The organism is Serratia sp. CY44782 (assembly GCF_052168715.1).
In the GTDB taxonomy this organism is placed as follows: Bacteria; Pseudomonadota; Gammaproteobacteria; order Enterobacterales; family Enterobacteriaceae; genus Serratia; species Serratia nevei.
This window is the reverse complement of the sequence record NZ_JBJNME010000008.1, coordinates 223,410-279,920: the sequence shown is the minus strand read 5'-3', so window position 1 is coordinate 279,920 and position 56,511 is coordinate 223,410. Positions and strand designations below refer to the sequence as shown.

At 59.3% G+C, this 56,511-nt stretch carries 54 protein-coding genes, 1 other RNA gene and 1 other annotated feature (2 of these 56 running past the window's edge); of the genes, 33 read left to right on the top strand and 22 right to left on the bottom strand.

Annotated features, from left to right (window positions below):
* The 3 genes from ACJ8HT_RS17355 to hxpB form a co-directional block, all read right to left on the bottom strand.
* Positions 1 to 1,225 carry the 5' portion of an L-cystine transporter gene (locus ACJ8HT_RS17355; RefSeq protein WP_038877619.1) on the bottom strand. The gene continues 167 nt to the left of window position 1, outside the view, so 1,225 of the gene's 1,392 nt are visible here — the first part of the coding sequence; its start codon is at positions 1,223 to 1,225; its stop codon lies beyond the left edge, outside the window.
* 181 nt (positions 1,226 to 1,406) lie between these two features.
* Entirely contained in the window at positions 1,407 to 1,955 is a 549-nt protein-coding gene (locus ACJ8HT_RS17350) for a metal-dependent hydrolase (RefSeq protein ID WP_004931456.1), read from the bottom strand.
* Between the two features lie 424 nt (positions 1,956 to 2,379).
* The gene (hxpB, locus tag ACJ8HT_RS17345) at positions 2,380 to 3,045 is read right to left on the bottom strand and encodes a hexitol phosphatase HxpB (RefSeq protein ID WP_049198577.1); all 666 of its coding nucleotides are present in this window, start codon (positions 3,043 to 3,045) and stop codon (positions 2,380 to 2,382) included.
* Positions 3,046 to 3,277: 232 nt separating this feature from the next.
* Between hxpB and ACJ8HT_RS17340 the strand changes: the two genes are divergently transcribed.
* Complete coding sequence (locus ACJ8HT_RS17340) at positions 3,278 to 3,838, top strand: YniB family protein (RefSeq protein WP_038877612.1); 561 nt, start codon at positions 3,278 to 3,280, stop codon at positions 3,836 to 3,838.
* 35 nt (positions 3,839 to 3,873) lie between these two features.
* On the opposite strand, the gene ACJ8HT_RS17335 is transcribed toward ACJ8HT_RS17340, so the two are convergent.
* From ACJ8HT_RS17335 to ghoS, 6 genes are all read right to left on the bottom strand, one after another.
* On the bottom strand, positions 3,874 to 4,743 hold the full coding sequence (locus ACJ8HT_RS17335; RefSeq protein ID WP_004931452.1) for a fructosamine kinase family protein: 870 nt from the start codon (positions 4,741 to 4,743) through the stop codon (positions 3,874 to 3,876).
* Positions 4,744 to 4,980: 237 nt separating this feature from the next.
* A complete protein-coding gene (locus tag ACJ8HT_RS17330) occupies positions 4,981 to 5,835 on the bottom strand; it encodes a metal ABC transporter permease (RefSeq protein WP_038877608.1) in 855 nt (284 codons plus the stop codon).
* Complete coding sequence (gene yfeC, locus ACJ8HT_RS17325) at positions 5,835 to 6,695, bottom strand: iron/manganese ABC transporter permease subunit YfeC (RefSeq protein ID WP_049198580.1); 861 nt, start codon at positions 6,693 to 6,695, stop codon at positions 5,835 to 5,837. Before yfeC ends, ACJ8HT_RS17330 begins: the two co-directional genes overlap by 1 nt.
* Entirely contained in the window at positions 6,695 to 7,585 is an 891-nt protein-coding gene (locus ACJ8HT_RS17320; protein WP_047727680.1) for a manganese/iron ABC transporter ATP-binding protein, read from the bottom strand. Before ACJ8HT_RS17320 ends, yfeC begins: the two co-directional genes overlap by 1 nt.
* The gene (locus ACJ8HT_RS17315) at positions 7,582 to 8,526 is read right to left on the bottom strand and encodes a metal ABC transporter substrate-binding protein (protein WP_060419234.1); all 945 of its coding nucleotides are present in this window, start codon (positions 8,524 to 8,526) and stop codon (positions 7,582 to 7,584) included. Before ACJ8HT_RS17315 ends, ACJ8HT_RS17320 begins: the two co-directional genes overlap by 4 nt.
* A gap of 131 nt (positions 8,527 to 8,657) precedes the next feature.
* The gene (ghoS, locus tag ACJ8HT_RS17310) at positions 8,658 to 8,957 is read right to left on the bottom strand and encodes a type V toxin-antitoxin system endoribonuclease antitoxin GhoS (protein WP_038877599.1); all 300 of its coding nucleotides are present in this window, start codon (positions 8,955 to 8,957) and stop codon (positions 8,658 to 8,660) included.
* Positions 8,958 to 9,066: 109 nt separating this feature from the next.
* Between ghoS and ACJ8HT_RS17305 the strand changes: the two genes are divergently transcribed.
* The 6 genes from ACJ8HT_RS17305 (at position 9,067) to ACJ8HT_RS17280 (ending at position 16,724) form a co-directional block, all read left to right on the top strand.
* Positions 9,067 to 9,732, top strand: coding sequence for a transglycosylase SLT domain-containing protein (locus ACJ8HT_RS17305; protein WP_025159924.1), 666 nt, complete (start codon positions 9,067 to 9,069; stop codon positions 9,730 to 9,732).
* Positions 9,733 to 10,039: 307 nt separating this feature from the next.
* Positions 10,040 to 10,765, top strand: a complete 726-nt coding sequence (locus ACJ8HT_RS17300; protein WP_038877597.1) for a gluconate 2-dehydrogenase subunit 3 family protein — start codon at positions 10,040 to 10,042, stop codon at positions 10,763 to 10,765.
* Positions 10,766 to 10,767: 2 nt separating this feature from the next.
* Positions 10,768 to 12,549: a GMC family oxidoreductase gene (locus tag ACJ8HT_RS17295; RefSeq protein ID WP_025302609.1), complete on the top strand. Its 1,782-nt coding sequence runs from the start codon at positions 10,768 to 10,770 to the stop codon at positions 12,547 to 12,549.
* 12 nt (positions 12,550 to 12,561) lie between these two features.
* Complete coding sequence (locus tag ACJ8HT_RS17290; RefSeq protein ID WP_197653402.1) at positions 12,562 to 13,899, top strand: c-type cytochrome; 1,338 nt, start codon at positions 12,562 to 12,564, stop codon at positions 13,897 to 13,899.
* 257 nt (positions 13,900 to 14,156) lie between these two features.
* Positions 14,157 to 15,440 (top strand): HAAAP family serine/threonine permease, encoded by a 1,284-nt coding sequence (locus ACJ8HT_RS17285; RefSeq protein ID WP_194572844.1) that lies wholly within the window; start codon positions 14,157 to 14,159, stop codon positions 15,438 to 15,440.
* A gap of 150 nt (positions 15,441 to 15,590) precedes the next feature.
* Complete coding sequence (locus tag ACJ8HT_RS17280; protein WP_197653403.1) at positions 15,591 to 16,724, top strand: ABC transporter substrate-binding protein; 1,134 nt, start codon at positions 15,591 to 15,593, stop codon at positions 16,722 to 16,724.
* A gap of 37 nt (positions 16,725 to 16,761) precedes the next feature.
* Here ACJ8HT_RS17280 and ACJ8HT_RS17275 read toward each other — a convergent pair whose 3' ends face one another.
* Both ACJ8HT_RS17275 and ACJ8HT_RS17270 read right to left on the bottom strand, forming a co-directional pair.
* Positions 16,762 to 17,448: a MarC family NAAT transporter gene (locus ACJ8HT_RS17275; protein WP_038877591.1), complete on the bottom strand. Its 687-nt coding sequence runs from the start codon at positions 17,446 to 17,448 to the stop codon at positions 16,762 to 16,764.
* 105 nt (positions 17,449 to 17,553) lie between these two features.
* The gene (locus ACJ8HT_RS17270) at positions 17,554 to 17,751 is read right to left on the bottom strand and encodes a hypothetical protein (protein ID WP_197653429.1); all 198 of its coding nucleotides are present in this window, start codon (positions 17,749 to 17,751) and stop codon (positions 17,554 to 17,556) included.
* A 248-nt stretch (positions 17,752 to 17,999) separates the two neighbouring features.
* Between ACJ8HT_RS17270 and ACJ8HT_RS17265 the strand changes: the two genes are divergently transcribed.
* The 24 genes from ACJ8HT_RS17265 (at position 18,000) to ACJ8HT_RS17150 (ending at position 42,090) form a co-directional block, all read left to right on the top strand.
* Positions 18,000 to 18,623: a hypothetical protein gene (locus tag ACJ8HT_RS17265; RefSeq protein ID WP_197653404.1), complete on the top strand. Its 624-nt coding sequence runs from the start codon at positions 18,000 to 18,002 to the stop codon at positions 18,621 to 18,623.
* Positions 18,624 to 18,838: 215 nt separating this feature from the next.
* Positions 18,839 to 20,767, top strand: a complete 1,929-nt coding sequence (gene thrS / locus ACJ8HT_RS17260) for a threonine--tRNA ligase (protein WP_197653405.1) — start codon at positions 18,839 to 18,841, stop codon at positions 20,765 to 20,767.
* Positions 20,768 to 20,770: 3 nt separating this feature from the next.
* Entirely contained in the window at positions 20,771 to 21,322 is a 552-nt protein-coding gene (gene infC, locus ACJ8HT_RS17255) for a translation initiation factor IF-3 (RefSeq protein ID WP_048233542.1), read from the top strand.
* Positions 21,323 to 21,420: 98 nt separating this feature from the next.
* Positions 21,421 to 21,618: a 50S ribosomal protein L35 gene (gene rpmI, locus ACJ8HT_RS17250; protein WP_004931418.1), complete on the top strand. Its 198-nt coding sequence runs from the start codon at positions 21,421 to 21,423 to the stop codon at positions 21,616 to 21,618.
* A 43-nt stretch (positions 21,619 to 21,661) separates the two neighbouring features.
* On the top strand, positions 21,662 to 22,018 hold the full coding sequence (gene rplT / locus ACJ8HT_RS17245; RefSeq protein ID WP_004931417.1) for a 50S ribosomal protein L20: 357 nt from the start codon (positions 21,662 to 21,664) through the stop codon (positions 22,016 to 22,018).
* Positions 22,019 to 22,131: 113 nt separating this feature from the next.
* Positions 22,132 to 22,254: a sequence feature (Phe leader region), on the top strand.
* Positions 22,136 to 22,180, top strand: a complete 45-nt coding sequence (pheM, locus tag ACJ8HT_RS17240; protein ID WP_121626058.1) for a pheST operon leader peptide PheM — start codon at positions 22,136 to 22,138, stop codon at positions 22,178 to 22,180. Its footprint overlaps the feature before it by 45 nt.
* A 187-nt stretch (positions 22,255 to 22,441) precedes the next feature.
* Positions 22,442 to 23,425, top strand: a complete 984-nt coding sequence (gene pheS, locus ACJ8HT_RS17235) for a phenylalanine--tRNA ligase subunit alpha (RefSeq protein WP_004931416.1) — start codon at positions 22,442 to 22,444, stop codon at positions 23,423 to 23,425.
* A gap of 14 nt (positions 23,426 to 23,439) precedes the next feature.
* On the top strand, positions 23,440 to 25,827 hold the full coding sequence (gene pheT, locus ACJ8HT_RS17230) for a phenylalanine--tRNA ligase subunit beta (protein ID WP_197653406.1): 2,388 nt from the start codon (positions 23,440 to 23,442) through the stop codon (positions 25,825 to 25,827).
* A 4-nt stretch (positions 25,828 to 25,831) separates the two neighbouring features.
* Entirely contained in the window at positions 25,832 to 26,128 is a 297-nt protein-coding gene (gene ihfA, locus ACJ8HT_RS17225; RefSeq protein ID WP_004931414.1) for an integration host factor subunit alpha, read from the top strand.
* 553 nt (positions 26,129 to 26,681) lie between these two features.
* Positions 26,682 to 27,092: a DUF2502 domain-containing protein gene (locus ACJ8HT_RS17220; protein WP_038871079.1), complete on the top strand. Its 411-nt coding sequence runs from the start codon at positions 26,682 to 26,684 to the stop codon at positions 27,090 to 27,092.
* A 179-nt stretch (positions 27,093 to 27,271) separates the two neighbouring features.
* A complete protein-coding gene (gene btuC / locus ACJ8HT_RS17215) occupies positions 27,272 to 28,279 on the top strand; it encodes a vitamin B12 ABC transporter permease BtuC (RefSeq protein WP_060419220.1) in 1,008 nt (335 codons plus the stop codon).
* Between the two features lie 45 nt (positions 28,280 to 28,324).
* Positions 28,325 to 28,876, top strand: a complete 552-nt coding sequence (locus tag ACJ8HT_RS17210) for a glutathione peroxidase (RefSeq protein WP_084826325.1) — start codon at positions 28,325 to 28,327, stop codon at positions 28,874 to 28,876.
* Positions 28,877 to 28,881: 5 nt separating this feature from the next.
* Positions 28,882 to 29,637, top strand: a complete 756-nt coding sequence (btuD, locus tag ACJ8HT_RS17205; protein WP_195873656.1) for a vitamin B12 ABC transporter ATP-binding protein BtuD — start codon at positions 28,882 to 28,884, stop codon at positions 29,635 to 29,637.
* Between the two features lie 398 nt (positions 29,638 to 30,035).
* A complete protein-coding gene (gene arnB, locus ACJ8HT_RS17200) occupies positions 30,036 to 31,190 on the top strand; it encodes a UDP-4-amino-4-deoxy-L-arabinose aminotransferase (RefSeq protein WP_089185898.1) in 1,155 nt (384 codons plus the stop codon).
* Entirely contained in the window at positions 31,177 to 32,157 is a 981-nt protein-coding gene (gene arnC, locus ACJ8HT_RS17195) for an undecaprenyl-phosphate 4-deoxy-4-formamido-L-arabinose transferase (RefSeq protein WP_033642884.1), read from the top strand. The genes arnB and arnC overlap by 14 nt, the downstream gene beginning before the upstream one ends.
* Positions 32,157 to 34,139: a bifunctional UDP-4-amino-4-deoxy-L-arabinose formyltransferase/UDP-glucuronic acid oxidase ArnA gene (gene arnA, locus ACJ8HT_RS17190; protein WP_197653428.1), complete on the top strand. Its 1,983-nt coding sequence runs from the start codon at positions 32,157 to 32,159 to the stop codon at positions 34,137 to 34,139. Before arnC ends, arnA begins: the two co-directional genes overlap by 1 nt.
* Complete coding sequence (gene arnD / locus ACJ8HT_RS17185) at positions 34,136 to 35,041, top strand: 4-deoxy-4-formamido-L-arabinose-phosphoundecaprenol deformylase (protein WP_197653407.1); 906 nt, start codon at positions 34,136 to 34,138, stop codon at positions 35,039 to 35,041. The genes arnA and arnD overlap by 4 nt, the downstream gene beginning before the upstream one ends.
* Complete coding sequence (gene arnT, locus ACJ8HT_RS17180; protein WP_060440070.1) at positions 35,038 to 36,702, top strand: lipid IV(A) 4-amino-4-deoxy-L-arabinosyltransferase; 1,665 nt, start codon at positions 35,038 to 35,040, stop codon at positions 36,700 to 36,702. Before arnD ends, arnT begins: the two co-directional genes overlap by 4 nt.
* A complete protein-coding gene (arnE, locus tag ACJ8HT_RS17175; RefSeq protein ID WP_197653408.1) occupies positions 36,699 to 37,043 on the top strand; it encodes a 4-amino-4-deoxy-L-arabinose-phosphoundecaprenol flippase subunit ArnE in 345 nt (114 codons plus the stop codon). The genes arnT and arnE overlap by 4 nt, the downstream gene beginning before the upstream one ends.
* Positions 37,040 to 37,432: a 4-amino-4-deoxy-L-arabinose-phosphoundecaprenol flippase subunit ArnF gene (gene arnF, locus ACJ8HT_RS17170; protein WP_019456018.1), complete on the top strand. Its 393-nt coding sequence runs from the start codon at positions 37,040 to 37,042 to the stop codon at positions 37,430 to 37,432. The genes arnE and arnF overlap by 4 nt, the downstream gene beginning before the upstream one ends.
* A gap of 174 nt (positions 37,433 to 37,606) precedes the next feature.
* Positions 37,607 to 38,071: an NlpC/P60 family protein gene (locus ACJ8HT_RS17165; RefSeq protein WP_016927954.1), complete on the top strand. Its 465-nt coding sequence runs from the start codon at positions 37,607 to 37,609 to the stop codon at positions 38,069 to 38,071.
* Between the two features lie 59 nt (positions 38,072 to 38,130).
* Entirely contained in the window at positions 38,131 to 39,144 is a 1,014-nt protein-coding gene (locus ACJ8HT_RS17160) for a lipoate--protein ligase A (RefSeq protein ID WP_194571487.1), read from the top strand.
* A gap of 513 nt (positions 39,145 to 39,657) precedes the next feature.
* The gene (locus ACJ8HT_RS17155) at positions 39,658 to 40,389 is read left to right on the top strand and encodes an EAL domain-containing protein (protein ID WP_049198608.1); all 732 of its coding nucleotides are present in this window, start codon (positions 39,658 to 39,660) and stop codon (positions 40,387 to 40,389) included.
* A gap of 258 nt (positions 40,390 to 40,647) precedes the next feature.
* Complete coding sequence (locus tag ACJ8HT_RS17150) at positions 40,648 to 42,090, top strand: protein adenylyltransferase SelO (protein WP_197653409.1); 1,443 nt, start codon at positions 40,648 to 40,650, stop codon at positions 42,088 to 42,090.
* Between the two features lie 34 nt (positions 42,091 to 42,124).
* On the opposite strand, the gene ACJ8HT_RS17145 is transcribed toward ACJ8HT_RS17150, so the two are convergent.
* The 9 genes from ACJ8HT_RS17145 to ppsR form a co-directional block, all read right to left on the bottom strand.
* A complete protein-coding gene (locus ACJ8HT_RS17145) occupies positions 42,125 to 42,910 on the bottom strand; it encodes a heme ABC transporter ATP-binding protein (protein ID WP_049198604.1) in 786 nt (261 codons plus the stop codon).
* Positions 42,903 to 43,907 carry a FecCD family ABC transporter permease gene (locus ACJ8HT_RS17140; protein ID WP_016927948.1) on the bottom strand — a complete coding sequence of 335 codons (1,005 nt, stop codon included), beginning with the start codon at positions 43,905 to 43,907 and terminating at the stop codon, positions 42,903 to 42,905. Before ACJ8HT_RS17140 ends, ACJ8HT_RS17145 begins: the two co-directional genes overlap by 8 nt.
* A complete protein-coding gene (locus ACJ8HT_RS17135; protein ID WP_033638352.1) occupies positions 43,907 to 44,737 on the bottom strand; it encodes a heme/hemin ABC transporter substrate-binding protein in 831 nt (276 codons plus the stop codon). The genes ACJ8HT_RS17140 and ACJ8HT_RS17135 overlap by 1 nt, the downstream gene beginning before the upstream one ends.
* Positions 44,734 to 45,771, bottom strand: coding sequence for a hemin-degrading factor (locus ACJ8HT_RS17130; protein WP_194570964.1), 1,038 nt, complete (start codon positions 45,769 to 45,771; stop codon positions 44,734 to 44,736). The genes ACJ8HT_RS17135 and ACJ8HT_RS17130 overlap by 4 nt, the downstream gene beginning before the upstream one ends.
* A gap of 66 nt (positions 45,772 to 45,837) precedes the next feature.
* Positions 45,838 to 47,919 carry a TonB-dependent hemoglobin/transferrin/lactoferrin family receptor gene (locus ACJ8HT_RS17125; protein ID WP_197653410.1) on the bottom strand — a complete coding sequence of 694 codons (2,082 nt, stop codon included), beginning with the start codon at positions 47,917 to 47,919 and terminating at the stop codon, positions 45,838 to 45,840.
* A 94-nt stretch (positions 47,920 to 48,013) separates the two neighbouring features.
* Positions 48,014 to 48,196 carry a hemin uptake protein HemP gene (gene hemP, locus ACJ8HT_RS17120; protein ID WP_048796123.1) on the bottom strand — a complete coding sequence of 61 codons (183 nt, stop codon included), beginning with the start codon at positions 48,194 to 48,196 and terminating at the stop codon, positions 48,014 to 48,016.
* A 171-nt stretch (positions 48,197 to 48,367) separates the two neighbouring features.
* Positions 48,368 to 48,853, bottom strand: a complete 486-nt coding sequence (locus ACJ8HT_RS17115; RefSeq protein WP_038871031.1) for a glutathione peroxidase — start codon at positions 48,851 to 48,853, stop codon at positions 48,368 to 48,370.
* A 105-nt stretch (positions 48,854 to 48,958) separates the two neighbouring features.
* Positions 48,959 to 50,005, bottom strand: a complete 1,047-nt coding sequence (locus ACJ8HT_RS17110) for a 3-deoxy-7-phosphoheptulonate synthase (RefSeq protein ID WP_039566394.1) — start codon at positions 50,003 to 50,005, stop codon at positions 48,959 to 48,961.
* A 197-nt stretch (positions 50,006 to 50,202) separates the two neighbouring features.
* Positions 50,203 to 51,063: a posphoenolpyruvate synthetase regulatory kinase/phosphorylase PpsR gene (ppsR, locus tag ACJ8HT_RS17105; protein ID WP_049239973.1), complete on the bottom strand. Its 861-nt coding sequence runs from the start codon at positions 51,061 to 51,063 to the stop codon at positions 50,203 to 50,205.
* 459 nt (positions 51,064 to 51,522) lie between these two features.
* Here ppsR and ppsA point away from each other — a divergent pair, with 459 nt between their 5' ends.
* Complete coding sequence (gene ppsA / locus ACJ8HT_RS17100; protein ID WP_194572161.1) at positions 51,523 to 53,901, top strand: phosphoenolpyruvate synthase; 2,379 nt, start codon at positions 51,523 to 51,525, stop codon at positions 53,899 to 53,901.
* A 109-nt stretch (positions 53,902 to 54,010) separates the two neighbouring features.
* Here ppsA and rprA read toward each other — a convergent pair.
* Both rprA and ydiK read right to left on the bottom strand, forming a co-directional pair.
* An RNA gene (gene rprA / locus ACJ8HT_RS17095) (antisense sRNA RprA) lies at positions 54,011 to 54,120 on the bottom strand.
* A gap of 255 nt (positions 54,121 to 54,375) precedes the next feature.
* Positions 54,376 to 55,476 carry an AI-2E family transporter YdiK gene (ydiK, locus tag ACJ8HT_RS17090; protein WP_049200275.1) on the bottom strand — a complete coding sequence of 367 codons (1,101 nt, stop codon included), beginning with the start codon at positions 55,474 to 55,476 and terminating at the stop codon, positions 54,376 to 54,378.
* 245 nt (positions 55,477 to 55,721) lie between these two features.
* On the opposite strand from ydiK, the gene ydiJ reads away from it, so the two are divergent.
* Positions 55,722 to 56,511, top strand: the beginning of a protein-coding gene (gene ydiJ / locus ACJ8HT_RS17085; protein ID WP_197653411.1) for a D-2-hydroxyglutarate dehydrogenase YdiJ. The gene runs 2,267 nt beyond the window's last position; 790 of the gene's 3,057 nt are visible here — the first part of the coding sequence; the start codon lies at positions 55,722 to 55,724; the stop codon falls past the right edge of the window.

Genomic DNA, 56,511 nt, shown 5'->3' with positions numbered 1-56,511 from the left:
TCACCGGCAGGCCCATCGCCGGCAGCACGATCAGCGCGGCGAAGGTCGCGCCGCCGCCCACGCCCGCTACGCCGGCGGAGCTGATGGTGACGATGCCGACCAGGGTGGCGATCCACACCGGATCCAGCGGGTTGATGCCGACGGTCGGCGCAACCATTACCGCCAGCATTGCCGGGTAGAGGCCCGCACAGCCGTTCTGGCCGATGGTGGCACCGAAAGACGCCGAGAAGCTGGCGATGGATTCCGGCACGCCCAGGCGGCGGGTCTGCGCTTCCACGTTCAATGGAATGCTGGCGGCGCTCGAGCGGCTGGTGAAGGCGAAAGTGATCACCGGCCACACCTTGCGGAAGAACTTCATCGGGTTAACGCCGGTGAAGGCCAGCAGGACAGCGTGCACCACGAACATGATGGCCAGGCCGATATACGAGGCCACGACGAAGCTACCGAGCTTGACGATGTCGTGAATGTTGGAACCGGCGACCACTTTGGTCATCAGCGCCAGCACGCCGTACGGCGTCAGCTTCATGACTAAACGCACCAGCTTCATCACCCAGGCCTGCAGGGTGTCGATAGCGACCAGTACGCGCTCGCCTTTCGGCTTGTCGTCTTTCAGCAGTTGCAGCGACGCCACGCCGAGGAAGGTGGCGAAAATCACCACGCTGATGATCGACGTCGGGCTGGCGCCAGTCAGATCGGCGAACGGGTTTTTCGGGATGAACGACAGCACCATCTGCGGCACGGTCAAGTCGGCCAGTTTACCCACGTAGTTGGTCTGGATCGCCGTCAGGCGCGCGCTTTCCTGCGCGCCCTGCACCAGGCCTTCGGCGGTCAGGCCGAACAGGTTGGTGACCAGCACGCCCACCAGCGCCGAGATCAGCGTGGTGAACAGCAGTGTGCCGATAGTCAGGACGCTGATTTTGCCCAGAGAAGAGGCGTTGTGCAGCTTGGCCACCGCGCTCAGGATCGAGGCGAACACCAGCGGCATGACGATCATTTGCAGCAGCTGCACATAGCCGTTGCCGACGATGTTGAACCAGCTGATGGATTCTTTCAGCACCGGGTTGTCGGAGCCGTACACCAGCTGCAGGCCCAGGCCGAACACCACGCCGACCACCAGGCCGACCAGCACTTTTTTCGCCAGGCTCCATTGCTTGTGGCGGGTTTGCGCCAACAGCAACAGGAGCGCGACAAACACCAGCACGTTAATCACGAGCGGAAGATTCATCCCCAATGTCTCCAATAATCTTTCTTATAAAAACGACTACGCATCACGTATGTCGCGATGTAAATATCGTAACAGTTTGCCGAGTGGCCTACTTATATCCAAATGGAATTTGATATAGCTTTTTATGTGTTTTTGTTCGTTTTATATACATGAAGGTGATGGGTTGAGCGGATTTTTGTGATCAGAGTCTGATATTTCTGATTTGCTCGACATAGGATTGCACCGGCAGGGTGAAATCACCTTGCCAACAGATGGCAAATGCCACCAGGCACAGACACAGCACGCGCTCGAGCTGATTGCCTTTTTGCGAGTTGAGCAGCGGCAGGCGAAAACGCCAGCGGCATGGCCACAGCAGCGGAACGCCGGCGGGAGTGAGCATATCGGCCAGCAGATGGCTGAAGTAACCGATGATCATGGCGTGCAGCGCGTCGGCCGGGATCGGCCAGCTGCGCGGCACGTCCAGCTGGAACAGCGCCATGCCGCCGGCGATCGCCAGCAGGCTGTGGGTGAAGCCGCGGTGGCCGAAGGCGCGGGCGATGGGTAGGGCAATCCAGCGCAGACGCTGGCCCAGTACCGACTTGGGGTGATCGATGTCCGGCAGCAGCGAGGTCAGCAGCGCGGCGGGTATGATGTGCCACCAGTCGCCGGTAGCCAGCTCTGGCGTCACTTCCGCCTTCTTGGCGAAGATCGCGCAAGCGACAGAGAATATAAGGTGTCCTTCCGCGGTCATGCTGTTGCGATTCCGGCTGGTAAACTGTTAATTTATCCAGTATATGGGAAAATTCCCAGTAGTGGAAGTAGTTACCCTGTAACCAATTGTTTATTTTTCCCGGTTTTACAACGGCTTGTTACGGCAATGCGTAACAAATCATCGCTTTTGACGGGCGGGAACAAAAAGCGGGCGATGGGCGGTGCGGAACGGAGAGAAATGAAGGCGGTTTTCAGTACGCAGCGGCGGGAGGAAGCGGCGGCCGCGAAGAGCGCTGCGTGGCAGTGACAACGTTCCGCGGACCGTCGCTTTCCCTGTCGCCCAGCATAATAACAACAGCATGCCGATTCAATAATAATGAAACGCTGTTTCGTTTGTTTTGCGGCGCGGATCCCTTTTATGGCGCTGAGCGAAAAGCCAGGGCGCCGGTGGCCGGCGCCGCAGGTCAGGCAAAGTGGGCGGGGGTGAGCTGTTCCAGGGTCTCCAACTGGTGGTCTGCCAGCGCCCAGCGCGGATCGTGGCGGTATTCGGCGGCCGGGATCACGATGGAGCGCATGCGCGCGGCCTTGGTGGCGATCATGCCGTTAAAGGAGTCTTCCAGCGTGATGCAGCGTAGCGGATCGCTGCCCAGCCGTTCGGCGGCGATCAGGTAGACCTCCGGGTGCGGTTTGCTGTACGGCAGGTATTCGGCAGAAACCAGCTGATCGAAGTAGCCCTCAAGATCGAACATCTTCAGCACCTGCTGCTGCATGTGCAGCGGCGAGGCGGAGGCGAGACCGATGTTCAGCCCCTGCTCGCGGCACAGTTCCAGCGCCTGCCGGACGCCCGGCAGCAGCGGGCGCGTCTCGTGCACCAGCTCGATGGCGCGTTCGATAATCCGTGCCGACACCTCATCGAGCGAAACCCCTTGCCACGGCATGGCCTGGTACCACATTTTCACCACCAGATCGATGCGCAGCCCCAAGGTGTCCGGCAGCTTGTGGCGATCGGACAGATCCAGACCCAACGCGCCGAAGATATCCAGCTCGGCCTGCAGCCACAGCGGTTCCGAATCGATCAACAAGCCGTCCATATCAAAAATTGCGGTTTCAATGCGTTGCGAATAAGCCATTAGCGGTTAACTCCTGCCGGCGCGGGTGAATGTCCCGCTACTGTAGCATTGCCGGTGGGGCGCTTCAAAACGGGGCGCCACCAACAAGGGGGCGTGAATCGCGGGTAAACTGTTGATTTCGGCGAATTCGGCTAAGCTTGTAGCACAACGGGAATGAAGAAAACGGTGGGCGATTTTCGCCAACTGCAGGTAGACTTAGCCGATTCGGTTACGTCGCTAACAAGGGGAACACATGACGTATCAACAGGCCGGGCGTATCGCCATTTTGAAACGCATTCTCGGATGGGTAGTTTTTATCCCGGCGTTGCTGTCGACGCTGATTTCCGTGCTGGGCTTTATCTATCAGCACAGTGAAAAAACCAAGGGCATCAACGCGGTGATGCTGGATTTTGTCCACGTGATGGTGGACATGGTGCGCTTCAATACGCCGTTCCTGAACCTTTTCTGGTACAACTCGCCGGTGCCTGACGTGGATAAAAGCCTGTTCAGCGGCGCCAATCTGATGTTCATCATCATCTACATACTGATCTTCGTCGGGCTGGCGCTGCAGGCTTCCGGCGCACGCATGTCGCGCCAGGTCAAGTTCATCCGCGAAGGGTTGGAAGACCAGATGATCCTGGAGCAGGCCAAGGGCAGCGAAGGGCACACGCGCCAGCAGCTGGAGGCGCGCATCACGCTGCCGCACCACACCATCTTCCTGCAGTACTTTCCGCTGTATATCCTGCCGATCGTGATTGCGGTGATCGCCTGGTTCGTGATCCGCCTGCTGGGGCAGTTGGCCGGCGCGGCCTGAGCCATGAGCGGGGCGCCGAGCGGCGCCCCGAAACATTACGAGGCCTCGGGCTGCAACAGCGCTTCCACCGCGCGTTGCGCAGCCACCAGATGCTGGCCGCCGAACAGGTTGCTGCGGTTGAGCAGGTAGTACAGCTGATACAGCGGCTGGCGCTCGATAAATCCGGCCCCCAGCGGCCATACGCTCTGATAGCCGTCGTAGATCTGCGGCGGCAGCTCGGGGTACAGCGGCAGCATCGCCAAATCGCACTCCCGGTCGCCCCAGTAGCTGGCCGGATCGAACAGAATCGGCCCGTGGGCGGTCATCGCGCAGTTGCCCGGCCACAGGTTGCCGTGCAGCAGCGAAGGCTGCGGCTGGTGATGCTGCAAACGCAGATACACCCGATCGACGATGTCGTCGATGTCACCGAAGGTCATGCCTTTCTCGGCCGCCAGCTGCAGCTGCCAGCCGATGCGCTGTTCGGCGAAGAATTCCGACCAGCGGCGCTGCCAGGCGTTGGGTTGCGGGGTGGTGGTCAGATCGCTGTCGAAGTCGAGGCCGAACTGCGGTTGCTCGCTCCACTGGTGCAGGTGCGCCAGCTGCTGGCCCAGACAGTAGGCGCCGTGGGCGTCGAGGGGTTTCAGCTGCTGATACTCCAGCAGCAGGAAGCTGTAGTCGCGATCGCTGCCGACGCCGTACACTTCCGGCACCCGCACGCTTTTGCTGCGCGCCAGCAACGCCAGCTGATCGGCCTCGGCGGTGAATATCGGCAGTTGTTCACGGGCGTCGCATTTCACGAACACCTCGTTGTCACCGTAACTCACGCGCCACGCCGGGTGAATGTCGCCCCCGGGCAGTTCAATCCTTTCGCGTATCTCTGCGCTGCCAAGATGTTCACTTAACAGACGGCTAACGGCTTGCCACATGGTATTTCCCCCTCTGTGCTGCCTGATAATTCATTAGGTTAGCGTCTTTCCCGTGGTGAAAACACGACGCGGCGCACAGCCGGCGTCAAAGGCGGCGATTTTTTCAGCGCCTCGCCAGCTCAAAGTATATACCCTATTGATTAATTTAAGCGCAATACCGGTTGCAACTTGATGACAACGACGCGATGAGCGGGGGAAGGTGATGCGGCGAGCAGAGGGCATCGCCGCATCGGTGAGTTAACCGCCGGTGAGGGCGCTTTGGTTACGCTGTAACGGACGCAGCTTGCTGTACAACAAGGCGATAACGAACAGCACGGCCTGTACGATGACGATGCAGGGGCCGGTGGCGCCGTCGATGTGGAAGCTGATCAGGGTGCCGAGCACACAGGAGAACACCGATACTATCGTCGCCACCATCAGCATGCGGTCGAAGCGGCGGCACAGCATAAAGGCGATGATGCCGGGGGCGATCAGCATGGCGATCACCAGGATCACCCCCACGGCCTGCAGCGAAGCGACGATGGTCATCGCCAGCAGGCACAGCAGCCCGTAGTGCAGCAGCTTGACCGGCAGGCCAATCACCCGCGCATGATGCGGATCGAAGCAGTACAGCATGAAGTCTTTACGCTTGAGCAGCACCACCGCCAGGGTGATGCCGGCGATCAGCAGGGTTTGCTTCAGCTCGCCGTCGGTAATGCCCAGCATGTTGCCGAACAGAATGTGGCTCAGATGCTGGTCAGTATCGATGCGCGAGAACAGCACCAGGCCGAAGGCGAACATGCCGGAAAAGACGATGCCCATCACCGTGTCTTCTTTCACCCGGCTGTTCTCTTTCAGGTAGCCGGTGGCTACCGCGCAAAAGATGCCGGAGAGGAAAGCGCCGATCGCCAGCGGGATGCCGACCACGAACGCTACCACGATGCCGGGCAGCACCGCGTGCGAGATGGCGTCGCCCATCAGCGACCAGCCTTTGAGCACCAGATAGCAGGAGAGCACGGCGCACACTACGCCGGTGACGATGGCGGCGACGATCGCCCGCTGCATGAACGGGTAGGCGAAGGGTTCGCTGAGCAGTTGATACAGGGTGTCCATCAGCGGCCTCCGGTTTGCGAATGCGCCACGCGGCGTCGTGACGCCAGCAGGCCGTGTTTCGGCGCGAAGAAGAACGCCGCCAGGAACACCAGCGTTTGCAGGGTGACGATCACGCCCCCGGTGGCACCGTCGAGGAAGAAACTCAGGTAGGCGCCGACGCCGCTGGTCAGCGAACCGATGATGATGGCGATGATCACCAGCCGGCTGAAGCGATCGGTCAGCAGGTAGGCGGTGGCGCCCGGCGTGATCACCATGGCGATCACCAAAATGGCGCCGACGGTTTGCAGCGCGGCGACGGTACAGGCGCTGAGCAGGGTGAAGAACAGGATCTTCAGCTTTAGCGGCGACAGGCCGATCGACACCGCGTGGCTTTCGTCGAAGAACACCGCCAGCAGGTCTTTCCACACCAGGCACAGGATCAGCAGCGAAACGCCGATGATGATTTCCACCTGCAGCACGTCTTCGTCGGCGATGCCGAGGATATTGCCGAAGATGATCGACTGTACGTTGACCGAGGTGGGGTTGAGCGACACGATCAGCAGGCCGACGGCGAAGAAGGTGGAGAAGATAAAGCCGATGATGGCGTCTTCGCGCAGCCGGGTGATGTGGCGCACCAGCGTCATCGCCAGCGCCGCCAGCATGCCGGTGAAGAAAGCGCCGGCGGCGTAGGGCAGGCCGAGGGCGTAGGCGCCGGCCACGCCGGGCACCACCGAGTGCGACAGCGCATCGCCCATCAACGACCATCCTTTCAACATCAGGTAGGCGGAGAGGAACGCGCAGGCGGCGCCGACGATGGCGCTGACCCAGATGGCTTTCACCATGTAGTTATAACTGAAAGGTTGCAGCAGAAGGTCCAGCATCAGGATTGTTTCTCCCTGGCCTGGCTGTTGGCCGGCGGATCGCTCTTGGTGTGGCCGTAGAACACCGCGGGGCGCTCATCGTCGGTCAACACCGTAACGGTGCGCGGATCGTTGTCGTCGTGCAGATCCGGGCCGGAGAGGTTGATATGGCGCAGCACGCCGCCGAATGCCTGCTCCAGGTTGCTCTGAGTGAAGGTGGTCTCGGTCGGGCCGGCGGCCAGCACCGTGCGGTTGATGAGGATCACCCGATCGCAAAATTCCGGCACGCTGCCGAGGTTATGGGTGGAGACCAGGATCAGGTGCCCCTCGTCGCGCAGCGCGCGCAGCAGTTCGATAATGGCGTTCTCGGTTTTTACATCCACGCCGGTGAACGGCTCGTCCAGCAGCAGTACCGTGCCCTGTTGCGCCAGCGCGCGCGCCAGAAACACGCGTTTTTTCTGGCCGCCGGACAGCTCGCCGATCTGCCGGCTGCGCAGCTCGCTCAGGCCGACGCGCTCCAGCGCCTTGTCGACCCGCAGCCGGTCTTCGCGCGACGGGATGCGCAGGAAGTTCATCTTGCCGTAACGGCCCATCATCACCACGTCTTCCACCAGCACCGGGAAGTTCCAGTCGACGTCTTCAGTCTGCGGCACGTAGGCGATCAGGTTCTTTTTCAGCGCGTCCGCCACCGGTTTGTCGCTCAGCGACACCTGGCCGGCAGTGGGCCTGACCAGGCCCATGATGCTTTTGAACAACGTCGATTTGCCGCTGCCGTTGACGCCGACCAGCGCGCAGATCGAACCGCCGCTCAGGGTAAAGCTGGCGTTGTGAATGGCGGTGTGCCCGTTGTTGTAGGTTACGGTGACGTCGTCCACGTTCAATTCAGGGCGGACAAACGGTTCATGGGTCATTGATCGAATCCTTTGGCGATGGTTTGCACGGTGGTGTTGAGCAGGTCGATATAGGTCGGCACCGGGCCGTCGCGGGTGGACAGTGAATCCACGTACAGCACGCCGCCGTATTTGGCGCCGGTCTCTTTCGCCACCTGCTTGGCCGGCTTGTCGGAAATGGTGCTCTCGCTGAACACCACCGGAATATGGTGGGCGCGCACCGCGTCGATCACCCGGCGCACCTGCTGCGGCGAGCCTTGCTCATCGGCGTTGATCGGCCAAAGATAAACTTCTTTCAGCTGGTAGTCCTGCGCCAGATAGCTGAAGGCGCCTTCGCTGGTCACCAGCCAACGCTGTGCGGCAGGAATGCGCGCCAGGCGTTCGCGCAGCGGGGCGTCCAGCGCGCCGATCTTCTCTGCGTAGGCCTTGGCGTTGCGGTTGTAGGTTTCTGCATGGGCCGGATCGTGCTCCACCAGCGCTTTGCGGATGTTCTCGATGTACACCAGCGCGTTGCTCGGCGACATCCACGCATGTGGATTAGGGTTGCCGTTATACGGCCCTTCGCGGATCGGCAGCGGGGTGATGCCCTCGGTTACGACCGCCGCCGGCACCTGCTTGATATTCTCGAAGAAACGCTGGAACCAGCGTTCCAGGTTCATACCGTTCCACAGGATCAGGTCGGCGTGCTGCGCCTTGACGATGTCGCGCGGGGTAGGTTGATAGTCGTGGATCTCGGCGCCCGGTTTGGTGATGGATTCCACCACGGCGGCGTCACCCGCCACGTTCTGGGCGATGTCCTGAATGATGGTAAAGGTGGTCACCACGCGCAGCTTCTTTTCCGCCAGTGCGTGTGGGCTGGCCATAGCGGCGCCGAGCAGCAGGCAGGCGAGAGTGAAAGGGCGTAACAGTGCGGCAGCGCGGGGAAGGCGACTGCGGCGAAAAGCGCAACTTATCAATGGCATGATGACGTCTCCTGGTTCAAATGAAAATGATTATCAATATCAATTGAAGCGAAGTCAAGCGTCACTTGCCCACCGCCGGCGGGGTATTTCTCCAACTGAAAAAATAATACCGTCCGGGGAGTTATAGCATTTTATGTATCAGTATGTAACCGCTGAAGGTAGTCCTTACAGCTGCATATCGCCACCTCCGGCTGTTTTCCCAAGGCCAACTGCCCGAACCCCTGCGCCAGCCGCTGTACATCCTCTTGATCCAGCACGGTTATAAACGCAAAACTGTTGCTGCCGAGTTCGTGGTGAACGCCATTCTCGTCTGTCACCGACGTGACAAAACCCTCGCGTGTCAATTGCCCGGTCAGCTTCGCCAGGTCGGTCAATCCCTCTTCCTGATAGCGAAAAGTCACCACAAAGCAGCTTGTTGCAGATTGACTCATAAATCACCTCTTGGTATATGGATAGCTTGAGATTAGTCCAAAAAATTACTGCAGGTGTCCTTACAAGTTGTATATGCTACGCAACTCATTGAAAGGAGTGAGGGATTCTGTGAAAACAAAAATAGGTTGCCTTACGGCAATTTTACTTTTGTCGGGGTGCGCCAAAGACCCGCAAACGGCAAGCAATATTTCAGGCAGTGGCACAACGCGCGGCGGTTGGTTAAAACCCCCTCCGCAGGCACCGGTAAATCGCACAGGCACGCCGGTTGTTTATAACGATTACATTCGTCAGGCCGCCAGCAACTATGGCGTCGACGAAACGCTGATTAAAGCGATTATTCAGGTGGAGTCCGGGTTTAACCCGAACGTGGTCAGCACCTCGAACGCAGTGGGATTGATGCAGCTTAAGGCTTCTACCGCCGGCCGCGACGCCTATCGCATGAAAGGACGAAGCGGGCAACCCAGCTCGCGAGAGCTGAAGGATCCGGCGGTCAATATTGATCTGGGAACGGCCTATATCAATATTCTTCAAAGCCAGCAGCTAGCCGGGATCAACAACCCACAGACTTTGCGTTATGCCACCATCGTTTCGTACGTGAACGGGGCGGGCGCCATGTTGCGCACTTTCTCCTCGGACAAGCGCGTGGCGGTCAATCGCATCAATCAGATGAGCCCGGATGAGTTTTATCAGCACATCCAGAAAAAGCACCCGGCGCCGCAGGCACCGCGCTATTTGTGGAAGGTGACCACCGCCTACCAGGCGATGTCGCAGTAACCCTCTATCCTGTCGAATCGGCCGCAAAACGCGGCCGATTTTGTTTCAGATGCCGCTGCAGAGCGCGACCTACCTCTCATTTTTCGTTATTTCCTCACCGCTTATCGGAAAAACCGCACAAAAAGTTAAATTTACGTTAGCAGATAAATCTTTACGTTCATTCAATAAGTTACCGGTAACATTTTTGCTTTTGCGCGCATTGTGACCTTCAATAAATATACAAATAAGTAACAAATTATTTTAAAAACCCGTATCGATCGCAAGGTTGCGGTTAAATAGTTGTGACTATCTTTGGATGGAATGTGACATGTCGAACCATAAAACCAACAATTCGCGGCGCGATTTCTTGTTGAAATCGATGACCTTAATTCCTGCGGCGGTAATTGGTGGCAGCGGCGTTGGCGCGCTGACGGCACCGACACCGGCGGTCGCGGCCTCGAACACCACAACGCAGAACGATTACCAACCGACCTTTTTCACCCCGGAAGAGTGGGCCTTCATCAAGGCCGCCGTTGCGCGCCTGATCCCGGCCGACGAACGCGGCCCTGGCGCACTGGAAGCCGGCGTACCGGAGTTTATCGATCGCCAGATGAATACCCCGTACGCCACCGGCTCCATCTGGTACATGCAGGGGCCGTTCAACCCCGACGTGCCGAAGGAGATGGGCTATCAGCTGCCGCTGGTGCCCAAGCAAATCTACAACCTCGGCATCAGTGACGCCGACGCCTATAGCAAGAAAACCGCCGGCAAGCCTTTCGCCGAACTGGATGGCGCGCAGCAAGACGCCATGCTGCAAAAGTTCGAGTCCGGCGAGGCGGAGTTCCAGCAGCTGCCGTCGAAACTGTTCTTCTCCTATCTGCTGCAAAACACCCGTGAAGGTTTCTTCAGCGATCCTATCCATGGCGGCAACAAAGACATGGTTGGCTGGAAGCTGATTAATTTTCCGGGCGCGCGCGCCGATTTTATGGACTGGGTTGAGCGAGGGGAGCGTTATCCCTTCCCGCCGGTATCGATTCGAGGGGAGAGGGGCTAACCATGGCAACGGTAATGAAAAAAGTAGACGCGGTGATCGTCGGCTTCGGCTGGGTGGGCGCGATCATGGCCAAAGAGCTGACCGAGGCCGGCCTCAACGTGGTGGCGCTGGAGCGCGGCCCGATGCGCGACACTTATCCGGACGGTTCTTATCCGCAGGTGATCGACGAACTGACCTATAACATCCGTCGCAAACTATTCCAGGATCTGTCGAAAAGCACCGTCACCATTCGCCACAACAGCAGCCAGACCGCGGTGCCTTACCGCCAGCTGGCGGCGTTCCTGCCGGGCACCGGCGTCGGCGGCGCCGGCCTGCACTGGTCAGGCGTGCATTTCCGCGTCGATCCGATCGAACTGCGCATGCGCAGCCACTATGAAGAGCGCTACGGCAAAAACTTCATTCCGAAGGACATGACCATCCAGGACTTCGGCGTGACCTACGACGAGCTGGAACCCTTCTTTGATAAAGCGGAGAAAGTGTTCGGCACCTCCGGCACCGCCTGGACCATCAAAGGACAGAAAGTGGCGCAGAAGGGCGGCAACCGCTTTGCGGCAGATCGCTCTAGCGACTTCCCGCTGCCGGCGCAGAAAAATACCTACTCCGCCCAGCTGTTCGAGAAAGCGGCGCTGGAGGTGGGTTATCACCCTTACAACCTGCCGTCCGCCAACACCTCGGACTCTTACACCAACCCGTACGGCGCGCAGATGGGCCCGTGCAACTTCTGCGGTTTCTGCAGCGGCTACGCCTGCTACATGTATTCCAAAGCTTCGCCGAACGTCAACATTCTGCCGGCGCTGCGCATGGAAAAACGCTTCGAGCTGCGCACCAACGCCAACGTGCTAAAGGTCAATCTGACCGACGACAAGTCCCGCGCCACCGGCGTGAACTACGTCGATGCGCAGGGCCGCGAGATTGAACAGCCGGCCGATCTGGTGATCCTGGGCGCGTTCCAGTTCCACAACGTGCACCTGATGCTGCTGTCCGGCATCGGCAAGCCTTACGATCCGGTGACCGGCGAAGGCGTGGTCGGGCGTAACTTCGCCTACCAGAACATGACCACCATCAAGGCGTTCTTCGATAAAGACGTGTTTACCAACCCGTTCATCGGCGCCGGCGGCAACGGCGTGGGCGTGGACGACTTCAACGCCGATAACTTCGACCACGCCAAAGAAGGCTTCGTTGGCGGTTCGCCATTCTGGGTCAACCAGGCGGGCACCAAGCCGATCTCCGGCCTGCCGACCCCGCCGGGCACCCCGGCCTGGGGCAGCAAGTGGAAAGCGGCGGTGGCGGATGCCTACACCCACCACGTTTCGATGGACGCCCACGGCGCGCACCAGTCGTACCGCAACAACTATCTGGATCTCGATCCCAACTACAAGAACGTTTTTGGCCAGCCGCTGCTGCGCATGACGTTCGACTGGCAGGAAAACGACATCAAGATGGCGCAGTTCATGTACGACAAGATGGCGCCGATCGCCAAGGCGATGAACCCGAAACTGATCGCCGGCAGCCCGAAAAACGCCAACAGCCACTTCGATACCACCAGCTACCAGACCACCCACATGAACGGCGGCGCGGTGATGGGGGAAGATCCGAAGACCAGCGCGGTCAACCGCTATCTGCAGAGCTGGGACGTGCACAACGTGTTCTCGATCGGCGCATCGGCCTTCCCGCAGGGGCTGGGCTACAACCCGACCGGCACCGTGGCGGCGCTGGCTTACTGGTCTGCCCGCGCTATTCGCGAGCAGTATCTGAAAAACCCAGGCCCATTGGTGCAGGCATAAGGACGGCGAACGATGAAAGCATTTGTACCGGCACTGGTTCTCAGTGCAGTGAGTTTTTCCGTTTGGGCGCAGGACGCCACCGTCAGCAGCGAGCTTATCAAGCGCGGTGAATACCTGGCGCGCGCCGGCGACTGCGTGGCCTGCCACACCGACGGCAAGAGCGGCAAAACCTTCGCCGGCGGTCTGGCGATGGAGACGCCGATCGGCACCATCTACTCCACCAACATCACGCCGGACAAGAAAACCGGCATCGGCGATTACAGCTTCGAGGATTTCGACAACGCGGTGCGTAAGGGCGTAGCCAAAAACGGCAGCACCCTGTACCCAGCGATGCCGTACCCGTCGTTCGCGCTGGTGAAAGAGGAAGACATGCGCGCCATGTATGCCTATTTCATGCACGGCGTGCAGCCGGTGGAGCTGGCCAACAAGGATTCCGACATCCCGTGGCCGCTGTCGATGCGCTGGCCGCTGAGCATCTGGCGCGGCATGTTTGCGCCGTCGCCGGCGGACTTCGTGGCTGACGCCAAAGCCGATCCGGTGATTGAACGCGGTCGTTATCTGGTGGAAGGCCTGGGCCACTGCGGCGCTTGCCATACCCCGCGCAGCATCACCATGCAGGAAAAAGCGTTGAGCAACAGCGAAAGCGACGACTATCTGTCCGGCAGCAACGCGCCGATCGACGGCTGGGTGGCTTCCAGCTTGCGCAGCGACCGTAAGGATGGCCTGGGCAGCTGGAGCGAAGCCGAGCTGACCGAGTTCCTGAAAACCGGCCGTAACGACAAGGCGATCGTGTTTGGCGGCATGAGCGACGTGGTGGAGCACAGCCTGCAATACCTGAGCGACGACGATCTGACCGCCATCGCACGCTACCTGAAATCGCTGCCGCCGAAAGACGGCACGCAGCAGGCGGCGCCGGTCGAAGACAGCGTGGCCAAGGATCTGTGGCGCGGCGACGACAGCAAGCCCGGCGCGGCTCTGTATGTCGATAACTGCGCGGCCTGCCACCGCACCGACGGCGTGGGCTACAAGCGCGCCTTCCCGTCGCTGAAGGGCAACCCGGTGGTGCAGACCGAGGACGCGACCTCGCTGATCCACATCGTGCTGACCGGCAACACTACGCCGGCGGTGCAAGGGGCGGTGTCCAACATCACCATGCCGCCGTTCGGCTGGCGTCTGAACGATCAGCAGGTAGCGGACGTGGTGAACTTCATCCGCACCAGCTGGGGCAACAGCGCCAAACCGGTGAGCGCCTCCGACGTGGCCGACGTGCGTAAAGACCGCTCGATGATCCGCGACGAGAAGGAGATGGGCAGCGCCGAGGTGCCGGACCATCCGGACGCGAAAAAGTAAACCGCTTAAGGGCTCCGCAAGGGGCCCTTAGTTTTTTCTGTGCATGCCGGTTTTTTCAGCATTTCCTGTTCGCAAATTGCCCGCTCGGCCGATAAAACATAGACCCGCAGGGGATTTTTCATTATCCTTTGCCGTCCTTTCATCAGGCGTAAGTATGAAATATCGCTTTAATTCACTGATTACTATTAAAAAGTTTGCGGAGAAGGATATCCCGTTAGGCGCAATCGTTGGCGCCGCAGATTAAGGTAGACTGTCTCATGAGTACGATTTCTCCCGATTCAGGCACGCTGACAGCCGCTCAGCCAGCCAAATGGAACAAAACCGACACCGTCTGGATGTTCGGCCTTTATGCCACCGCGGTGGGTGCCGGCACGCTGTTCTTGCCGATCAACGCCGGTTTGAACGGCCCGCTGGTGCTGCTGTTGATGGCGCTGTTTGCTTTCCCGCTGACCTATTTGCCGCACCGCGCGCTCAGCCGCTTCGTGCTTTCCGGCTCCAGCCGCGACGGCAATATTCACGATGTGGTGGTGGAACACTTCGGCGTGCTGGCCGGCAAAATCATCATGATGTTGTATCTGATGGCGTTCTTCCCGATCGTGCTGGTGTACAGCATTTCGATCACCAACGCGCTGGACAGCTTCCTGATCCATCAGTTCCACGTGGCGCCGCTGCCGCGCATCTGGCTGAGCCTGGCGGTAGTGGTGGTGCTCAATCTGGTGCTGCTGCGCGGCAAAGACAGCATCGTGGCGGCGATGGGCATGCTGGTGTTCCCGCTGCTGGTGTTCCTGATGGGCATTTCGCTGTACCTGATGCCGAGCTGGAATACCGCCAACTTCGTTAATGGCCTGGCCGCCACCCGCTTCGACACGCCGGGGCTGTGGCATTCGCTGTGGCTGGCGGTGCCGGTGATGGTGTTCTCCTTCAGCCATGCGCCGATCATCTCTTCCTTCGCCTCGACGCAGAAGAGCCTGTATGGCGATAAGGCCGAACGCCGCTGCGCGCGCATCATGCGCTACAGCTATGTGCTGATCTGCGTCACCGTGCTGTTCTTCGTGTTCAGCTGCGTGCTGAGCCTGACCCATGAAGACATGCAGCAGGCGAAAGACCAGAACATCACGGTGCTGACCACGCTGGCCAACAAGTTTTCCAACCCATTGATCGCCTATCTCGGCCCGGTGATGGCGATGCTGGCAATGGCCAAATCCTATCTCGGCACCTCGCTGGGGGTGACGGAAGGGGCGACCAGCCTGATCGACGGCGTCACGCGCGCGGTCGGCAAGCCGCTCAGTTCGCGTATGACGCACCGCATCTCGGCGGTGTCGCTGTTCCTGCTCACCTGGGCGGCGACGGTGTGGAACCCCAGCGCGCTGCACATCATCGAAACCATCAGCGGCCCGCTGATTGCCGCCATCCTGTTCATTCTGCCGATGTACGCGGTGCGCGCGGTGCCGGCAATGCGTAAATACCGCGCGGCGAGCAACGTATTCGTACTGGTGATGGGCCTGATTGCGCTGTCGGCGCTGATCTACGGCCTGGTGTGATCCTCAGGGCGCGCCGCTTCCGGCGCGCCTCTTCATCCCGCGTTACACATCCCTTTGCAATTAATCGCCGGGCAATGCGGCGCGACCTTTGATAATGCAAGCCATTCTCATTACTATTCCCTGGTTGAATTATTTACCAAGGAGCTTTTCGTGCACCGTCGAATCACTCTGTCGGCACTGGTTTGCGCCGCCGCGCTTTCCGCCTCGGCGATGGCCACTACCTATCCACTGACCCTGACCGACACTTCCGGCCAGACGCTCACCTTCCAGCAAGAGCCAAAACGCATCGTGGTGCAGGACGGGCGCGATATTCTCACGCTGGCGCTGCTCGATCGCGCCAACCCGTTCGATCGGCTGGTGGCCTGGAATAACCTGCTGAAGAAAAGCGATGCGGCGACCTGGGACATCTTGCAAAGCAAATGGCCGGCGGCGAAAAACATCATCGATATGGGGTTCAGCGACAAGGGCGAGGTCAATCTGGAAAGCGTGATCGCCAAACGCCCCGATCTGATGATCGCCCAGCTGCGTTCCAAACCTTCGCTGAGCCAAACCGGCGTGCTGGATAAGCTGAGGGCGTTGAACGTGCCGGTGCTGTTTATCGACACCATGCTCAAGCCGGTGGAAAACACGCCAAAAAGCGTGACGCTGCTGGGGGAAACTCTCAACCGCGAAAGCGAAGCCAAGCAATATACCGATTATTATCAGCAGCATTATCAGGCCATTCTGGCCAAGACGCAGGCGGTGGAACCCAAGCCGCTGGTGTTCTTTGAAGCCAAGGCCGGCCTGAACGGGCTGGAGTCCTGCTGCTATACCCACGCCCACGTCGGCTGGGGCGCGCTGGTGGAAGCGGTCGGCGCGCGCAATATCGGCTCTGCGCTGCTGCCGGGCGCCACCGGCGACGTGTCGCTGGAAAAAGTGATCGCCATGAAACCGGATGCCTACATCGTTTCCGGTTCGCAGTGGGCCAGCAAGACCAACGCCGCGGTGCCGTTTGGCTATGGCGTGACGCAGCAGCAGGTGGATGAGGCTTTCAACCGCATGAAGCAGCGCCCGGGGTTCGCTCAGGTGTCGGCGGTGAAGGAAGGGCGGTTCTACGGCATCTACCATAACTTCTATAACCACCCGTACAACATCGTCGGGCTGGAGTATCTGGCGAAGTTTATCTATCCGGCGCAGTTCCCGGATCTGGATCCGGCCAAGACCTACAGCGAGATCCTCAGCCGCTTTACCGAAGTGCCGGAAGGTAAGGGCATTTTGGGCGCGCAGGCGCCGGCGGGGAAATAACGGTAACGGGCGCGGCGATCGCGCCCGTTTTTTATCGTCAGGCGGCCGGCGTATAGGTGGAGATAATCTCCAGTACGCCGTTGATGATGAACTGCACACCCATGCACACCAGCAGGAAGCCCATCAGGCGCGAGATCGCCTCGATGCCGCTTTTCCCCACCAAGCGCATGATGGCGCCGGAACTGAGCAGGCAGCCCCACAGGATCACCGCGACCGTCAGGAAGATGGCGACCGGCGCCACGGCCAGTACCCAGGGTTCAAAACCCAGCGTGTTCGCTTTGACGCTCGACGCCGAGCTGATGATCATCGCGATGGTACCCGGCCCGGCGGTGCTCGGCATGGCCAACGGCACGAAGGCGATGTTGGCCGACGTCTTATGGCGCAGCTCGTGCGACTTGCTCTCCACCTCCGGCGCCTCTTCGGGGCTCTGCTGCGGGAACAACATGCGAAAACCGATGAAGGCGACGATCAGACCGCCGGCGATGCGCAGACCGGGGATCGAAATGCCGAAGGTGTTCATCACCACCTGCCCGGCGTAAAACGCCACCGTCATGATGCAGAACACATAAACCGAGGCCATCAGCGACTGCTGATTGCGCTCTTCGCGCGTCATATTGCCGGACAACCCGAGCAGCAACGCCACCGTGGTCAGCGGATTGGCCAGCGGCAACAGCAGCACCAAACCCAGTCCGATGGCCTGGAATAACTGCAAAATACCCGTCATAAAAAACTCCCTGTGCAACGTTCAAGCCGCCAGGCGGCGGCCCATGAGCTGAACAGCCTAGCCTGCCGTGTCTCTGGCGGCAATGGGGATAGCTCGGAAGGTTAATTAACCGTCGGCCGGCGTTTCCTCTTCACCATTGCACTCGGCGGCGAGCTCAGGTTCATCCTCACACCCCAGCGGCGCTTCATTGACCGCAATCGCTCGCGGCACTGAACGCGCGCCAAAATGCACCAGCCCATACAGCGTCGCTAATACCGCGCATACCACGACGAGGACTGCGAGTAACCGGTTCATATTCTGCATAAGTCTCGGTGGGGAACTGACTGGTTTCAGGATAGCGGCTGGCGGCGAAGATCGCCACGCGGAGCGGATATATCGCCGAGCGGCGATGACAAAATGCGCTGCGCTCGGAAAGTGTGCGCAATTTTTGTGTTTTATGGCCTTTTTCACCGCAGTTGGCCGGTAAAAGCTGATGTTTCGCATCAATTGCTACACCCCGCAGGTTCAGCTGCCTACCATAGGCGCGCTTTAAAACGATAATGAGACTGATTATGCAAGACGAGTTGAAACTTTTACTGGGGAAAATCGGCGCATTCGCGCTTTCTGGCGCTTTCTTGGCGGCCTTGGTCGGCCTGGTGTTTATCGACGTACACTGGCTGCACAACTTCGTGCATGAAACCTCGCTGACCGAAGTGGCGCAGGAACTGTTGCTGCTCGCCATCGCCGGCGGTTTTTTCGCCGCGGCCTGGCGACAGGCTGAACGCCGCTCCGCCTGGATGCTGGTCGGCGGCTTCTTTCTCTGCATGTTGATCCGCGAGATGGACTTCGCCTTCGATGCGCTGTGGCACGGCGCGTGGGTGTGGTTCGCGCTGGCGATCGCCTTGGTTTGCCTGTGGCATGCCGCCAGGCACATCGCGGCGACGGTGCGCGGCCTGGCCGATTTCGTAACGCATCCCGGCTACGGCATGATGTGCGCGGGCCTGCTGTGCATTCTGGTGTTTTCCCGCCTGTTCGGCATGAGCGCGCTGTGGCAAACGCTGATGTTGGACGGTTATAACCGGGTAGTGAAAAACATGGTGGAAGAGGGCTGCGAACTGCTGGGCTACGGCCTGTGCCTGCTGGCCACCCTGAGCTACATGAAAACCGTCTTTGCGCCGGATGACGCGAAAGCGTGAGGGCGGCGCTTTATTTATCCGGAACAATTTTAGTGATACTATTCGCTTAGCCGAATGCGGCTGAGAAGGTATGCGTTCCATTCTGTATACCCAGTGAGGTTTCAATCTGGCAATTGTGGGCGAGATCTGAAACCTGGCTGACCAAACCCAAAACCCAATTTTCGTACTGCATGTGATCTGTCGTGTGGGTCACCACTGTAGATAAGGAATTATTAATGCCTGTTATTACTCTTCCTGACGGTAGTCAGCGTCATTTCGACCACCCCGTTTCCCCGATGGATGTCGCGCGCGATATCGGCCCTGGCCTGGCGAAAGCCTGTATCGCCGGCCGCGTCAACGGCGAGCTGGTTGATGTCGGCGATCTGATCGAATCAGATGCGCAGCTGGCCATCATCACCATCAAAGATGAAGACGGTCTGGAAATCATGCGCCACTCCTGCGCGCACCTGCTGGGTCATGCGATCAAGCAGCTGTGGCCGGATACCAAAATGGCGATCGGTCCGGTGATCGACAACGGTTTCTATTATGACGTGGATATCGACCGCACCCTGACGCAGGAAGACCTGGATCTGCTGGAAAAGCGGATGCACGAGTTGGCCGATAAGGATTACGACGTCATCAAGAAGAAGGTCAGCTGGCAAGAAGCCCGCGACACCTTCGCTGAGCGCGGCGAAATCTACAAAGTGGCGATCCTGGATGAGAACATCAGCCATGACGATCGTCCTGGCCTGTATCACCACGAAGAATACGTCGACATGTGCCGCGGTCCGCACGTGCCGAACATGCGTTTCTGCCACCATTTCAAACTGCAGAAAACCTCCGGCGCTTACTGGCGCGGCGACAGTAAAAACAAAATGCTGCAGCGTATCTACGGCACCGCCTGGGCAGACAAGAAGCAGCTGAACGCCTACCTGCAGCGTCTGGAAGAAGCGGCCAAGCGCGATCACCGCAAGATCGGCAAACAGCTCGACCTGTATCACATGCAGGAAGAAGCGCCGGGCATGGTGTTCTGGCACAACGACGGTTGGACTATCTTCCGCGAGCTGGAAGCCTTCGTGCGCATGAAGCTCAAAGAGTACCAGTACCAGGAAGTGAAAGGTCCGTTCATGATGGACCGCGTGCTGTGGGAAAAAACCGGCCACTGGGAAAACTACAAAGACGCCATGTTCACCACCGCGTCGGAAAACCGTGAATACTGCATCAAGCCGATGAACTGCCCGGGTCACGTGCAGATCTTCAACCAGGGCCTGAAGTCGTACCGCGATTTGCCGCTGCGCATGGGCGAGTTCGGCAGCTGCCACCGCAACGAGCCATCGGGCTCCCTGCACGGCCTGATGCGCGTGCGTGGCTTCACTCAGGATGACGCCCACATCTTCTGTACGGAAGAGCAGGTGCGTGCCGAAGTGAACGAATGCATTCGCATGGTCTATGATGTGTACGGCACTTTTGGCTTCGACAAGATCGCCGTCAAGCTGTCCACTCGTCCGGAAAAACGCATCGGCACCGACGACATGTGGACCCGTGCGGAAGAAGACCTGGCCGCCGCGCTGACCGAGAACGGCATTCCGTTTGAATATCAGCCGGGTGAGGGTGCCTTCTACGGACCGAAAATTGAATTTACCCTGCATGATTGTTTGGATCGCGCATGGCAATGTGGTACCGTGCAGCTCGATTTCTTCTTGCCGGGCCGTTTGGGCGCCTCGTACGTTGGCGAAAACAACGATCGCGTCGTGCCGGTAATGATTCACCGCGCCATTTTGGGCTCCATGGAACGCTTCATCGGTATCCTTACCGAAGAATACGCCGGGTTCTACCCGACTTGGATCGCTCCGGTGCAGGTGGTGGTGATGAATATCACCGACAGCCAGTCTGATTACGTCCAGCAATTGACCAAAAAACTGCAGGATGCAGGTATTCGCGTGAAAGCGGACTTGAGAAATGAGAAGATTGGCTTTAAAATTCGCGAACATACTTTACGTCGAGTCCCTTACATGTTGGTGTGCGGCGACAAAGAGGTCGAAGCAGGCAAAGTTGCCGTTCGTACCCGCCGTGGCAAAGACCTGGGAAGCCTGGACGTAAACGAAGTCGTAGACAAGCTGCTGAAAGAGATTCGCAGCCGTAGTCTTCATCAACTGGAGGAATAAAGTATTAAAGGCGGAAAACGAGTTCAACCGGCGCGTCCTAATCGCATTAACAGAGAAATTCGCGCGCAAGAAGTTCGCCTAACCGGCGTCGATGGCGAGCAGATTGGTATTGTCAGTCTGAATGAAGCTCTTGAAAAAGCTGAGGAAGCGGGCGTTGATTTAGTAGAAATCAGCCCAAATGCCGAACCGCCAGTTTGCCGAATCATGGATTACGGCAAATTCCTCTACGAGAAGAGCAAGTCGACGAAAGAACAGAAGAAGAAGCAAAAAGTTATCCAGGTTAAGGAAATCAAATTCCGTCCTGGCACCGATGATGGCGACTATCAGGTCAAACTACGCAACCTGATTCGCTTTCTGGAAGATGGCGATAAAGCCAAAATCACCCTGCGTTTCCGCGGGCGTGAGATGGCGCACCAGCAGATCGGTATGGAAGTGCTTAACCGCGTCCGTAAAGACCTGTGTGAAGATATGGATCTGGCAGTGGTCGAATCCTTCCCTACGAAGATCGAAGGCCGCCAGATGATTATGGTGCTCGCTCCTAAGAAGAAACAGTAAGGCTTACAAGTAATGGAACCCGCGCGGCGCTTGCGCTGTGTGGGTTTTATTCGCCCAACTGATTCGTTGTTTAACAATGCGAAGTGGATTTAATTAAAATGCCAAAGATTAAAACTGTACGTGGTGCAGCCAAGCGCTTCAAAAAAACCGGCAGCGGTGGTTTTAAGCGTAAACATGCCAACCTGCGTCATATTCTGACCAAAAAAGCAACCAAGCGTAAACGTCACCTGCGTCCGAAAGGCATGGTGTCTAAAAACGATCTGGTCCTGGTTACCGCGTGCCTGCCGTACGCATAAGCCATTTTTTTTGAATTTAGAATAAGACTTTAGGAGAGAGCATATGGCTCGCGTAAAACGTGGTGTAATTGCACGCGCACGTCACAAGAAAATTATGAAGCAGGCGAAAGGTTACTACGGTGCCCGTTCGCGCGTATATCGTGTTGCCTTCCAGGCAGTAATCAAAGCAGGTCAGTACGCTTACCGTGACCGTCGTCAACGTAAGCGTCAGTTCCGTCAGCTGTGGATTGCACGTATCAACGCAGCTGCTCGTCAGAACGGTCTGTCTTACAGCAAATTCATCAACGGCTTGAAAAAAGCGTCGATCGAAATTGACCGTAAGATCCTGGCTGACATCGCAGTCTTCGACAAAGTGGCCTTCGGCGCACTGGTTGAGAAAGCGAAAGCAGCTCTGGCGTAAGTCAGTAGAAGAGGGAGCTTGCTCCCTCTTTTAATCTTTGTTTTCAGCGACAAATATTGACTTTTATTGGCCGCCGCTATATCACTGGTGGGCAATCATCGACAAGGTACCGCAATCATGCACGCAGCTATTTTTCGTTTCTTTTTTTACTTTAGCGCCTGATTTCAGGAGGCTTTGCGCGTAAGAAAAGAAACGAAAAGTAGCGCCTAAGCCTCCCTCGTGGAGGCTTTTTTGTTTTTGGCCATCGTCCCGCCTTGCAAAGCGTTGCGATGAGAGCGGCAGGCGTTGAGCGAGCCTTGTGCCTCGCTGGTGGGTCGCCTGGCCGGCAACGTATTGAAAAGTCTTTGAAGATTGCTCAAAGGCGTGTTCGAATAATAGATAACAATTACTTAGGGCCATCCCGGCCAGAGGAAGAGGAAAGCAATGCCACATCTCGCAGAGCTGGTTGCCAATGCCAAGGCAGCCGTAGAAGATGCCCAGGATGTTGCCGCGTTAGATTTGGTACGCGTCGAATATTTTGGCAAGAAAGGTCATTTCACCTTGCAGATGCAGTCTCTGCGCGACGTACCGGCGGAAGACCGTCCGGCGGCCGGCGCGGTGATCAACCAGGCCAAGCAAGAGGTGCAAGACGCGCTGAACGCGCGCAAGAACGCGCTGGAAAGCGCCGCGCTGAACGCGCGCCTGGCGGCTGAAACCATCGACGTCTCCCTGCCGGGCCGTCGCATGGAGAACGGTGGCCTGCATCCGGTGACCCGCACCATCGACCGTATCGAAACCTTCTTCGGCGAGCTGGGCTTCTCCGTTGCCACCGGCCCGGAGATTGAAGACGATTACCATAACTTCGACGCGCTGAACATTCCAGGGCATCACCCGGCGCGCGCCGACCACGACACCTTCTGGTTCGACGCCACGCGTCTGCTGCGCACCCAGACTTCCGGCGTGCAGATCCGCACCATGAAGAACCAGCAGCCGCCGATCCGCATCATTGCGCCGGGCCGCGTTTATCGTAACGATTACGATCAGACGCATACCCCGATGTTCCACCAGATGGAAGGGCTGATCGTCGATAAAGATATCAGCTTCACCAACCTGAAGGGCACGCTGCACGATTTCCTGAACAACTTCTTTGAAGAAGACCTGCAGGTTCGTTTCCGTCCGTCCTACTTCCCGTTCACCGAGCCGTCCGCTGAAGTGGACGTCATGGGCAAGAACGGCAAGTGGCTGGAAGTGCTGGGCTGCGGCATGGTGCATCCGAACGTGCTGCGCAACGTGGGCATCGATCCGGAAGTTTACTCCGGCTTCGCCTTCGGCATGGGCATGGAGCGCCTGACGATGCTGCGTTACGGCGTCACCGACCTGCGCGCATTCTTCGAAAACGATCTGCGTTTCCTCAAACAGTTTAAGTAAGGCGGGAATATCACATGAAATTCAGTGAACTCTGGTTGCGCGAGTGGGTAAACCCGGCCATCAGCAGCGAAGCATTATCCGATCAAATCACCATGGCCGGCCTGGAAGTGGACGGCGTGGATCCGGTTGCCGGCGCGTTTAACGGCGTCGTCGTGGGCGAGGTGGTCGAGTGCGGCCAGCACCCGAACGCAGACAAACTGCGCGTCACCAAGGTTAACGTAGGCGGCGATCGCCTGCTCGACATCGTTTGCGGCGCGCCAAACTGCCGTACCGGCCTGAAAGTGGCGGTCGCCACCGTGGGCGCGGTGCTGCCGGGCAATTTCAAAATCAAGGCCGCCAAGCTGCGCGGCGAGCCTTCGGAAGGCATGCTGTGCTCGTTCTCCGAGCTGGGCATTTCCGACGATCATGACGGTATCATTGAGCTGCCGCTGGATGCGCCGATCGGCACCGACATCCGCGACTATCTGAAACTGAACGACAACACCATCGAGATCAGCGTCACGCCGAACCGCGCCGACTGCCTGGGCATCATCGGCGTTGCGCGCGACGTGGGCGTACTGAACCAGGTTGCGCTGACCGAGCCGACCATGAACCCGGTGGCCGCCACTATCGACGCCACGCTGCCGATCCGCGTTGACGCGCCGCAGGCGTGCCCACGCTATCTGGGCCGCGTAGTGAAAGGCATCGACGTTAAGGCGCCAACCCCGCTGTGGATGCGTGAAAAACTGCGTCGCTGCGGTATCCGTTCTATCGATGCCGTGGTTGACGTCACCAACTATGTGCTGCTGGAGCTTGGCCAGCCGATGCACGCTTTCGATCTGAGCCGCATCGACGGCGGCATCGTGGTGCGCATGGCGGAAGAAGGGGAAACCTTGACGCTGCTGGACGGCAGCGAAGCCAAACTGAACGCCGACACCTTAGTGATCGCCGATCATCAAAAAGCGTTGGCGATGGGCGGTATCTTCGGCGGCGAGCATTCCGGCGTCAACGGGGAAACTCAGGACGTGTTGCTGGAGTGCGCTTTCTTCAGCCCGCTGTCGATCACCGGCCGCGCGCGCCGTCACGGCCTGCACACCGATGCTTCTCACCGCTATGAGCGCGGCGTCGATCCGGCGCTGCAGTACAAAGCGATGGAGCGCGCCACGCGCCTGCTGCTCGATATCTGCGGCGGCCAGGCCGGCCCGGTTATCGACGTGACCGATGAAAACGAACTGCCGAAGCGCGCTACCATCACGCTGCGCCGCGAGAAGCTGGATCGCCTGATCGGCCACGTGGTGCCGAGCGAGCAGGTTAGCGACATTCTGCGCCGCCTGGGGTGCCAGGTAACCGAACAGGGCGACAGCTGGCAAGCGGTCGCGCCGAGCTGGCGTTTCGATATGGAGATCGAAGAGGACCTGGTGGAAGAAGTGGCGCGGGTTTACGGCTACGACAACATCCCGGATGTGCCGATTCGTGCCGATCTGGTGATGACCCAGCATCGCGAAGCCGATCTGACGCTCAAGCGCGTGAAGACCATGCTGGTCGATCACGGCTACCAGGAAGCGATCACCTACAGCTTCGTCGATCCGAAAGTGCAGGCATTGCTGCATCCGAATGAAGAAGCGCTGATCCTGCCGAGCCCGATTTCGGTCGAGATGTCGGCGATGCGTCTGTCGCTGTGGACCGGCCTGCTGTCTGCGGTGGTGTATAACCAGAACCGCCAGCAGACGCGCCTGCGCCTGTTCGAAAGCGGCCTGCGCTTTGTGCCTGATAGTGCGGCAGATCTGGGTATCCGTCAGGATGTCATGCTGGCAGGCGTGATCGCTGGCCATACGCACGATGAGCATTGGGATCTGGCGCGCAAGCCCGTCGACTTCTATGATTTAAAAGGGGATCTGGAGTCTGTCCTCGAGCTGACCGGTAAATTATCCGAAATTCAGTTCCGGGCGGAAGCCAATCCAGCCCTGCATCCAGGGCAAAGTGCGGCGATTTATTTGCACGGCGAACGCGTAGGTTTCATCGGTGTGGTTCACCCGGAACTTGAACGTAAACTGGATCTTAACGGCCGCACCGTGGTGTTTGAACTGGAGTGGAACAAGCTTGCGAGCCGCGCCGTGCCTCAGGCGCGGGAGATTTCGCGCTTCCCGGCAAACCGCCGTGATATCGCCGTTGTGGTGGCTGAAAACGTCCCCGCAGAAGATATTTTGGCCGAGTGTAAGAAAGTTGGCGCAAATCAGGTAGTTGGCGTAAACTTGTTTGACGTGTACCGTGGCAAGGGCGTGGCAGAAGGTGACAAGAGCCTGGCTATCAGTCTGGTATTGCAGGATACCGCTCGTACACTGGAAGAAGAGGAGATAGCCGCTACCGTTGCAAAATGCGTAGAGGCTCTAAAACAGCGATTCCAAGCATCCTTGAGGGATTGAACCTATGGCGCTTACTAAAGCTGAAATGTCAGAACACCTGTTTGAGAAGCTTGGGCTTAGCAAACGGGACGCCAAAGACCTGGTGGAACTGTTCTTTGAAGAGGTCCGTCGGGCCCTTGAGAATGGCGAACAGGTAAAACTGTCGGGTTTTGGCAACTTTGATCTGCGTGACAAGAACCAACGTCCGGGGCGTAACCCGAAGACCGGCGAAGACATTCCGATTACGGCGCGCCGCGTGGTGACTTTCCGTCCGGGGCAGAAGCTGAAAAGCCGGGTAGAAAACGCCAGCCCGAAAGGGTGAGTGACGTGACATCAAAAAAGGCCGCTTGCGCGGCCTTTTTCTTTTTTTGGGGAAAATTCAGTTTATTCCTAATGGGTAATGTAAGAATTAAAATTATTCATTAAAGCACTACGGGAAAAATTTATTTAATCTTATTTGCGGAATATTCTTATATCTTATTTTGTGTGATAGGCGGCCTTATTTGTCATTTCAATAACGGCCATAATAATGGCCTGGGCCGTCGCCGCGGTGGCCGCCGCCCCAGTGGGGTCCCCAGCAGCAGGCGCTGAGGCTTGAGGCCAGGGCCACAACGGCCAGCAAGATACCGATACGTTTAATCATCTTATTATCCTCCGGTGGGAATCCATTTAATTATAATTGTCTTGCGGCTTGAGAGACGTCAGTTATTCGTTAAACCTTGTCAGTGGTTATGATAATTAAAGGCGGCGGCAAACAGTGTAGGGATTGTGTAAGGCCGTCGAAAACGATCTGAAAATAGGCATCGATGAGATAGTCGTTAAATAAGCACGCTGATATAACCACTGCAGCAAGGAAAATAGAGTGAGAAGGTAAAATGAAAAAGATCCTGTTGCTGGTGTGTTTCCCGCTGTTGCTGCCGCTGGCGGCGCAGGCCGATGTGTCCGTCGATATCAACGTGCCGGGAGTTTCCCTGCATCTGGGGGATCAGGACCGTCGCGGCTACTACTGGGATGGCTACGACTGGCGTCCACCGCAGTGGTGGCATGCGCACCAGGGCCGCGGTCTGGGTGAGCGCAATGCGCGCGGTTTGTACTGGGACGGCGGACGCTGGCAACCTTCGCCGCCGCGTGGTTATGAGCATCGCGAGCCGGAGCGCAGCGGCAATCCGTTCCATGGCGATCGCGATAATCGCGACCGCCGTCATGACGATCGGGGTGACCATGATCGCCGCGATGACGGCCGCGGTCAGCCTTATCCACCGGGCAACGCCGGCCCGCATCGTTAATCCCTGAGTTTATCGGCGGCTGGTTTTGCCATCATCATGGTGATGACGGGCAGGGCCAGCCGCTGCTTTCCTGCGCCATCGCCTACGCAAGGCTTCCCCTTGCGGCGTTAACCCCCTAATATTCGACTCAGACGTCAATTATCCGGCCACGACAGCGGCCGGCAGGGAACCGCCGCGCCATGCCAACCAGCCGTACTTTCACCTTACTGTTGCAACATCAGCGCTACCGCGATAAGCGCCAGGTCACTCTGCTGGCGCTGGGCGTGGCGGTGGCGTTGCTGTTCAGCCTCTGCGCCGGTGACCAATGGATATGGCCGTCAGCGTGGTTCAGCGATCGGGCGCAGCTGTTCGTTTGGCAACTGCGTTTACCGCGCGCGCTGGCGGTGATGCTGGTCGGCGCCGCCCTGGCGGTGGCAGGCGCGGTGATGCAGGCGCTGTTTGAAAACCCGCTGGCGGAGCCCGGTCTGCTGGGGGTGGCTAACGGCGCCGGCGTCGCGCTGGTGTTGACGGTGCTGTTGGGGCACGGTTTGTTGCCGGTGGCGCTGATGAGCGCCGCCGCGATAGCCGGTGCGCTGGCGATGACCTTTTTGCTGCTGGGCTTCGCTCGGCGCCGGCGCCTGACCAATGCACGGCTGTTGCTGGTTGGCGTGGCGCTGGGCATCGTGTGCAGCGCGCTGATGACCTGGGCGGTCTATTTCAGCACCAGCCTCGATCTGCGGCAGCTGATGTACTGGATGATGGGCGGTTTCGGCGGCGTCGATTGGCGGCAAAAGTGGCTGGTGCTGGCGCTGCTGCCGGTGCTGCTGTGGCTGTGCGGCCAGGGCAGAGCGCTCAACCTGATGGCGCTGGGCGAGGTACAGGCGCGGCAACTTGGGCTGTCGCTGCATCTGTGGCGTAATTTGCTGGTGCTGGCGATCGGCTGGCTGGTCGGCGTCAGCGTGGCGCTCGCCGGAGTGATTGGTTTTGTTGGGTTGGTGATCCCGCATATTTTGCGGCTCACCGGCCTGACCGATCAGCGCTATCTGCTGCCGGCCTGCGCGCTGGCGGGAGCCGGGGTGTTGCTGGTGGCCGATGTGATCGCCCGCGTTGCGCTGCTGGCGGCCGAGCTGCCGATCGGCGTGGTGACCGCCACGCTGGGGGCGCCGCTATTTATCTGGTTACTGACCCGAACAAAGGGCGTAAGGTAGTTTTCTTCATTCACCTGCCATTAAAAAACCAAAGGATGACAACCGATGAGCAAGCCAATCTACAACCTGCCGTTACACACCATCGAAAATCAGGCGACCACGCTGGGTGCCTATCAGGGTAAGGTGCTGCTGGTGGTCAACGTGGCCTCGGAGTGCGGCCTGACCAAGCAATATGAAGGGCTGGAAGCGCTGTACGAAACCTATCGCGATCGGGGGCTGGAAGTTTTGGGGTTCCCGTCCAATGAATTCCTGGGCCAGGAGCCGGGCAGCAACGAAGAGATCCTGGCGTTTTGCCGCGGCACCTTCGGCGTGCAATTCCCGATGTTCGCCAAGATTGAGGTGAACGGCGAACATCGGCATCCGCTGTACCAGGCGCTGATTGCCGCGCAGCCGGATGCTGTCGCACCGGAGGGCAGCGAGTTTCTGGCGCGGATGACTAGCAAAGGGCGTGCGCCGAAGCACGCCGGCGATATTCTGTGGAACTTCGAGAAATTCCTCATCGCGCGCGACGGCACGGTGATCCAACGCTTCTCGCCTGACACTACGCCGGAAGATCCGGCGCTGGTGGCGGCGGTAAAACAAGCGCTGGCAGGCTAAGACGGATGCTGCAACTCGTCGAGGTTGGGGTGGCGGGGCGCCTGGCGCCTTTTTCGGCACAGATTGAAGGCGGGTTGCAGGTTCATCTGATCGGCCCAAACGGCGCCGGGAAGAGCACCTTGCTGGCGCGGGTGGCCGGCATGCTGCCGGGGCTGGGCGAGGTTCGCCTGGACGGGCGCGCGCTGGCCGATTATCCGGGGAACGCGCTGGCATGCCGGCGCGGCTATCTCAGCCAGCAACAGCCGCCGGTGTCGCTGATGCCCGTGTTCCAGTATTTGGCCTTGCATCGGCCTGCTGCAGCGGCGCAAACCGATGTGGAACACGCCATTCTCTATTTGTGTCAGCGGCTGAAGCTGGTGGATAAGCTGTCACGCATGTTGACGCAGCTCTCCGGTGGCGAATGGCAGCGGGTGCGGCTGGCGGCGGTGTTATTGCAGGTGTGGCCCAGCGTCAATCCGCACAGCCGGCTGTTGTTGCTGGATGAGCCGACCAACAGTCTGGACGTGGCGCAGAAAGTCGCGTTGGATCGCCTGCTGCGTGAGTTCTGCCAAAGCGGGCGCAGCGCGCTGGTGTGCGCGCACGATTTGAATCATACCCTACAGCAGGCCGATCGGGTTTGGTTGTTGCACGCCGGGCGGCTGGTGGCACAGGGAGCCACGCGTGAGGTGATGGCGCCCGGGCTGCTGTCGCAGATCTATGAAGTGGATTTCCACCTGCAATGGGTGGGGGACCAGCGTTGGATCATGACCCGTACGGCTTAAATCGCGGCGGCGGCGCGCAACGTAAACGAAAACTAAACGTAGTGAATATAAATAGCCGGGTAATCATCGGTTAATATTGGGCTGCCTCTCACTTTCTTATCGATTTTCTTGAAAAACGTCGATGACGTGCTACGCTTGATTCGGCAAAAATAAAATACGTAAATAATTATTAATAAATATAAGAAATTGATTTTCATAATAATTTTAAATAGATGATGGCGACACCCACCAATCAGTTGACCCACTGATGACAAGTCTCGTCTTAAGGTTTAGTTAAGCTTGCGGCCTTACATTGGCAGTTAATCCACGGAAACGATTCTTCTCTGGCGTTTAATATCCGTTAAACGAAAGGGATTTACAGTGTCATCAAAAGCAGTTCGATACGTTTGGGGTTAACTATGGATCAATTTTTGCCTTTCTCTCGTCCGGCCATCGGCGATGAAGAAATCGCCGCGGTAGAGAAAGTGTTGCGTTCCGGTTGGATCACCACCGGGCCGCAAAACCAGCAGCTGGAAAGCGACTTCTGTTCCACCTTCGGCTGTAAACATGCGATCGCCGTCAGTTCCGCCACGGCGGGCATGCACATCACGCTGATGGCGCTGGGCATCGGCCCCGGCGACGAAGTCATCACCCCTTCGCAAACCTGGGTTTCCACCCTCAACATGATCGAGCTGCTGGGCGCCACGCCGGTGATGATCGACGTTGACCGTGATACGTTGATGGTCAGCGCCGCCGATGTCGAGGCTGCCATCACCCCGAAAACCAAAGCGATTGTTCCGGTGCACTACGCCGGCGCTCCTCTGCAGATGGACGCGCTGCGCGCCGTGGCCGAACGCCACGGCCTGCCTTTGATCGAAGACGCCGCCCATGCGGTCGGCACGCGCTACAACGGCGAGTGGGTCGGCGCGCGCGGCACGGCGATTTTCTCGTTCCACGCGATTAAAAACGTGACCTGCGCCGAAGGCGGCCTGATCGCCACCGACGACGATGCGCTGGCGGATCGCCTGCGTTGCCTGAAGTTCCACGGTCTGGCCGTCGATGCCTTCGATCGCCAGCAGCTTGGCCGCAAACCGCAGGCCGAAGTGGTGGAGCCGGGTTACAAATACAATCTGTCCGACATTCACGCGGCGATCGCCGTGGTGCAGCTGTCGCGCTTCGCTGAGCTGAACGCGCGCCGCAAGGCGCTGGCACAGCGCTACCTGAGCGCGCTCGAAGGCTCGCCGTTCCAACCGTTGGGGGTGCCGGATTACCCGCATGACCACGCCTGGCACCTGTTTATGGTGCGTGTCGATCCTGAGCGTTGCGGCATCGATCGCGATCGGTTGATGGAGCGCCTGAAAGAGGTTGGCGTCGGCACCGGGCTGCATTTCCGCGCCGCGCATACCCAGAAATTCTACCGTGAGCGTTATCCGCAGCTTTCCTTGCCGAATACCGAATGGAACTCGGCGCGGCTGTGCACTTTACCGCTATTCCCTGATATGACCGACGCCGACGTGGATCGCGTGGTCAATGCCTTGTCTTCTGTTGTGGAGTCTTTACGTGTCTCGCGTTGAACCGATTAAAAAAGTGTCGATAGTCATCCCGGTATACAACGAGCAGGAAAGCCTGCCGGCGTTGCTGGAGCGTACTACCGCCGCTTGTAAGCAGTTATCTCAACCTTATGAAATCATCCTCGTCGACGATGGCAGCAGCGACAACTCCGCGGACATGCTGACCGCGGCGGCGGAAAAGCCGGACAGCCACGTCATCGCCGTTTTGCTGAACCGCAACTATGGCCAGCACTCGGCGATCATGGCCGGTTTCAACCAGGTGACCGGCGATCTGGTGATTACGCTGGACGCCGATCTGCAGAACCCGCCGGAGGAGATCCCTCGTCTGGTCAGCGTGGCGGAAGAGGGCTATGACGTGGTGGGCACCGTGCGCGCCAACCGTCAAGACTCCTGGTTCCGCAAAAGCGCTTCGCGCGTGATCAACATGATGATTCAACGCGCCACCGGCAAGTCGATGGGAGACTACGGCTGTATGCTGCGCGCCTACCGTCGTCACATCGTTGAGGCGATGCTGCACTGCCACGAGCGCAGCACCTTTATCCCTATTCTGGCGAACACCTTCGCCCGCCGCACGACCGAGATCGACGTGCGTCACGCCGAGCGCGAGTTTGGCGATTCCAAGTACAGCCTGATGAAGCTGATCAACCTGATGTACGACCTGATCACCTGCTTGACCACCACCCCGCTGCGTTTGCTCAGCGTGGTCGGCAGCATCGTGGCGCTGTCCGGGTTTGTGTTGGCGCTGGTGCTGATTGCGCTGCGTCTGCTGCTCGGCCCTGAATGGGCCGCCGGCGGCGTGTTCACCCTCTTCGCCGTGCTGTTCACCTTTATCGGCGCCCAGTTTGTTGGCATGGGGCTACTGGGTGAATACATCGGCCGCATCTATACCGACGTGCGCGCACGTCCTCGCTATTTTGTTCAGAAAGTGGTCGGCGTACAGCAGGACCACAATACTCAGGAAGAAGAATGATGAAAGCTATTGTATTTGCTTACCATGATATTGGCTGCGCAGGTCTGAAAGCGCTGACTGAGGCGGGTTATGACGTGCAGGCCGTATTCACGCACACCGACGACCCTGGTGAGAACAACTTCTTCTCCTCCGTGGCCCGTTTGGGCGCCGAATTGGATCTCCCGGTCTATGCGCCGGAAGACGTGAACCACCCGCTGTGGGTTGACCGCATTCGCTACCTGCAGCCGGACGTGATCTTTTCGTTCTACTACCGCCACATGCTGAGCGACGAGATCCTCTCGCTGGCACCGCAGGGCGGCTTCAACCTGCACGGTTCGCTGCTGCCGCATTACCGTGGCCGCGCCCCGGTGAACTGGGCGCTGGTGAACGGCGAAACCGAAACCGGCGCCACGCTGCACAAGATGGTGAAACGCCCGGACGCCGGCGACATCGTCGGTCAGCAGAAAGTGACCATCGCTGACAGCGACACTGCGCTGACGCTGCACAAAAAAGTGCTGGAAGCCGCGCAGGCCGTATTGAAAGAGCAGTTGCCGAAGCTGAAGAATGGCACCGCCACCTTCACCAAGCAGGATGAGTCTCAGGCCAGCTACTTCGGCCGTCGCACCGCGGCGGACGGCGAGATCCTGTGGCACAAGTCCGCCAAAGAGATCAACAACCTGGTACGCGCTGTCACGGAACCGTACCCGGGTGCCTTCAGCTACCTCGGCCAGCGCAAGCTGATCGTCTGGCGCTCTCGCGTGTTGGATACCCAACACGACAAGCAGCCGGGCACCGTACTGAGCACCTCGCCGCTGGTCATCGCCTGTGGCGAAGGCGCGCTGCAGATCGTTGCCGGTCAGAACGACAGCGGCCTGTACGTGCAGGGCAGCCGCCTGGCGCAGGAAATGGGCATCGTCACCGACGTGCGCCTGGCCGCCAAGCCGAACGCCGTAATGAAACGCCGCACTCGCGTGCTGATCCTCGGGGTTAACGGCTTCATCGGTAACCACCTGACCGAGCGCCTGCTGCGTGACGATCGCTACGACATCTACGGCCTGGATATCGGTTCTGACGCCATCAGCCGTTTCCTCGACAACCCGCGTTTCCACTTCGTGGAAGGCGACATCAGTATCCACTCCGAGTGGATCGAGTATCACATCAAGAAATGCGACGTGGTGCTGCCGCTGGTGGCGATCGCGACGCCGATCGAATACACCCGTAACCCGCTGCGCGTGTTCGAGCTGGACTTCGAAGAGAACCTGAAGATCGTTCGCGACTGCGTGAAATACAACAAGCGCATCATCTTCCCGTCCACCTCAGAAGTGTACGGCATGTGCGACGACAAAGAGTTCGACGAAGACCATTCGCGCCTGATCGTCGGGCCAATCAACAAACAACGCTGGATCTACTCGGTCTCCAAACAGCTGCTGGATCGGGTGATCTGGGCTTACGGCGCTAAAGAAGGCCTGAAGTTCACGCTGTTCCGTCCATTCAACTGGATGGGGCCGCGCCTGGATAACCTGGACGCTGCGCGTATCGGCTCTTCCCGTGCCATCACCCAGCTGATCCTCAACCTGGTGGAAGGTTCGCCGATCAAACTGATGGACGGCGGCGCGCAGAAACGTTGCTTCACCGACATCAACGACGGCATCGAAGCGCTGTTCCGCATCATCGAGAACCGCGACGGCCTGTGCGACGGCCAGATCGTCAACATCGGCAACCCGACCAACGAAGCGAGCATCCGCGAGCTGGCGGAAATGCTGCTGGAAAGCTTCAACAACCACCCGCTGCGCGACCGCTTCCCGCCGTTTGCCGGCTTCAAGGACGTTGAGAGCAGCAGCTACTACGGTAAAGGTTACCAGGACGTCGAGCACCGCACGCCGAGCATCAAGAACGCTCACCGCCTGCTGGGCTGGCAGCCGACCATCGAGATGAAGCAAACCGTCGCCGATACGCTGGACTACTTCCTGCGCACTACCGTTCAGGAAGGGAACGATGCATGAAGAAAGTCGGTCTGCGGGTTGATGTAGATACCTTCAGCGGCACCCGTGAAGGGGTGCCGCAGTTGCTGGACCTGTTCGACAAGTACGACATTCAGGCCAGCTTCTTCTTCAGCGTGGGACCGGACAACATGGGGCGCCATCTTTGGCGCCTTTTGCGTCCGAAATTTCTGTGGAAAATGCTGCGTTCGAACGCCGCCTCGCTGTACGGCCTGGACATTCTGCTGGCCGGCACCGCCTGGCCGGGGCGCAACATTTCACGCGCGTTGGGGCCGCTGATGAAGCGCACCGCCGAAGCCGGCCATGAAGTCGGGCTGCACGCCTGGGATCACCAGGGGTGGCAGGCCAAGGTCGGCAAGTGGAGCGAGGCGCAGCTGACCGAACAAGTGCAGCTGGGCGTCGATGCCCTGAGCGCCAGCACCGGCCAGCCGGTGAAATGCTCCGCCGTGGCGGGCTGGCGTGCCGATACGCGCGTGCTGGAGGTCAAGCAACGCTTCGGCTTCCATTACAACAGCGATTGCCGCGGCACCCATCCGTTCCGTCCGGTGCTGAGCGACGGGCGTCACGGCACGGTGCAGATCCCGGTGACGTTGCCGACCTTCGACGAAGTGATCGGCAGCGAAGTCAGCATGGCCGACTTCAACGACTACATTCTGCGCGCCATCGAGAACGATCGCGGCGTGCCGGTGTACACCATTCACACCGAAGTGGAAGGCATGTCGCAAGCGACGATGTTCGAACAGTTATTGCAACGCGCACGGCAGCAGGGCATCGAATTCTGTCCGCTTAGCGCGCTGTTACCACAAGATTTGGCATCACTGCCGTTGGGCCGCATCAAGCGTGCTCCTTTCCCCGGCCGCGAAGGTTGGCTGGGCTGTCAAACCGATGTGAAGGACGTTACATGAAGGCGCTAAAAGGATCCTGGGCCATTCTGCTGGCCGTTTTTTTTGCTCTGGTTTACCTGATCCCGCTTAACGGCCGCCTGCTGTGGCAGCCGGATGAGACGCGTTATGCCGAGATCAGCCGTGAAATGCTGCAGCGCGGCGATTGGGTTGTGCCGCACCTGCTGGGGCTGCGCTACTTCGAAAAGCCGGTGGCGGGTTACTGGTTCAATAACATCAGCCAGTGGCTGTTCGGCGAAAACAACTTTGCGGTGCGCTTCGGCTCGGTGTTCAGCACCGGCATGACCGCACTGCTGGTGTTCGCGCTGGCGATGCTGATGTGGCGCAATGCGCGCCGCGCCAGCCTGGCGGCACTGATATTCCTGTCGATGGTGCTGGTGTTCAGCATCGGCACCTACAGCGTGCTGGATCCGATGATCTCGCTGTGGCTGGCGGCGGCGATGGTCAGCTACTACCTGACGCTGAAAGCCACCTCGGTCAAAGGCAAGCTGGGCGCCTACGCGCTATTGGGCTTGGCCTGCGGCATGGGCTTTATGACCAAGGGCTTCCTGGCGCTGGCGGTGCCGGTGATCGCGGTGATCCCGATCGTCATCCAGCAACGTCGTATCAAGGATCTGCTGTGCTACGGCCCGGTGGCGATCGTGACCGCTACGTTGCTCAGCCTGCCGTGGGCGCTGGCGATCGCGCAACGCGAACCCGATTTCTGGAATTACTTCTTCTGGGTCGAACATATTCAGCGTTTCGCCGAAGATAACGCCCAGCACAAGGCGCCGTTCTGGTATTACCTGCCGATCCTGCTGGCGGCGGTGCTGCCGTGGCTGGCGCTGCTGCCCGGTGCGCTGCTCAAGGGCTGGCGCGAACGCGTACAGCGCCCAGAGCTGTTCTTCCTGCTGAGCTGGGCGATGATGCCGCTGATCTTCTTCAGCATCGCCAAAGGCAAGCTGCCGACCTACATTCTGCCTTGCATGGCGCCGCTGGCGCTGCTGATGACCGCCTATGCGGAAGACTACGCCGCCACCCTGCGCGCCAGGCTGTTCAAGGCCAATGCCTGGCTGAACGGCCTGTTCGGGCTGATCGGCATCGTGGCGCTGGTGGTGTTGAGCTCCGGCCTGCTGCCGAAAGCCCATCTGTTTACCGCGCAAGAGTGGCCGAAGGTGGTGCTCGGCCTGATCGCCTTCGGCGGCTGGCTCCTGTTCGCGCTGGTTTCCGCACGCGATAACGGCCGTCAATGGCGCTGGGCGGCGGCCTGCCCGGTATTGCTGTGCCTGGTGATCGGCTACGCCATCCCGCAACAGGTGACCGATTCCAAGCTGCCGCAGAACTTCGCGCGCGCCACGATGGCCGAGCTGGGCGACAGCCGTTACGTGCTGACCGACAGCGTCGGGGTAGCGGCCGGTTTGGCCTGGGAACTGAAGCGTAGCGACGTGCTGATGTACAGCCAGAAAGGCGAGGTAGCTTATGGTCTGGAGTATCCGGACGCCAAAGGCCACCTGATCAGCGACGCCGACTTCCCGCAGTGGCTGGCGCAGGCGCGCAAACAGGGGAATGTGTCCCTGGTGCTGCAGCTGTCCCGTGGCGAAGCGCTGCCGCAGGAACTGCCTGCCGCAGACAAGGTGGATCGTATGAACCGCCTGGTGCTGATGTGGTATAAACAGCAACCATGATGGGTTTTCTGTTGGTGATTGTGGTCAGCCTGCTCACCTGCGGTGGGCAGCTGTGCCAGAAGCAGGCGGCGCACTGTTGGGAGCGGGCGGACGAAGCGCGGCTGAAGCAGACGCTGCGTTGGCTGGTGCTGGCGGTGCTGCTGCTGGGGCTGGGCATGGCGGTGTGGCTCAATGTGCTGCAACGCCTGCCGCTCAGCCTGGCTTACCCGATGCTCAGCCTGAACTTCGTGATGGTGACGCTGGCGGCGCGCTGGCTGTTTCATGAGCCGACGACCGTGCGCCACTGGTGTGGCGTAGCGTCGATTATGTTGGGGATCCTGCTGATGAGCGTGCATTCATGAGGGGCTATGCCTGGGGCGCCGCCAGCGTGTTGCTGGTGACGCTGGCGCAGTTGCTGATGAAGTGGGGCATGGTGCAAATCCCGCTGATGTCGTTCGCCGACGTCTCGTTGGCGTTGATCGGCGACTACTGGCTGCCGCTGTTGGCGGTGGGCGGCGGCATCTTCGGTTATGCGCTGTCGATGCTGTGTTGGTTCTTTGCGCTGCGCCACCTGCCGTTAAACCGCGCTTATCCTCTGCTGAGCGTCAGCTACGCGCTGGTCTATCTGGCGGCGGTGATCCTGCCGTGGTTTAACGAATCCGCTACGCTGCTGAAAACGTTGGGCACGCTGTTTATTCTGTTCGGTGTCTGGCTGATTAACAGCAAATCCGAGACAAAATCACCGGAATAGGGTCAAAACCGGCGATCCTGCTATTATCTCCCTCATGGCGCTTGCCTTTTTCCCCGTGCGGGAGATAAATTAACGCCAAATAGCGCTCTCCTTACGTGGTGCCGGCTTCGTCTCGCAGGCGGTGGTGGTGTGCCGATTGGCATAATGCGGCAGCGTGTTCAATGAAGGAATATTATGCGGATGCGTGTGTGGTTTTTATTAGCCAGTTTGATCCTCGCCGGCTGCAGCAGCCATGCGCCGCCGCCGAGCGGCCGCCTGGCGGACTCTATCGTGGTGGTGGCCCAGCTCAACGAGCAACTGCGTCAGTGGTACGGCACGCCATACCGTTACGGTGGCTTGGATCGCGGCGGCGTAGATTGTTCCGGCTTTGTTTACCGCACGTTCCGCGATCGTTTCGACATGCAGCTGCCGCGTTCGACCGAAGAGCAAACCTCGCTGGGCACCAAGGTTTCGCGTGATGAGCTGATGCCGGGTGACCTGGTGTTCTTCAAAACTGGCGGCGGTGAGAACGGCCTGCACGTCGGCATTTACGATACCAACGACCAATTTATCCACGCGTCGACCAGCCGCGGAGTGATCCGCTCCTCGCTCGATAACGTCTACTGGAAGCGGGTATACTGGCAGGCGCGACGCATTTAGCCTTAACCTATTGATTTGGTGTATCATGGCGGCATCACGTGTTTTGAACGGTGCCTGCCATGAACAGCCTGCGTTTATTGATCTCCGATTCCTACGATCCCTGGTTCAACCTGGCGGTGGAAGAATGCATCTTCCGCGAGATGACCACGCAAAAAATCCTCTTCCTGTGGCGCAATGCCGAAACGGTCGTGATCGGTCAGTCGCAGAACCCCTGGAAAGAGTGCAACACCCGGCGCATGGAGCAGGACGGCATTCGGCTGGCGCGGCGCAGCAGCGGCGGCGGGGCGGTATTTCACGACCTGGGCAATACCTGCTTCACCTTTATGGCCGGCAAACCGGGTTACGACAAAAGCGTCTCGACCGACATCATTCTGCAAGCGCTGCGGCAATTGGGCGTCACGGCCGGCGCGTCAGGACGCAACGATCTGGTGATGGAGACCGCCGACGGCCCGCGCAAAATATCCGGCTCGGCCTATCGAGAAACCCAGGATCGCGGTTTCCACCACGGCACGCTGCTGCTGAACGCCGATCTGGAGCGGTTGGCGGACTACCTCAATCCGGATCCCAAAAAGCTGCAGGCCAAGGGCATCACCTCGGTGCGTTCGCGCGTCGCCAATTTGGCGGAGTTTTTGCCGGGTATCAGCCATGAACAAGTGTGCGAAGCCATCGTGCAGGCCTTTTTTGCCCACTATGGCGAGACGGCCGAGCCGGAGATCATTTCGCCGGACGTCTTCCCCGATTTGCCCGATTTTGCCGCGCAGTTCGCCAAACAGAGCAGTTGGGAATGGAATTTCGGCAAGGCGCCGGCGTTCAGCCATCTGCTTAATGAGCGTTTCGTCTGGGGCGGCGTGGATCTGTTCTTCGACGTGGAGAAGGGAACGATTGTTCGCGCGCAGGTGTTCACCGACAGCCTGAATCCCGCCCCGCTGCAGCGGCTATCGGAAGCGCTGGTGGGCTGCGCGTATCGCAGCGAGCCCGTTGCCGCCTGCTGCGATCGGCTGATGGCGGATTATCCGCAACAGGCGGCCGAATTGACCGAACTGCGGCAATGGCTAAGCGAAACGATCCGTTAGCCGGCGTGGGATGGTGAAGGGGATGAGCGTGCTCATCCCTTTTTTTATCGCTTAAATTGACGTTTCGCAGGTACGGTAGCGCAGATTTTCTGAAAATCAAGGTGGGCATTTTTTTACGTTTTCAATGCCACGAATAACGAGAGGAATTGATGTGTTATTAGATTTAATCAGTCATCGTTAACGACAGGGAAAATTGATGTTAAGGCAGAAAGATTATTTTACTTTATTTAAGATTTTTCTTAAATAAAACAAAGGAGATAAGTCAAATTTAGCCCCTCATCCATTCTACTTAAGCCAAATAGCTTTTCACATCACGCGTTGGGTGAGGAAAATGGCATAAGTTTGGCTGCTTTTCTTTTGCGCCTTTCGTGATTTTCGTATAGCTTTAATCTATCAATTAAATGATATTTCATGGATATTTACATTGATATTTCCGATTAATCCCAGAAGGATTGATCGATAAAATATATTGATATACGATGATACGCTAGCCATTCATCCTGTGGCATTAAAATGAACATCCAACTCGAAGCTGACTTTATTAGTAGCTATGTTTTTCAACCTGTTTACTCAATGGAGGGCAGGCTGTTGGCGGTGGAAATGTTGAGCCGTTTCAACAGTCCCGACGGTGATTTAGCCATGCCGGCCGAAATTGGGATTAATTTATTGGCACCTGAACAAAGGATTGAGTTATTTAATGAGCAATTGAAACTTGCAGAGCGGCATGCGGCCTGGTTTACCGGTAACAGCGTGCAGTTGACCATCAATATCGAAGAAACCGTCGTTGAGCTTATTCTTTCCGATCCGGCGTTGTGCCAATGGATCAGGCAATATCCTTTTATTGCATTCGAAATGAGTGAGAGTTTTCCGAATCTTTCGGCCGGGAAGAACAACCCGAGCGTGCAGCGATTAAGCGAAATGTTTACGCTATGGCTTGATGATTTCGGTTCCGGTAAAGCCACCTTAACCGCGCTGTATGATGGTTTGTTTGACTACGTAAAGATAGACAAGCGTTTTTACTGGCAGCTGTTTACCCATCAGGGGTATGACGTGGTCATCGACTCGTTGTTAAAGAATATCAACCTGTTGTGTAAAGGCGTGATCGTCGGAGGAATAGAGAAAAAAGAGTACTTTAATAAACTCAGATACGCCGGTGTTTTAGGCCTGCAAGGTTTTTTATGGCCCAGCGTTGGTGTGGATAATCTGCAAGCTTTGCTGGCGAAGCCCAGCGAGTTCAATAATTAAGAAGTGATATAAAAACTACACACAATGAGGTAAATAATGCGCGGGATGATGTTTGTCGTGATTCCGTCGCCGTTATTCGCCATCGTTTTTGAGCTGATGACACCGTTTGTCAGCCTGCGTTAAATCGCGTTTCCTCCGTTAGGGGCAAACGCCAAACTCCCCGCATCCGTCCTGGCAACAGGCGGATGCGTTCTCCCTGCATTCCTTCGGTGTTAATCCGCCCGCCCAGGCTCTACACTACGCTGAAACGGAGGGCCTATGCCGCAGTTCGATAATGCTTACTACCAACAGTTACCCGGTTTCTACACCGCCCTGAACCCGACGCCGCTCAGGGATACGCGCCTGCTGTACCACAGCGCGCCGCTGGCGCGCGAGTTGGGGCTGGATGAAAGCTGGTTTACCCAGGATAAAACCCCCATTTGGGCGGGAGAAACGCTGCTGCCGGGCATGCAGCCGTTGGCGCAGGTGTACAGTGGCCACCAGTTCGGCGTGTGGGCCGGGCAGCTGGGGGATGGCCGCGGCATTTTACTGGGCGAACAGGTCCTGGCGGACGGCAGCCGCCGCGACTGGCACCTGAAGGGCGCCGGGCTGACGCCATATTCGCGTATGGGGGACGGCCGCGCGGTGCTGCGTTCGGTGATCCGCGAGTTTCTGGCCTCTGAGGCGCTGCATCATTTGGGGATCCCGACCACCCGAGCGCTGACCATCGTGACCAGCCGCCAGCCGGTGTTCCGCGAGCAGCCGGAACGCGGCGCCATGCTGATGCGGGTGGCGGAAAGCCACGTGCGCTTCGGCCACTTCGAACACTTTTACTACCGCAAACAGCCGGAGCAGGTGCGGCAGCTGGCGGATTTCGTCATTGCCCGTCACTGGCCACAGCTGCAGGATCAGGCTGAGCGCTACCTGCTGTGGTTTACCGACGTAGTCGAACGGACGGCGCGCCTGATCGCCCATTGGCAAACCGTCGGTTTCGCTCACGGCGTGATGAACACCGACAACATGTCGATTCTCGGCATCACCATCGACTACGGCCCTTACGGCTTCCTTGATGACTACCAGCCCGGCTATATCTGCAATCACTCCGACCACCAGGGGCGTTACGCCTTCGACAATCAGCCGGCGGTGGCGCTGTGGAACCTGCATCGCCTGGCGCAGACGTTGTCTGGGCTGATGACTACCGAACAGCTGCAGCAGGCGCTGGCGGCGTATGAACCGGCGCTGATGCGCGCCTACGGCGAACAGATGCGCGCCAAACTCGGTTTCTTCACGCCGACGGCGCAGGATAATGACGTGCTCACCGGTTTGTTGAGCCTGATGGCGCAGGAAGGGCGGGACTATACCCGCACGTTCCGCCTGTTGAGCGACACTGAACAGCAACAGGCGCAGTCGCCGCTGCGCGACGAGTTTATCGACCGTGCGGCGTTCGATTCCTGGTATCAGCAGTATCGTCAGCGTTTGCAGCAGGAGCAGGTGAGCGATGAGGAGCGGCAACGGGCGATGAAGGCGGTGAACCCGCGCCTGATCCTGCGCAACTATCTGGCGCAGCAGGCGATTGAAGACGCGGAGCAAGACGAGGTGGGCCGTTTACAGCGGTTGCATCAGGCCCTGCTGCGGCCGTTCGACGATGCGCCGGAATATGACGAGCTCGCCGCGCTGCCGCCGGACTGGGGCAAACATCTGGAGATTTCCTGCTCCAGCTGAGATGAAAAAAGGGCGCTTAATGGCGCCCTTGACGTTATTGACGCAGGTAGACCTGCGGCAGCGACACTTCGGGATGATGCACCACGCCGAGATCGGCCTGATACCAGCGGGTGAGGATCTCCGTCTGCAACACCTCTTGCGGCGTGCCGCTCGCCACCAGACGCCCCTGATGCAGCAGCAGGATCCTATCGGCGTACAGCGCGGCCAGATTGAGGTCGTGCAGCACGCAGCAGACGCCCAGCGGCTGTTGGCGCGTCAGCGAGCGCAGCAGGCGCAGGGTGTGCTGCTGGTGGTACAGATCCAGCGCCGAGGTCGGCTCGTCGAGAAATAGCCAGGCGGGAGACGGCTGCGGTTGCCACAGCTGCGCCAACACCCGCGCCAGCTGCACCCGCTGCTGTTCGCCGCCGGACAGTTGGCGGTAGTCGCGCTGCGCCAGCGCCAGACAATCGGTCTGCGCCATTACCTGTTGGATCGCCTGATGCTCGTCGCGTTTGCCGTGCGGCGCCCGCCCCATGCTGACCACTTCCTCCACGCTGAACGGAAACGCCAGATCGCTGTACTGGCGCATCACGGCTCGGACTTTGGCCAACTGCTGCGGCGCCCACTGTTCCAGCGGGCGATCAAGCAGGCGACATTCGCCGCAGTCCGGCGTCAAATAGCCGGTCAGCAAGCGCAGCAGCGTCGATTTACCCGCGCCGTTAGGGCCGATAATCGCCACCATTTCGCCGCCGGCGAGGCTGAGCGAAACGTCGTTGATCAAGCGGCGCGCACCGAGGCTGTAGCGCAGCTCTCGGGCCGTCAGACAGGCGGCGTTATCCACCGGTTCGCTCCCGCTGGCGCATCACCAGCCATAAAAAGTAAGGACCGCCGATCAGGCTGGTCATCAACCCCACCGGCATTTCGGCCGGCGCCACCAGCGTGCGCGCCAGCGTATCGCTGACCAGCAGCAGGCAGGCGCCGCCCAGCGCGGAGCAGGGCAGCAGCCAACGATGATCGCCGCCGAGGCGCATGCGCACCAGATGCGGCACCACCAAACCGACGAAGCCGATCACGCCGCTCATCGCTACCGCCGCGCCGATCAGCAAGGCGCTCAGCAACAGCAGCTGCAACTTGGCGCGCTGGACGTTCACCCCGAGGTAGTGGGCCTCTTCGTCCCCCAACTGCAACAGGTTCAGCCGGCGCGCCTGCAGCAGCGTCAACAGCGCCGTTGGCAGGATCAGCGAGGCGGAAACCGCCAGCGTCGGCCACTGCGACTGGCTGAGGCTGCCCATCATCCACAGCGAGAACTGGCGCAGCTGTTGATCGCTGCTGACGTAGGAGAGCACGCCGATGGCCGCCATGCACAGGGCGTTGATGGCGATGCCTGCCAGCAGTAGCCGCGACAGATTGCCGTGCCCGCTGCGGCTGATACCGTAGATCAATAGCGATACCAGCAGGCTGCCGAGGAACGCCGCCAGCATATGGCCGTATAGCGCGATCGTCACCGGCAACGCCAGCGGCATCACGATGAACAGGGCGACAAACAGCGCGCCGCCGCTGCTGATGCCCAGCAGGCTCGGATCCGCCAGCGGGTTGCGGAACAGCCCCTGCATCACCGCACCGGATACCGCCAGCGCGCAGCCGATCACCACCGCCAGCAGCACGCGCGGCAGGCGGATGTTCAACCAGATGTGCCAGGCGGCGTCGCTGAAAGGTTCGCGCCACAGGGTGCGAAACGACAGCGTCAGCGCGCCCAGGTTGGCGGCGACCAGCGCCAGCAGCGTCAGCAACACCAGCAGACCGATGATGGCCAGCTGAGGCGAGGTGCGACAGCGCATTACTTTTGCTCCGCCGCGTGGCGCAGTTTGGCCAGCGCCGCCGGCGTTTCCAGACCGAAGCCCAGCAGCGCCATGTCATCGACGATCAGCACGCGGCGCTGCTTGCCCGCCGGCGTCAACGCCAGGCCCGGCAGCGTCCACAGCTGCTGTTCGCCGCCGAGGGTGCGCACGCCGTCGGTAGTGACCAGCAACAGATCCGGCGCGCTGGCGATGACGCCTTCCTGCGACAGCGGACGGTAGCGGTCAAAGCCCTGCATGGCGTTTTTCAGGCCGGCGGCGGCAATCACTGCGTCGGCGGCGGTGTGTTGCCCGGCGGCCATCGGCGTGATGCCGCCGTGGCTCATCACGAACAGCACCTTGACCGGCAGCGGGGAGGTATCGACCGCCGCCAGCTGTTGTCGATAGCGCTCGCTCAGCTGTTTGCCTTGCTCAACGCGCTGCAGCGCGGCGGCGATCGTAGCGATTTTCTGCGGCACCGCCTGCAGGGTGGTGTCACCCGGCACGCTGACCACGTTGACGCCGCTGTCCGCCAGCTGTTTGAGCACCAGCGCCGGCTGTGCCAGCTCGGTTGTCAGCACCAGCGTCGGCTTCAGCGCCAAAATGCCTTCGGCGTTCAGCTGGCGCATGTAGCCGACGTCCGGCAGCTTTTTCACCGCTTCCGGGTGCAGACTGGTGCTGTCGCGGGCGATCACCTCGTCGCCGGCGCCGAGCGCGAAGGCGATTTCCGTCACGTCGCCGCCGATCGAGACGATGCGCTGCGCCGCCGCAGCGGTGAGCGGCAGCGCCAGCGACATCATCAACGCCAGGCGGCGGATCAAGGAAGATTTCATGCGGCGATGTCCTTGGCGGCGAGCGCGGCAACCTGCTCGCGCCACTGGGTTTGTTCCGGCTGACCTTCGGTACGCTGGCCATACAGCTGCGCAATCTGCGCGCCATCGGCGGCGAACAGCTCCAGGCTGGTGACGATGCCGTCTTTGGTCGGTTTGCGGGTGATCCAGCTTTCGGCGATGGCGTCTTCGATCAGGTGCAGCGTGAAGCGGCGGTTGAACACGTTGATCCAGCCTTCCTGCGGCATCAAACGTTCGATCTGGCCAGTGAAGATCTGCACGCAGCCGCGGTTGCCGACGAAGATCATGATCTCGTTTTGCTGCTGCTGCGCCGCTTCCAGCAGCTGCGACAGCGCGCTGTTGTCCACCTGATAGGCCAGATCGTCGCCAACGGCGCGGAACGCCTGCTGGCGCGTCAGCTTGTTGCGGCTGAGCAGCTGGAAGAACTGGTGAACGTCGGTCATCGCGCGCCATTCACCGTCGATTTTGGCATGATCCTGCGTCGTTTCATCCGCGCTGCTCGCCTCGGCGGGCTGCAGCGCCAGCGCCGGGTTTTCTTCGCTCAGGTGGCGCTCCACCAGTGCCATCCAGGCCGGTAGATCGGTTTCTTCGGTGGTGTAGACCTTGTGCAGCGCATCGCCCTGTTGGTCGAAGAACTGGATGCTGTGGCGCACGCCGCGCTTGTTGGTTTCGCTCATGGCGAAAACGCTGGTCCAGTGGTTGAGGAACAGGCGCAGATCCAGCTCGCGCGGGTTGAGGATCAGCCCGGCGTGGCCGTTGAGGTGCTGGTTGCGGTAGCGGCCCATCTGCTCATGCACCGCATAGCTGTTGCGGGTGATGGACTTGGTGACGCCGACCTGCTCAAGCTCGGTCAGCAGGGTGCGCGCGTCGGCCTGCAGGCGGCGAGTGTCGTGGCCGACGCGGGCGTGCGTCAGCTCCGCTTCGCTGACGCCGAGGATCGCCGCCAGATCGCGGGCGTATTTGCCGGGGTGATCGATTTTAGCCTGTTGGTAGCGTTCGTATAGGGTGTTGCTCATGCGGGATTCTCCTGCGCTGTGATGCGAACGGCGGACAACCGGGTTGTCCGCCAGATAGTCAAATGATTACCACTGGTAGCTGACCAGCAGTTTGGCGTTGCGGCCATCCTGCGGGATGCCCGGCGGCGAGTAATATTCTTTGTCGAAGGCATTGCCCAGCACTACGGTGGTGGTCACGCCCTGCAGACGATCGCGGCCCTTATAGCTCAGATAGAAGTCGTTGACGCCGTAGCCGCCTTGTTCCGAGTAGGTGGCGGGCACTCGCTTGGCGCGCTCGGCGAAGGTGGCGACCCAACCGACGGACAGACCGGTTTCGCCCAGTGGCACGTCCAGCGAGCTGGTGACGGTATCCGGGTTGATGTCGGCCAGCCATTCACCGGTCGCTTCATTTTTGCCACGGGTGCGGTTATAGACCAAGTCCCAGCCAAACCACGGTGTTTTATAACTGAGTGCCGTGTCCCATCCCCAGATCTTGGCGCGATCGACGTTGGTTGAAAATGTGGTGCAGCTGATGCAGTAAGGCCCGCGTGGCCCACGCCCTATCTCCATGGTGTAATCGGGAGTGATGTAATCCTTAGCCTTGGTATCGAAGTAGCTGGCTTTGAACTGCAGGCTATCATCGGCCAGCATCAAATCATCGAAACGCAGACCAAATCCGTACTCTTGGGTTTCGTTGGTTTCTGGTTTCAAATTTGGGTTAGGCACCCAATAGTTGGTGAGGGTGGTAGGCCCCATGGGTATCGAAAAGTGTTTGGAGTCGTTGTACATCTCACCCATCGTCGGCGCGCGGAACGCCTGAGAGTAGGAGCCGAACAGCATCAACCAATCGGTGGGGGTAATGCTGACTGCGCCGCGTGACGACCACTTGTCAGCATTGACATCGGCATAACCGTCGCTTGAACCTTTGTAATTGTCATAGCGGGTGCCGGCGAGCAGCGTGATGGGCAGATCGCGCAGCGTAATTTCATCCTGCAGCCAGCCGGAGGCGAAGTTGATCTTGGCCTGCGGGAAGCTGGTGGTGGCGCCGCCCGGCTGCTGTTTCTGTTCATAGACCTCGGAGCCGTAGGTTAGCAGGTGTGACGCAAAGCTGTCGGCGAACAGACGCGTGCGGTTTTCCAACTTGCCGCCGTTGGTGGTCTGCTTGCGGAACTCGTCGGTCGCACCGGCGTTGTGCGCATTGATTTTGACTTCCGAGGTATACAGTTTCAAGGTGGCGTCCAGCCAATCCTGGCCGACCGGCTTGAGCTTATAGCTCAGAGCGGCATCGCGCTGGATGGTGGAGCGGTTGGTCACCGGGTTGCTGCTCGAGCTGCCCGGTGTCTGCGGGTTTTTCGGCTCCTGGGCGCTGTTGTTGTAGTAACGCAGATCGCCGCTCAATGACTGATTGTCGTCGATTTTCCAGGTGCCTTTGGCCAGCACGTTGCTGATGGTTTCGTCGTTTGGCGCATCGAAGCCGTTGCCCTGACGCAGATTGCCGACGTCGCGGGTGCCGAACGACAGCAGGCCGTCGAGGTTATCGGTCTTGCCGTAAGCGCTGGCGCCCATGCCCAGGCTGTGATCGCCGGTGCCGGCGGACCCATAGACGCGGAACCCGGTATCGTGGCCCGGCAGCAGCAGATCGGCGGCATCGACGGTCTCGTAGGCGATGACGCCGCCCAGTGCGCCGCTGCCGTACAGCAACGCAGAGGGGCCACGCACGATTTCAATGCGCTTGACCAGCGCCGGATCGAGGAAAGTGCCACCGATGTGGCCGGTATCGGTACCCTGGCGGATGCCGTCGACCAGCGTCAGCACGCCGTTTTTGCCGTAGCCGCGCATCGTTACGTCCTGACCGTTGCTGCGCCCGGTGCCGTTCACGGTGATGCCCGGCACGCGGCGCAGCATATCGGCGGCCGAGGTGGCGGTCTGGCTTTCCGGCGAGTTGCCTTCGATGACCGTGACCATCATCGGCGCTTCAAAGCTGCTGCGTTGGTTACCGGTGGCGACCACGGTCATGGTCTCGTCGGCGGCTTTGGCTTTTTTAGCCGGCGCCGCGTTGGAAGAGGATGTTGTGCTGGTGTTTTGTGCCAAGGCCACCGTAGGCAGAGCGCAGGCAATCGCCAGACTCAAAGCGGAAAAACGCAGCCGGGTGGAAAATGTCAGAGGCATGGTGCAACTCTCCGTATGTAATAAAACATATCAATAGATTTGCTGGCTGCCTGGATCAAAAGATCGGGGTGGCTGGCGTTTGAGGATTCTGTAGTTATTTGGTCAGGATCAATTTCCCGGCTTTGGTCTGCCGTAGCTGATAGCGCTGGCCCTGATGGGTAATGAACGCGATGCCGTCGGCGCCGAGCAGCTGTGCGCTGTCGTAGCTGGGCGGCGCGTTTGCGCTTTGCTCGGTCGGGGCCGCGGCGGCGGGGGTAGGCGTGTTGGCAGTATCCATCATCATTGTGCTTATAAAACAGACCATTAAATGGTAATTAATATCAAACTGAGAATCATTATCATGTGAAGGAAAGGTTACATCAAGGAAAATTTTCTTACCGATGGAACCTTTTTGTCGAACGGACATCCGGCGGCGGGCCGAGTGCACTCGGCCCGTAAAAAAGGGGAGTTATTTCAGCAGGGTTTCGATGCGGTCAAACAGACGTTCGGGCTTGGTGATCGGCGCAAAGCGCGTGACGCGCTGGCCGTCGGCGGTGAGCAGAAACTTGGTAAAATTCCACTTGATGCGGCGGCTACCCAAAATGCCGGGCGCCAGGCGTTTCAGCTCATTGAACAGCGGGTGCGCGCCGGGGCCGTTAACGTCTATCTTGCTGAACAGCGGGAAACTGACACCGTAGTTGAGGCTGCAAAAGTTGGCGATCTCCAGCGGGCTGCCCGGCTCCTGAGAACCAAACTGGTTGCAGGGGAAGCCGAGCACCACCAGGCCGCGTTCGCGATAGTATTGCCACAAATTTTCCAGCCCGCGGTATTGCGGGGTGAAGCCGCACTTGCTGGCGGTGTTGACCACCAGGTAAGCGCGCGCCGGGAAATCGCCCAGCGTTTTTTGCTCGCCCTGCAGCGTGACGCAGGGGATGGATAACAGAGAGTGAATCATGCCGGGGCTCCAGGTGCGTATCGGCGGGTGCAAATAGGTTGCAATCAGTATAGATGAGCGAGGCGGGGGGGATAAAGCCGGGGCAAAGCCCCGGCCTAGGTTGTGTCAGAAACGGCTATCGACCGCATCCGCCAGCATCGCCAGCAGCTGTTCGCTGTCGGACCAGCTCAGGCAAGGATCGGTGATCGACTGGCCATAGGTCAGCGGCTGGCCGGCGACGATTTTCTGCGTGCCTTCCACCAGGAAGCTTTCCGCCATCACGCCGGTGATGGCGGCGGAGCCGGCGCGGATCTGTTGGCAGACGTTGTCGGCCACTTCCAACTGGCGGCGGTGCATCTTCTGGCAGTTGCCGTGGCTGAAGTCGATCACCAGGTGCTCCGGCAGATCGAACTCGCGCAGGCTGTCGCAGGCGGTAGCGATATCGCTGGCGTGGTAGTTCGGCGTTTTGCCTCCGCGCATGATGATGTGGCCATACGGGTTGCCGCTGGTCTGGTAGATGGTCATCTGGCCATGTTTGTCCGGCGACAGGAACATGTGCCCGGCGCGCGCCGCACGAATGGCGTCGATGGCGATGCGGGTGTTGCCGTCGGTGCCGTTTTTGAAGCCGACCGGGCAGGAGAGCGCCGAGGCCATTTCACGGTGGATCTGGCTTTCGGTGGTGCGTGCGCCGATGGCACCCCAGCTGATGAGATCGGCGATGTATTGGCCGACCACCATGTCCAGGAATTCGGTGGCGGTCGGCAGGCCGAGCTGGTTCACTTCCAGCAGCAGGCGGCGCGCCATCTCGATGCCGCGGTTGACCTGGAAGGTGCCGTCCAGCGCCGGATCGGAGATCAGGCCTTTCCAGCCGACGACGGTGCGCGGTTTTTCGAAGTAGGTGCGCATCACGATTTCCAGACGGTCCTGGTAGCGTTCGCGCAGGGCGTTCAGCCGGCCGGCGTAATCGACGGCGGCGTCGAGATCGTGGATGGAGCACGGGCCGATCACCACCAACAGGCGGCGGTCTTCACCGGTGAGGATTTTTTCAATGCGTTTTCGTGACGCTGTCACGTTATCGGCGACGGCCGCCGAGATCGGCAGCTTGTCCGCCAACGCTTGCGGCGTGACGAGGCTGTCGATGCGCGCGGTCCGCAGTTCATCTGTTTTGTGCATGTTGTTCCCTGGAAACTGTTCTTCTCTGCGGCAGGAGTGCCGGGAAGTGATGGCGATCACAATAACGCAAAAAGCGCTGAATTCAACCGTAGAGATTGCGTTCTGTTGATCAAAGCCGCGAAAAAAAGCACAAAAAAATCAGCTGCTGCTGAAATAAACGGCAGGCGGCGGGGCGCGACGGCCCCGCGAGGAAAAGATCAGAACATGCGGCGGCTCATGCCGAGGATATCGAGGATTTTGGTGGAGATCTCTTCGACCGAATAGTTGGTGGTATTGAGGTAGCGGATCTGGTTTTTGCGGAACAGCGCCTCGACCTCGGCGATCTCCATGCGGCACTGGCGCAATGAGGCATAGCGGCTGTTTTCGCGCCGCTCTTCGCGGATCGCCGCCAGGCGCTCCGGATCGATGGTCAGGCCGAATAATTTATGCTGAAACGGTTTCAGCGAAGCCGGCAGGTGTAAATTGTCCATATCGTCGGCGATAAACGGATAGTTGGCGGCGCGGATGCCGAACTGCATCGCCAGATAGAGGCTAGTGGGGGTTTTGCCGCAGCGCGACACGCCGAGCAGGATCACCTGCGCCTGATCGAGGTTGCGCAGCGAAATGCCGTCATCGTGCGCCAGGGTATAGTCGATGGCGGCGATGCGCGCATCATACTTGCCGAGGTTGCTGGCGGTCAGGCCGTGGGTACGGTTCGGCACCGGCGTTGGCTCCACTTCCAGCTCGCCCTGCAGCGGGCCGACCAGCGCCTGCACGATATCCTGGCAGAAGCCCTGGCTCTGGACGATCACATCGCGCACTTCCGGCGAGATGATGGAGTAAAACACCAGCGGCCGCACGCCGGTTTCATTATAAATATCATCGATTTGTTGGCGAACTGCGCGTGCGCGGGCCTCGGTTTCGACAAACGGCAGGGTGTACGTGGTCGCCGTGACCGGGAACTGCGACAGCACCGCGTGCCCCAGCACTTCAGCGGTGATCGCCGTACCATCCGAAATATAAAAAACGCTTCTTTCCACCCGAGGCTCCTTACCTGAAAACGGTGTTCCTGCTGTCATCACTGCCAATATCATGAGCCGCAGACGATTCGCCGGTAAAGGGGCGAGGGAAAAAATTGTGACGGCGGGGCGGTAAACCGCCTTGCGGCGGCGCGTGAAGAAAAGCGCACTTTGACGACGGTAAAAATCGTGGCGCAGCGACGCTTTTCGATCCGAAACGCAAATTTGCCGCTATTTTCACCAAAAATGGTAGCGTTTGCGTGGTCATTAAAACAGAAGTTTAAAAAAAACGTAATTTGTTGAGAACTAAGCTTTTCGTGCGATTGGGAACGGTTCCCAGGCAAATCAGCCGGTTAGGACATTCTCTTAAAAACCACTTTCTTCAGTGGGTTGATCGATTCACCTTTCCATTTTCCCCAGATCAGTGTGCTAGTCTGATTCGGCTCCGTGTTAGCGGCGCCGTAAAGCAAGCGAATTAAATCCGTCTTTACCCTACTGATAGCAATAAGGATTGTCTCGATGTCCAACAATGGCCCAGACTTGCGTAATGTGCTTTGGTACAACCAGCTTGGCATGCACGACGTTGACCGTGTCGGCGGCAAAAACGCCTCCCTCGGTGAAATGATCACCAATCTTTCCGATTTGGGCGTGGCCGTGCCAAACGGTTTTGCCACCACCGCACAGGCGTTTAACGATTTCCTCGAACAAAGCGGTGTTAACCAGCGCATCTATCAGCTACTGGATCAGACCGACGTTGACGACGTTGCACAACTGGCCAAGGCCGGCGCCCAGATCCGCCAATGGGTGATCGACACGCCGTTCCACGCCGAGTTCGAACGTGAAATTCATCAGGCTTACCAACAGCTCGCCGACGGCGAACCGGAAGCCTCCTTTGCGGTGCGCTCCTCCGCCACGGCGGAAGACATGCCGGACGCGTCCTTCGCCGGCCAGCAGGAAACCTTCCTCAACGTGCAGGGCATCGACGCCGTGATGGTGGCGATCAAGCACGTGTTCGCGTCGCTGTTCAACGACCGCGCCATCTCGTATCGCGTGCATCAGGGCTATGACCACCGCGGTGTGGCGCTGTCGGCGGGCGTACAGCGGATGGTGCGCTCCGATCTGGCCTCCTCGGGCGTGATGTTCACCATCGACACCGAGTCCGGCTTTGATCAGGTGGTATTCATCACCTCCGCCTTCGGCCTGGGCGAAATGGTGGTGCAGGGCGCGGTGAACCCGGATGAGTTCTACGTGCACAAACCGACGCTGCAAAACGGCAAGCCGGCGATCGTGCGCCGCAACCTGGGCTCGAAAAAGATCCGCATGGTGTACGCACCGTCGCAGGATCACGGTAAGCAGGTGCGCATCGAAGACGTGCCGGAAGCGCAGCGCAGCCGTTTCTCGCTCACCGATGACGAAGTGCAGGCGCTGGCGCAGCAGGCGATCCTGATCGAAAAACATTACGGCCGCCCGATGGATATCGAGTGGGCGAAAGACGGCCATACCGGCAAGCTGCTGATCGTGCAGGCGCGCCCGGAGACCGTGCGCTCCAACGAGCAGACCATGGAGCGCTACCAGCTGAACGGCTCCAGCCCGGTGCTGGTGGAAGGCCGCGCCATCGGCCACCGCATCGGCGCCGGCCCGGTGAAAGTGATCCACGACATCAGCGAAATGGATCGCATCCAGCCGGGCGACGTGCTGGTCACCGATATGACCGACCCGGATTGGGAACCGATCATGAAGAAAGCCGCCGCGATCGTCACCAACCGCGGCGGGCGCACCTGCCACGCGGCGATCATCGCCCGTGAGCTGGGCATTCCGGCGGTGGTGGGCTGTGGCCACGCCACCGACGTGCTGAAAGACGGCCAGAAAGTCACCGTCTCCTGCGCGGAAGGCGACACCGGCTTCGTTTACAGCGATATGCTGGACTTTAGCGTGCAGAGTTCCGAAGTGACCGAGCTGCCGGATCTGCCGCTGAAGATCATGATGAACGTCGGCAACCCGGATCGCGCCTTCGACTTTGCGCGTTTGCCGAATGAAGGCGTGGGCCTGGCGCGGCTGGAATTTATCATCAACCGCATGATCGGCGTGCACCCGCGTGCGCTGCTGGAGTTTGACCAGCAGACGCCGGCGCTGCAAAACGAAATTCGCGCGCTGATGCAGGGTTACGATCATCCGGTCGAGTTCTACGTCGGCCGCCTGACCGAAGGCATCGCGACGCTGGGCGCCGCCTTCTGGCCGAAGCGCGTGATCGTGCGGCTGTCCGACTTCAAATCCAACGAGTACGCCAACCTGGTGGGCGGCGACAAGTATGAACCGCACGAAGAGAACCCGATGCTGGGCTTCCGCGGCGCCGGCCGTTACGTGGCCGACAGCTTCCGCGATTGCTTCGCGTTGGAGTGCGAGGCGGTGAAACGCGTGCGTAACGAAATGGGGCTGACCAACGTCGAAATCATGGTGCCGTTCGTGCGCACCGTGGCGCAGGCGGAAGCGGTGGTGGGCGAGCTGGCGCGTCAGGGGCTGAAGCGCGGCGAAAACGGGCTGAAAGTGATCATGATGTGCGAGATCCCGTCCAATGCGCTGTTGGCGGATCAGTTCCTCGAGCACTTCGACGGCTTCTCTATCGGTTCCAACGATATGACCCAGCTTGCATTGGGGCTGGATCGCGATTCCGGCGTGGTGTCGGAGCTGTTCGACGAACGTAACGAGGCGGTGAAAGCGCTGCTGTCGATGGCGATTCAGGCGGCCAAGCGCCACGGCAAATACGTCGGCATCTGCGGCCAGGGCCCGTCCGACCACGAAGACTTCGCCGAGTGGCTGATGGAGCAGGGCATCGACAGCCTGTCGCTCAATCCGGACACCGTGGTGCAGACCTGGATCAATTTGTCGAAAAAGAAATAATGTCTCGGCATCGCTAAGGCATTAATGCCAGGCCGCAGTTTACGCTGCGGCCTTTTTATTTCTGAATGTAAATAACGGCGCGTAAAATAATCAATTTGGCGAAAAAAGAATAAAAAAAAGCCCACCGTAGGAGATGGGCAAAGACTACACACAGCAATTCACATGTATGGCATTACATTGTTCAGAAAGGTTGTTTTAAAATCAGTGATTTGAAGCAATAGATGGCCATAATACTAGATTTTTGAACGCGACTAGTCATTAAGAATCATCCTAATCGATAGCGGCATCACATTTTATTTGCGGGCGTTATCTCTTTTTATCGCTTGCAACAAACAGGGCTTTACATTGCACCTTTCATTCGCCGAGCCCCAATCAATATAGGGCGGCATTATATTTGACGAAGATATTACTCGAATGAGGTAGGAATAATGATGGGGCGAAATATTCCGCCCGACGATGCGGGCGGAAGTGGGATTAGCGTTTTTCCAGATCTTCGATGACTTGCTCCGGCGTGGTGGTCGGCTCCGGCGCTTCATCCATCCAGGCGGTCAGCAGGCGATAAGACACCGCCAACACCACCGGGCCGATGAACAGGCCAATCATGCCGAAGGCCAGCAAACCGCCGATAACGCCGGACAGGATCAACAGCAGCGGCAGATCGGCACCCATGCGGATCAGCACCGGGCGCAGCACGTTATCCAGCGTGGCCACCACGCAGCTCCAGACCAGCAGCACGGTGCCCCAGGTGGTATCGCCATGCCAGTACAGCCAGATGATGGCCGGCACCAGCACCAACAGCGGCCCCAATTGCGCCACGCAGCAGATAAAGATCAGCATCGTCAACAGGGTGGCGGCCGGAATGCCGCTCACCGCCAGACCGATACCGCCCAGCACCGACTGCACCAGCGCCGTCACCACCACGCCCAGCGCGACGGCGCGGATCGCCTGGCCGCCCAACAGCACCGCCGCATCGCCGCGCGCAGAACCGAGGCGCACCGCAAAGTGGCGGATACCCAGCGCTACCTGCTCGCCGCGCGCATACAGCAATGCGCTGAACAGCAGCATCAGCGCGCAGTGCAGCAGCAGACGGCCGATATGCGCCGCCTGCGCCACGAACCAGGTGGCGGTCTGGCCGAAGTACGGCTGTACCTTCGCCAGCAGCGCGGCGCCGCCGGCGTTAACCAGCGTGTGGTAGCTGGTGTAGAGCCTGTCGCCGATCATCGGCACGGACTGCAGCCAGGCGAGGTCGGGAATGTGCAGCTTGCCCGGTGAGCTGGCCCAGGCGATCAGCGGCGCGCTGTTATCCACCACGCTGCTGATCAGCAGGGAGATAGGCAGAATGAACAGCAGGATCAGCAGCAGGGTCATGACCAACACCGCCAGCGAGCGGCGGCCCCACAGCAGCTTTTGCAGTTTTAGCAGCAGCGGCCAGGTGGCGATCACCACCATGCCCGCCCAGGCGAAGCCGAGAATAAACGGTTGGATCACCCAAAAACAGGCGACGATCATGATGGCGATAAACAGCACGCCGAAAATAATTCGCGGTAAGTCGTAACGCGATTGCGGGAGTGGCATCAGTGGCTTCTCATCCTGGTCAATTAAATCCCTGGCACCGGGGAATCGGGGTGCCTGTCGGTCGGTTTCTCACCGCCGGGCGGCCGCCTGTGGCGGCGCTCGCAGGGCGGTAATAATGTGAATGCCTTCACTAAACGAGTATGTTAGTTTTTAGTGTCACTAAAAAATAGGGTGGGTCTGAATTAAAGGCCCGATTCAGCGTACATCAGCGCATAAAAAATAGACGGACAGGGTCAAAAAAGCGAATGATCCCACAGATTTCTCAGGCGCCCGGCCTCGTTCAACGGGTGCTCGACTTTTTGGAAGCACTGAAGCAAAACGGATTCAACGGCGACACCGCCACCAGCTATGCTGACCGGCTGACGATGGCCACCGACAATAGCATCTATCAGCTGTTGCCCGATGCGGTGGTGTTCCCCCGTTCCACCGCCGACGTGGCGCTGATCGCCCGCCTGGCCGGGGATGAGCGATTCAAGACGCTGACCTTCAGCCCGCGCGGCGGCGGCACCGGCACCAACGGCCAGTCGCTCAATACCGGCATCGTGGTCGATATGTCGCGCCACATGAACCGCATTCTGGAGATCAACGTCGAACAGGGCTGGGTAAAAGTCGAAGCCGGGGTGATCAAGGATCAGCTGAATCAATATCTGCGGCCGTTCGGCTACTTCTTCTCGCCGGAACTGTCCACCAGTAACCGCGCCACGCTGGGCGGCATGATCAACACCGACGCCTCCGGCCAGGGCTCGCTGGTGTACGGCAAAACCTCCGATCACGTGTTGGGCCTGCGGGCGGTGCTGCTCGGCGGCGAGATGATCGATACCCGCGTCATGCCGACGGCGCTGGCGGAAACGATTGCTCTGGAAGAGACCGCCGAAGGGCGCATCTACCGCACGGTGCTCAACCGCTGCCGCGAGCAGCGTGCGTTGATCCTGGAGAAATTCCCCAAACTCAACCGCTTTCTCACCGGTTACGATCTGCGCCACGTGCTGAGCGACGATCTGCAAACCTTCGATCTGACGCGCATCCTGACCGGCG

Bases quoted from the DNA above. Each gene is read 5' to 3' on its own strand.
- hxpB (WP_049198577.1), bottom strand. From the start codon at position 3,045: ATGGCTTATTCGCAACGCATTGAAACCGCAATTTTTGATATGGACGGC.
- ACJ8HT_RS17140 (WP_016927948.1), bottom strand. From the start codon at position 43,907: ATGCGCTGTCGCACCTCGCCTCAGCTGGCCATCATCGGTCTGCTGGTG.
- ACJ8HT_RS17165 (WP_016927954.1), top strand. From the start codon at position 37,607: ATGCGGATGCGTGTGTGGTTTTTATTAGCCAGTTTGATCCTCGCCGGC.
- arnB (WP_089185898.1), top strand. From the start codon at position 30,036: ATGGATCAATTTTTGCCTTTCTCTCGTCCGGCCATCGGCGATGAAGAA.
- thrS (WP_197653405.1), top strand. From the start codon at position 18,839: ATGCCTGTTATTACTCTTCCTGACGGTAGTCAGCGTCATTTCGACCAC.
- ACJ8HT_RS17150 (WP_197653409.1), top strand. From the start codon at position 40,648: ATGCCGCAGTTCGATAATGCTTACTACCAACAGTTACCCGGTTTCTAC.
- arnT (WP_060440070.1), top strand. From the start codon at position 35,038: ATGAAGGCGCTAAAAGGATCCTGGGCCATTCTGCTGGCCGTTTTTTTT.
- yfeC (WP_049198580.1), bottom strand. From the start codon at position 6,695: ATGCTGGACCTTCTGCTGCAACCTTTCAGTTATAACTACATGGTGAAA.
- ppsR (WP_049239973.1), bottom strand. From the start codon at position 51,063: ATGACAGCAGGAACACCGTTTTCAGGTAAGGAGCCTCGGGTGGAAAGA.
- ACJ8HT_RS17350 (WP_004931456.1), bottom strand. From the start codon at position 1,955: ATGACCGCGGAAGGACACCTTATATTCTCTGTCGCTTGCGCGATCTTC.
- ACJ8HT_RS17270 (WP_197653429.1), bottom strand. From the start codon at position 17,751: ATGCAGAATATGAACCGGTTACTCGCAGTCCTCGTCGTGGTATGCGCG.
- pheT (WP_197653406.1), top strand. From the start codon at position 23,440: ATGAAATTCAGTGAACTCTGGTTGCGCGAGTGGGTAAACCCGGCCATC.
- ACJ8HT_RS17155 (WP_049198608.1), top strand. From the start codon at position 39,658: ATGAACATCCAACTCGAAGCTGACTTTATTAGTAGCTATGTTTTTCAA.
- arnE (WP_197653408.1), top strand. From the start codon at position 36,699: ATGATGGGTTTTCTGTTGGTGATTGTGGTCAGCCTGCTCACCTGCGGT.
- ACJ8HT_RS17300 (WP_038877597.1), top strand. From the start codon at position 10,040: ATGTCGAACCATAAAACCAACAATTCGCGGCGCGATTTCTTGTTGAAA.
- btuC (WP_060419220.1), top strand. From the start codon at position 27,272: ATGCCAACCAGCCGTACTTTCACCTTACTGTTGCAACATCAGCGCTAC.
- ydiK (WP_049200275.1), bottom strand. From the start codon at position 55,476: ATGCCACTCCCGCAATCGCGTTACGACTTACCGCGAATTATTTTCGGC.
- arnD (WP_197653407.1), top strand. From the start codon at position 34,136: ATGAAGAAAGTCGGTCTGCGGGTTGATGTAGATACCTTCAGCGGCACC.
- rplT (WP_004931417.1), top strand. From the start codon at position 21,662: ATGGCTCGCGTAAAACGTGGTGTAATTGCACGCGCACGTCACAAGAAA.
- ihfA (WP_004931414.1), top strand. From the start codon at position 25,832: ATGGCGCTTACTAAAGCTGAAATGTCAGAACACCTGTTTGAGAAGCTT.
- ACJ8HT_RS17125 (WP_197653410.1), bottom strand. From the start codon at position 47,919: ATGCCTCTGACATTTTCCACCCGGCTGCGTTTTTCCGCTTTGAGTCTG.
- ACJ8HT_RS17315 (WP_060419234.1), bottom strand. From the start codon at position 8,526: ATGCCATTGATAAGTTGCGCTTTTCGCCGCAGTCGCCTTCCCCGCGCT.
- ACJ8HT_RS17285 (WP_194572844.1), top strand. From the start codon at position 14,157: ATGAGTACGATTTCTCCCGATTCAGGCACGCTGACAGCCGCTCAGCCA.
- btuD (WP_195873656.1), top strand. From the start codon at position 28,882: ATGCTGCAACTCGTCGAGGTTGGGGTGGCGGGGCGCCTGGCGCCTTTT.
- ACJ8HT_RS17275 (WP_038877591.1), bottom strand. From the start codon at position 17,448: ATGACGGGTATTTTGCAGTTATTCCAGGCCATCGGACTGGGTTTGGTG.
- ACJ8HT_RS17265 (WP_197653404.1), top strand. From the start codon at position 18,000: ATGCAAGACGAGTTGAAACTTTTACTGGGGAAAATCGGCGCATTCGCG.
- ACJ8HT_RS17335 (WP_004931452.1), bottom strand. From the start codon at position 4,743: ATGTGGCAAGCCGTTAGCCGTCTGTTAAGTGAACATCTTGGCAGCGCA.
- ppsA (WP_194572161.1), top strand. From the start codon at position 51,523: ATGTCCAACAATGGCCCAGACTTGCGTAATGTGCTTTGGTACAACCAG.
- ghoS (WP_038877599.1), bottom strand. From the start codon at position 8,957: ATGAGTCAATCTGCAACAAGCTGCTTTGTGGTGACTTTTCGCTATCAG.
- ACJ8HT_RS17115 (WP_038871031.1), bottom strand. From the start codon at position 48,853: ATGATTCACTCTCTGTTATCCATCCCCTGCGTCACGCTGCAGGGCGAG.
- arnF (WP_019456018.1), top strand. From the start codon at position 37,040: ATGAGGGGCTATGCCTGGGGCGCCGCCAGCGTGTTGCTGGTGACGCTG.
- ACJ8HT_RS17295 (WP_025302609.1), top strand. From the start codon at position 10,768: ATGGCAACGGTAATGAAAAAAGTAGACGCGGTGATCGTCGGCTTCGGC.
- ACJ8HT_RS17160 (WP_194571487.1), top strand. From the start codon at position 38,131: ATGAACAGCCTGCGTTTATTGATCTCCGATTCCTACGATCCCTGGTTC.
- ACJ8HT_RS17340 (WP_038877612.1), top strand. From the start codon at position 3,278: ATGACGTATCAACAGGCCGGGCGTATCGCCATTTTGAAACGCATTCTC.
- rpmI (WP_004931418.1), top strand. From the start codon at position 21,421: ATGCCAAAGATTAAAACTGTACGTGGTGCAGCCAAGCGCTTCAAAAAA.
- hemP (WP_048796123.1), bottom strand. From the start codon at position 48,196: ATGGATACTGCCAACACGCCTACCCCCGCCGCCGCGGCCCCGACCGAG.
- ACJ8HT_RS17110 (WP_039566394.1), bottom strand. From the start codon at position 50,005: ATGCACAAAACAGATGAACTGCGGACCGCGCGCATCGACAGCCTCGTC.
- ACJ8HT_RS17220 (WP_038871079.1), top strand. From the start codon at position 26,682: ATGAAAAAGATCCTGTTGCTGGTGTGTTTCCCGCTGTTGCTGCCGCTG.
- ACJ8HT_RS17320 (WP_047727680.1), bottom strand. From the start codon at position 7,585: ATGACCCATGAACCGTTTGTCCGCCCTGAATTGAACGTGGACGACGTC.
- ACJ8HT_RS17290 (WP_197653402.1), top strand. From the start codon at position 12,562: ATGAAAGCATTTGTACCGGCACTGGTTCTCAGTGCAGTGAGTTTTTCC.
- arnA (WP_197653428.1), top strand. From the start codon at position 32,157: ATGAAAGCTATTGTATTTGCTTACCATGATATTGGCTGCGCAGGTCTG.
- ACJ8HT_RS17330 (WP_038877608.1), bottom strand. From the start codon at position 5,835: ATGGACACCCTGTATCAACTGCTCAGCGAACCCTTCGCCTACCCGTTC.
- ACJ8HT_RS17210 (WP_084826325.1), top strand. From the start codon at position 28,325: ATGAGCAAGCCAATCTACAACCTGCCGTTACACACCATCGAAAATCAG.
- ACJ8HT_RS17130 (WP_194570964.1), bottom strand. From the start codon at position 45,771: ATGAGCAACACCCTATACGAACGCTACCAACAGGCTAAAATCGATCAC.
- pheS (WP_004931416.1), top strand. From the start codon at position 22,442: ATGCCACATCTCGCAGAGCTGGTTGCCAATGCCAAGGCAGCCGTAGAA.
- ACJ8HT_RS17135 (WP_033638352.1), bottom strand. From the start codon at position 44,737: ATGAAATCTTCCTTGATCCGCCGCCTGGCGTTGATGATGTCGCTGGCG.